This window comes from Halopseudomonas litoralis, assembly GCF_900105005.1.
Taxonomy (GTDB): domain Bacteria; phylum Pseudomonadota; class Gammaproteobacteria; order Pseudomonadales; family Pseudomonadaceae; genus Halopseudomonas; species Halopseudomonas litoralis.
Window position 1 is genome coordinate 2,286,720 of the sequence record NZ_LT629748.1, and the last position, 56,502, is coordinate 2,343,221.

At 59.1% G+C, this 56,502-nt stretch carries 56 protein-coding genes and 1 pseudogene (2 of these 57 running past the window's edge); 26 read left to right on the top strand and 31 right to left on the bottom strand.

The window, feature by feature from the left end:
* Positions 1-94: pseudogene (locus tag BLU11_RS11140) on the top strand (IS66 family transposase) (its annotated part extends 124 nt beyond the left edge of the window); the annotation flags it as partial.
* Between the two features lie 7 nt (positions 95-101).
* On the opposite strand, the gene BLU11_RS11145 reads toward BLU11_RS11140, so the two are convergent.
* Positions 102-500, bottom strand: a complete 399-nt coding sequence (locus tag BLU11_RS11145; protein ID WP_090273407.1) for a type II toxin-antitoxin system HicB family antitoxin — start codon at positions 498-500, stop codon at positions 102-104.
* Positions 501-525: 25 nt separating this feature from the next.
* Positions 526-708: a type II toxin-antitoxin system HicA family toxin gene (locus BLU11_RS11150; RefSeq protein ID WP_090273408.1), complete on the bottom strand. Its 183-nt coding sequence runs from the start codon at positions 706-708 to the stop codon at positions 526-528.
* A gap of 220 nt (positions 709-928) precedes the next feature.
* Here BLU11_RS11150 and BLU11_RS11155 point away from each other — a divergent pair, with 220 nt between their 5' ends.
* The gene (locus BLU11_RS11155; RefSeq protein ID WP_090273409.1) at positions 929-1,630 is read left to right on the top strand and encodes a transposase; all 702 of its coding nucleotides are present in this window, start codon (positions 929-931) and stop codon (positions 1,628-1,630) included.
* A gap of 57 nt (positions 1,631-1,687) precedes the next feature.
* Here the strand turns inward: BLU11_RS11155 and BLU11_RS11160 are convergent, their stop codons facing one another.
* Together BLU11_RS11160 and BLU11_RS11165 are read right to left on the bottom strand one after the other, a co-directional pair.
* On the bottom strand, positions 1,688-1,987 hold the full coding sequence (locus BLU11_RS11160; protein ID WP_090273410.1) for a type II toxin-antitoxin system RelE/ParE family toxin: 300 nt from the start codon (positions 1,985-1,987) through the stop codon (positions 1,688-1,690).
* Positions 1,988-2,257 carry a type II toxin-antitoxin system Phd/YefM family antitoxin gene (locus tag BLU11_RS11165; RefSeq protein ID WP_090273411.1) on the bottom strand — a complete coding sequence of 90 codons (270 nt, stop codon included), beginning with the start codon at positions 2,255-2,257 and terminating at the stop codon, positions 1,988-1,990. It abuts the gene before it with no gap.
* Between the two features lie 232 nt (positions 2,258-2,489).
* On the opposite strand from BLU11_RS11165, the gene BLU11_RS11170 reads away from it, so the two are divergent.
* From BLU11_RS11170 to BLU11_RS11180, 3 genes are read left to right on the top strand one after another with little or no spacing between them, the layout of a single operon-like run.
* Positions 2,490-6,956: a PAS domain-containing protein gene (locus BLU11_RS11170; RefSeq protein ID WP_090273412.1), complete on the top strand. Its 4,467-nt coding sequence runs from the start codon at positions 2,490-2,492 to the stop codon at positions 6,954-6,956.
* A gap of 54 nt (positions 6,957-7,010) precedes the next feature.
* A complete protein-coding gene (locus tag BLU11_RS11175; protein ID WP_090273413.1) occupies positions 7,011-7,403 on the top strand; it encodes a response regulator in 393 nt (130 codons plus the stop codon).
* Positions 7,390-9,045, top strand: coding sequence for a diguanylate cyclase (locus tag BLU11_RS11180; protein WP_090273414.1), 1,656 nt, complete (start codon positions 7,390-7,392; stop codon positions 9,043-9,045). The genes BLU11_RS11175 and BLU11_RS11180 overlap by 14 nt, the downstream gene beginning before the upstream one ends.
* 48 nt (positions 9,046-9,093) lie before the next feature.
* On the opposite strand, the gene BLU11_RS11185 is transcribed toward BLU11_RS11180, so the two are convergent.
* The 4 genes from BLU11_RS11185 to BLU11_RS11200 form a co-directional block, all read right to left on the bottom strand.
* Positions 9,094-10,617, bottom strand: a complete 1,524-nt coding sequence (locus tag BLU11_RS11185) for a M48 family metalloprotease (RefSeq protein WP_090273415.1) — start codon at positions 10,615-10,617, stop codon at positions 9,094-9,096.
* Entirely contained in the window at positions 10,614-10,967 is a 354-nt protein-coding gene (locus tag BLU11_RS11190) for a hypothetical protein (protein ID WP_157718664.1), read from the bottom strand. The genes BLU11_RS11185 and BLU11_RS11190 overlap by 4 nt, the downstream gene beginning before the upstream one ends.
* Positions 10,903-12,339: a CHASE2 domain-containing protein gene (locus BLU11_RS11195; protein WP_090273417.1), complete on the bottom strand. Its 1,437-nt coding sequence runs from the start codon at positions 12,337-12,339 to the stop codon at positions 10,903-10,905. Before BLU11_RS11195 ends, BLU11_RS11190 begins: the two co-directional genes overlap by 65 nt.
* Positions 12,340-12,536: 197 nt before the next feature.
* Positions 12,537-12,959: an Mpo1 family 2-hydroxy fatty acid dioxygenase gene (locus BLU11_RS11200; RefSeq protein ID WP_090273418.1), complete on the bottom strand. Its 423-nt coding sequence runs from the start codon at positions 12,957-12,959 to the stop codon at positions 12,537-12,539.
* Between the two features lie 97 nt (positions 12,960-13,056).
* On the opposite strand from BLU11_RS11200, the gene BLU11_RS11205 reads away from it, so the two are divergent.
* The 4 genes from BLU11_RS11205 (at position 13,057) to BLU11_RS11220 (ending at position 16,454) form a co-directional block, all read left to right on the top strand.
* A complete protein-coding gene (locus tag BLU11_RS11205; RefSeq protein WP_090273419.1) occupies positions 13,057-13,857 on the top strand; it encodes a hydroxymethylpyrimidine/phosphomethylpyrimidine kinase in 801 nt (266 codons plus the stop codon).
* Positions 13,854-14,477 carry a thiamine phosphate synthase gene (gene thiE / locus BLU11_RS11210; RefSeq protein ID WP_090273420.1) on the top strand — a complete coding sequence of 208 codons (624 nt, stop codon included), beginning with the start codon at positions 13,854-13,856 and terminating at the stop codon, positions 14,475-14,477. The genes BLU11_RS11205 and thiE overlap by 4 nt, the downstream gene beginning before the upstream one ends.
* 11 nt (positions 14,478-14,488) lie before the next feature.
* Positions 14,489-15,769: a glutamate-1-semialdehyde 2,1-aminomutase gene (gene hemL / locus BLU11_RS11215; protein WP_090273421.1), complete on the top strand. Its 1,281-nt coding sequence runs from the start codon at positions 14,489-14,491 to the stop codon at positions 15,767-15,769.
* Between the two features lie 100 nt (positions 15,770-15,869).
* Positions 15,870-16,454 (top strand): tetratricopeptide repeat protein, encoded by a 585-nt coding sequence (locus tag BLU11_RS11220; RefSeq protein WP_090273422.1) that lies wholly within the window; start codon positions 15,870-15,872, stop codon positions 16,452-16,454.
* Between the two features lie 130 nt (positions 16,455-16,584).
* Here BLU11_RS11220 and BLU11_RS11225 read toward each other — a convergent pair whose 3' ends face one another.
* Complete coding sequence (locus BLU11_RS11225) at positions 16,585-16,932, bottom strand: DUF1820 family protein (RefSeq protein WP_090273423.1); 348 nt, start codon at positions 16,930-16,932, stop codon at positions 16,585-16,587.
* A gap of 184 nt (positions 16,933-17,116) precedes the next feature.
* Between BLU11_RS11225 and miaB the strand changes: the two genes are divergently transcribed.
* From miaB to lnt, 5 genes are all read left to right on the top strand, one after another.
* On the top strand, positions 17,117-18,457 hold the full coding sequence (gene miaB / locus BLU11_RS11230; protein WP_090273424.1) for a tRNA (N6-isopentenyl adenosine(37)-C2)-methylthiotransferase MiaB: 1,341 nt from the start codon (positions 17,117-17,119) through the stop codon (positions 18,455-18,457).
* A 125-nt stretch (positions 18,458-18,582) separates the two neighbouring features.
* Positions 18,583-19,596, top strand: a complete 1,014-nt coding sequence (locus tag BLU11_RS11235) for a PhoH family protein (protein WP_090273425.1) — start codon at positions 18,583-18,585, stop codon at positions 19,594-19,596.
* The gene (gene ybeY, locus BLU11_RS11240) at positions 19,586-20,044 is read left to right on the top strand and encodes an rRNA maturation RNase YbeY (protein WP_090273426.1); all 459 of its coding nucleotides are present in this window, start codon (positions 19,586-19,588) and stop codon (positions 20,042-20,044) included. Before BLU11_RS11235 ends, ybeY begins: the two co-directional genes overlap by 11 nt.
* Positions 20,045-20,059: 15 nt before the next feature.
* Positions 20,060-20,899 (top strand): HlyC/CorC family transporter, encoded by an 840-nt coding sequence (locus BLU11_RS11245; protein ID WP_090273427.1) that lies wholly within the window; start codon positions 20,060-20,062, stop codon positions 20,897-20,899.
* Between the two features lie 22 nt (positions 20,900-20,921).
* Complete coding sequence (gene lnt, locus BLU11_RS11250) at positions 20,922-22,448, top strand: apolipoprotein N-acyltransferase (RefSeq protein WP_090273428.1); 1,527 nt, start codon at positions 20,922-20,924, stop codon at positions 22,446-22,448.
* On the opposite strand, the gene BLU11_RS11255 is transcribed toward lnt, so the two are convergent.
* Positions 22,398-22,706 (bottom strand): hypothetical protein, encoded by a 309-nt coding sequence (locus BLU11_RS11255; protein ID WP_090273429.1) that lies wholly within the window; start codon positions 22,704-22,706, stop codon positions 22,398-22,400. The two genes, lnt and BLU11_RS11255, sit on opposite strands and share 51 nt — an antisense overlap.
* Before the next feature lie 192 nt (positions 22,707-22,898).
* Between BLU11_RS11255 and leuS the strand changes: the two genes are divergently transcribed.
* From leuS to holA, 3 genes are read left to right on the top strand one after another with little or no spacing between them, the layout of a single operon-like run.
* Positions 22,899-25,505, top strand: a complete 2,607-nt coding sequence (leuS, locus tag BLU11_RS11260; RefSeq protein WP_090273430.1) for a leucine--tRNA ligase — start codon at positions 22,899-22,901, stop codon at positions 25,503-25,505.
* Between the two features lie 19 nt (positions 25,506-25,524).
* Positions 25,525-26,070, top strand: a complete 546-nt coding sequence (locus BLU11_RS11265) for an LPS-assembly lipoprotein LptE (protein WP_090273431.1) — start codon at positions 25,525-25,527, stop codon at positions 26,068-26,070.
* 3 nt (positions 26,071-26,073) lie between these two features.
* Positions 26,074-27,111 carry a DNA polymerase III subunit delta gene (holA, locus tag BLU11_RS11270; protein WP_090273432.1) on the top strand — a complete coding sequence of 346 codons (1,038 nt, stop codon included), beginning with the start codon at positions 26,074-26,076 and terminating at the stop codon, positions 27,109-27,111.
* A 6-nt stretch (positions 27,112-27,117) separates the two neighbouring features.
* On the opposite strand, the gene BLU11_RS11275 is transcribed toward holA, so the two are convergent.
* Positions 27,118-27,747, bottom strand: a complete 630-nt coding sequence (locus BLU11_RS11275) for a hypothetical protein (protein ID WP_090273433.1) — start codon at positions 27,745-27,747, stop codon at positions 27,118-27,120.
* Complete coding sequence (locus tag BLU11_RS11280; protein WP_090273434.1) at positions 27,744-29,042, bottom strand: sialidase family protein; 1,299 nt, start codon at positions 29,040-29,042, stop codon at positions 27,744-27,746. The genes BLU11_RS11275 and BLU11_RS11280 overlap by 4 nt, the downstream gene beginning before the upstream one ends.
* A gap of 262 nt (positions 29,043-29,304) precedes the next feature.
* On the opposite strand from BLU11_RS11280, the gene BLU11_RS11285 reads away from it, so the two are divergent.
* The 3 genes from BLU11_RS11285 (at position 29,305) to lipA (ending at position 33,565) form a co-directional block, all read left to right on the top strand.
* Positions 29,305-30,585, top strand: coding sequence for a lytic murein transglycosylase (locus BLU11_RS11285; protein WP_090273435.1), 1,281 nt, complete (start codon positions 29,305-29,307; stop codon positions 30,583-30,585).
* Between the two features lie 192 nt (positions 30,586-30,777).
* On the top strand, positions 30,778-32,352 hold the full coding sequence (locus tag BLU11_RS11290) for a TerC family protein (RefSeq protein ID WP_090273436.1): 1,575 nt from the start codon (positions 30,778-30,780) through the stop codon (positions 32,350-32,352).
* A 163-nt stretch (positions 32,353-32,515) separates the two neighbouring features.
* A complete protein-coding gene (gene lipA / locus BLU11_RS11295; RefSeq protein ID WP_090273437.1) occupies positions 32,516-33,565 on the top strand; it encodes a lipoyl synthase in 1,050 nt (349 codons plus the stop codon).
* A gap of 194 nt (positions 33,566-33,759) precedes the next feature.
* Here the strand turns inward: lipA and lipB are convergent, their stop codons facing one another.
* From lipB to BLU11_RS11350, 11 genes are read right to left on the bottom strand one after another with little or no spacing between them, the layout of a single operon-like run.
* Positions 33,760-34,380, bottom strand: coding sequence for a lipoyl(octanoyl) transferase LipB (lipB, locus tag BLU11_RS11300; RefSeq protein WP_090273438.1), 621 nt, complete (start codon positions 34,378-34,380; stop codon positions 33,760-33,762).
* Complete coding sequence (locus BLU11_RS11305; RefSeq protein ID WP_090273439.1) at positions 34,380-34,655, bottom strand: HP0495 family protein; 276 nt, start codon at positions 34,653-34,655, stop codon at positions 34,380-34,382. The genes lipB and BLU11_RS11305 overlap by 1 nt, the downstream gene beginning before the upstream one ends.
* Before the next feature lie 16 nt (positions 34,656-34,671).
* Positions 34,672-35,856: a D-alanyl-D-alanine carboxypeptidase family protein gene (locus BLU11_RS11310; RefSeq protein WP_090273440.1), complete on the bottom strand. Its 1,185-nt coding sequence runs from the start codon at positions 35,854-35,856 to the stop codon at positions 34,672-34,674.
* A 49-nt stretch (positions 35,857-35,905) separates the two neighbouring features.
* Positions 35,906-36,802: a septal ring lytic transglycosylase RlpA family protein gene (locus BLU11_RS11315; RefSeq protein WP_090273441.1), complete on the bottom strand. Its 897-nt coding sequence runs from the start codon at positions 36,800-36,802 to the stop codon at positions 35,906-35,908.
* A complete protein-coding gene (gene mltB / locus BLU11_RS11320; RefSeq protein ID WP_090273442.1) occupies positions 36,799-37,815 on the bottom strand; it encodes a lytic murein transglycosylase B in 1,017 nt (338 codons plus the stop codon). The genes BLU11_RS11315 and mltB overlap by 4 nt, the downstream gene beginning before the upstream one ends.
* A gap of 27 nt (positions 37,816-37,842) precedes the next feature.
* Positions 37,843-38,985: a rod shape-determining protein RodA gene (gene rodA / locus BLU11_RS11325; protein ID WP_090273443.1), complete on the bottom strand. Its 1,143-nt coding sequence runs from the start codon at positions 38,983-38,985 to the stop codon at positions 37,843-37,845.
* Positions 38,982-40,874, bottom strand: coding sequence for a penicillin-binding protein 2 (gene mrdA, locus BLU11_RS11330; protein ID WP_090273444.1), 1,893 nt, complete (start codon positions 40,872-40,874; stop codon positions 38,982-38,984). The genes rodA and mrdA overlap by 4 nt, the downstream gene beginning before the upstream one ends.
* 3 nt (positions 40,875-40,877) lie before the next feature.
* Positions 40,878-41,345: a 23S rRNA (pseudouridine(1915)-N(3))-methyltransferase RlmH gene (rlmH, locus tag BLU11_RS11335; protein ID WP_090273445.1), complete on the bottom strand. Its 468-nt coding sequence runs from the start codon at positions 41,343-41,345 to the stop codon at positions 40,878-40,880.
* A 6-nt stretch (positions 41,346-41,351) separates the two neighbouring features.
* On the bottom strand, positions 41,352-41,711 hold the full coding sequence (gene rsfS / locus BLU11_RS11340) for a ribosome silencing factor (RefSeq protein ID WP_090273446.1): 360 nt from the start codon (positions 41,709-41,711) through the stop codon (positions 41,352-41,354).
* A gap of 21 nt (positions 41,712-41,732) precedes the next feature.
* On the bottom strand, positions 41,733-42,371 hold the full coding sequence (nadD, locus tag BLU11_RS11345; protein WP_090273447.1) for a nicotinate-nucleotide adenylyltransferase: 639 nt from the start codon (positions 42,369-42,371) through the stop codon (positions 41,733-41,735).
* On the bottom strand, positions 42,368-43,633 hold the full coding sequence (locus tag BLU11_RS11350) for a glutamate-5-semialdehyde dehydrogenase (protein ID WP_231702193.1): 1,266 nt from the start codon (positions 43,631-43,633) through the stop codon (positions 42,368-42,370). Before BLU11_RS11350 ends, nadD begins: the two co-directional genes overlap by 4 nt.
* Before the next feature lie 80 nt (positions 43,634-43,713).
* Here BLU11_RS11350 and BLU11_RS11355 point away from each other — a divergent pair, with 80 nt between their 5' ends.
* The 3 genes from BLU11_RS11355 to BLU11_RS11365 all read left to right on the top strand — a co-directional run bounded on the left by BLU11_RS11355 (position 43,714) and on the right by BLU11_RS11365 (position 46,272).
* Positions 43,714-44,424: a DNA-3-methyladenine glycosylase gene (locus BLU11_RS11355; RefSeq protein WP_407920254.1), complete on the top strand. Its 711-nt coding sequence runs from the start codon at positions 43,714-43,716 to the stop codon at positions 44,422-44,424.
* Positions 44,425-45,654, top strand: coding sequence for a DedA family protein (locus BLU11_RS11360; protein WP_090273449.1), 1,230 nt, complete (start codon positions 44,425-44,427; stop codon positions 45,652-45,654). It begins immediately after the preceding gene.
* Between the two features lie 162 nt (positions 45,655-45,816).
* On the top strand, positions 45,817-46,272 hold the full coding sequence (locus BLU11_RS11365; RefSeq protein ID WP_090273450.1) for a MaoC family dehydratase: 456 nt from the start codon (positions 45,817-45,819) through the stop codon (positions 46,270-46,272).
* Positions 46,273-46,371: 99 nt separating this feature from the next.
* On the opposite strand, the gene BLU11_RS11370 is transcribed toward BLU11_RS11365, so the two are convergent.
* The 3 genes from BLU11_RS11370 to BLU11_RS11380 form a co-directional block, all read right to left on the bottom strand.
* Positions 46,372-47,118 carry a siderophore-interacting protein gene (locus BLU11_RS11370; protein ID WP_090273451.1) on the bottom strand — a complete coding sequence of 249 codons (747 nt, stop codon included), beginning with the start codon at positions 47,116-47,118 and terminating at the stop codon, positions 46,372-46,374.
* Positions 47,119-47,130: 12 nt separating this feature from the next.
* Positions 47,131-47,496, bottom strand: coding sequence for a MarR family winged helix-turn-helix transcriptional regulator (locus BLU11_RS11375; protein WP_197674190.1), 366 nt, complete (start codon positions 47,494-47,496; stop codon positions 47,131-47,133).
* Between the two features lie 511 nt (positions 47,497-48,007).
* Positions 48,008-48,484, bottom strand: a complete 477-nt coding sequence (locus BLU11_RS11380; RefSeq protein ID WP_090273453.1) for a pilin — start codon at positions 48,482-48,484, stop codon at positions 48,008-48,010.
* A 270-nt stretch (positions 48,485-48,754) separates the two neighbouring features.
* Between BLU11_RS11380 and BLU11_RS11385 the strand changes: the two genes are divergently transcribed.
* Complete coding sequence (locus BLU11_RS11385) at positions 48,755-49,240, top strand: tetratricopeptide repeat protein (protein ID WP_090273454.1); 486 nt, start codon at positions 48,755-48,757, stop codon at positions 49,238-49,240.
* Positions 49,241-49,341: 101 nt separating this feature from the next.
* On the opposite strand, the gene BLU11_RS11390 is transcribed toward BLU11_RS11385, so the two are convergent.
* The 3 genes from BLU11_RS11390 to mpl are packed head-to-tail and all read right to left on the bottom strand — an operon-like array spanning position 49,342 to position 51,843.
* Positions 49,342-49,824, bottom strand: a complete 483-nt coding sequence (locus BLU11_RS11390) for a sn-glycerol-3-phosphate transporter (protein WP_231702194.1) — start codon at positions 49,822-49,824, stop codon at positions 49,342-49,344.
* 59 nt (positions 49,825-49,883) lie between these two features.
* Entirely contained in the window at positions 49,884-50,489 is a 606-nt protein-coding gene (locus tag BLU11_RS11395) for a flavin prenyltransferase UbiX (RefSeq protein WP_090273455.1), read from the bottom strand.
* Positions 50,482-51,843, bottom strand: a complete 1,362-nt coding sequence (gene mpl, locus BLU11_RS11400; protein WP_090273456.1) for a UDP-N-acetylmuramate:L-alanyl-gamma-D-glutamyl-meso-diaminopimelate ligase — start codon at positions 51,841-51,843, stop codon at positions 50,482-50,484. Before mpl ends, BLU11_RS11395 begins: the two co-directional genes overlap by 8 nt.
* Before the next feature lie 255 nt (positions 51,844-52,098).
* Between mpl and BLU11_RS11405 the strand changes: the two genes are divergently transcribed.
* Positions 52,099-53,358: a 6-phosphofructokinase gene (locus tag BLU11_RS11405; RefSeq protein ID WP_090273457.1), complete on the top strand. Its 1,260-nt coding sequence runs from the start codon at positions 52,099-52,101 to the stop codon at positions 53,356-53,358.
* A 171-nt stretch (positions 53,359-53,529) separates the two neighbouring features.
* Entirely contained in the window at positions 53,530-54,057 is a 528-nt protein-coding gene (ppa, locus tag BLU11_RS11410; protein WP_090273458.1) for an inorganic diphosphatase, read from the top strand.
* Between the two features lie 70 nt (positions 54,058-54,127).
* Here the strand turns inward: ppa and BLU11_RS11415 are convergent, their stop codons facing one another.
* Together BLU11_RS11415 and BLU11_RS11420 are read right to left on the bottom strand one after the other, a co-directional pair.
* Positions 54,128-55,081 carry a tetratricopeptide repeat protein gene (locus BLU11_RS11415; protein WP_090273459.1) on the bottom strand — a complete coding sequence of 318 codons (954 nt, stop codon included), beginning with the start codon at positions 55,079-55,081 and terminating at the stop codon, positions 54,128-54,130.
* A gap of 21 nt (positions 55,082-55,102) precedes the next feature.
* Positions 55,103-56,502, bottom strand: the 3' portion of a protein-coding gene (locus BLU11_RS11420; protein WP_090273460.1) for a cytochrome c3 family protein. It continues 7 nt past the right edge of the window; only the last 1,400 of its 1,407 coding nucleotides appear in the window; its start codon lies beyond the right edge, outside the window; it ends in the stop codon at positions 55,103-55,105.

The following is a 56,502-nucleotide window of genomic DNA, read 5'->3' on the forward strand; positions in this document are numbered from 1 at the left end:
GTTGTTCGCCGGTTCGCTACGCAGTGGTCAACGGGCCGCTGCGGTGATGTCCTTGATCCAATCGGCCAAGCTGAATGGCCATGATCCCAAAGCAAGTTGAACTACTGCAGTGCCCGCAGCGACGCATCTGCGAGAAAGCCTGAGCGGCTTCTGTGCTCCGGATGATTCTTCACATATTCATCAATCCGGGCCAACAGGTGCTCCGGCAAGGTTGCATTGAAGCGCACCGCTTTGCCCAGGTAAGGCGTTACATCAAAGTCCACCAGAGCCCAGACGCCATCAGCATACTCCGGGTCCACCACATGTATGTCCACGTCGTTCGCCTGCGGTAAGGGACTCCCATCCGCCACCAGCCCCTCGAAATGCAATGCCAGCGCTTCACGCACATTATCCAGCGCTTCGGCCATGGTCTCGCCTGCAGAAAAGCAGCCGGGCACATCAGGCACGGTCACGCCGTACTCGCTGTCAGCCTCTTTGTGTAGCACTACAGGATATTTCACTGTAAACCCTCCTGCATCGCCAGCATCACTTGATACCAGCCTGCTTCAAAATACTATTGACCGTACCCTTTGGCAGGTCTGCCTTTGGGTGGGGAACGGTCACCCTCCCCGGTCGTTCTGGGTGCTTGAATTGATGGTGGCTGCCCTTCACGGCTACCTCATACCATCCATGTTCAATCAGCAGACCAATCACTTGTCTACTGCGCATCAGCGTCTCCTTGCTTGCCTGAGCCCACTATACACACCATACACACAAACAGGAAACGGAAAAGGGGAAAAAGGGGTCAGGTACATTTACGTTTATGCACTTACGATTGCGTTTTATCGTACCTTTTTGCACAAGATCACAGTTTAGCCGTCTACCGGTGTCAATTGACCGAGCCATGGTTCAATGTGAGCTGCTCAATCCATCCATGGAGGGTTATGCGATGCCGCGTCAACCGCGACTGGAAGTCGTTGGGCTGCCACATCATATCGTGCAGCGGGGTGTCGACCGACAAGCCGTTTTCTTCGATCACCGGTGCTATCTGGAATATCTGCATCTGCTTGACGTGTATGCGAGCCACTTGGAGATGAGCGTGCATAGCTGGTGCCTGATGACCAACCATGTGCACCTGCTGCTGACCCCAACCATTCCCGGTACTCTCAGCCGGCTTATGCAGAACCTCAACCGGATGTATGTCCAGCGGATCAACACCCGCTTCGAGCGAACTGGACATTTGTGGGCTGGGCGATTCAAGGCAAGTGTGGTCGATAGCGACAGCTATCTGCTCAGTTGCATGCGTTATATCGAACTTAACCCGGTACGGGCTCGGATGGTTGAACACCCCCGGAGCTATCCATGGAGCTCCTGGCATGCCAATGTCGGTGAGCGGCAATCCAGACTGGTAAACCCACACGCCGAATACACCGCCCTTGGCACAACGCCGACGGAACGTCAGGACAATTATCGAGCCTGGATCCTAAAGGATGAATCGGAATGCATAACCGCTGAGCTGCGCAATGCCACTCAGCAGAACGCAGCCTTTGGGTCACCACACTTCGCCCAGCAAATCGAACAGATGCTCGGACGGGACGTGACGGTCAAAGCACGTGGACGGCCCCGGAAGGGTGAAAAGGGGTCAGGGTGAAAAAAAGCAGAAAAGAAGGAGAAAAGGGGTCAGGTACATTTTCCGTGCGTAGCCAGGTCATGTTCCTCTTGCTGGTAACTCAAGTTGCCTCTCACTCCGCCAGACTCGAACGAGCACAACTTCATCGGCTTGCCTCAAGTAGACAACGCGAAAAGGCGCGTGAATGAGTTCGCGAATGTAACCCAGACTGAATTCCGGAACCATTCTGCCCGCGTCAGGGTGACACTGCAGCATTTCCGATTGCTTCAAAATAGCGGTCACGTACTCGTCACCGATACCCGGCACATTCTGTTCTTTGTAGTACTCTTGAATAGCTTGCAAGTCTTCAAGGGCAGACTGTGCAATGCGCAACTCCATTTACTTGATGCCCAACTGCTGCTTGGCTTGCTCCAAGGAAACAGTGTTACCTTCACGAGCATCCATAAGCCCCTGCGCCACCGCCTTTACAAACCGCAACTCCTCTGCAGTTCTCTCATAATCCTCGAGCCCCTGAACAACAGCTATTCCGCGGCCACGACTGGTAATCAGGATTGGACGATGGGTATCCTGGGCTCGACCAACCACCTTTCCGGGATTGATCTTCAAGTCTGAGAGAGGAATGACGTCTTCTGAGAATTTCACTTGCATGGTGGTAGCTACTTGGCTGGGAATCGAGACCCACAATTAGCACCAGTTGACTGGTGCTGTCAAGCAGGTGAAAAAGGCTCCGGTTAGATTTACCACCCCCCTTTTTCGCCACTTGATACCAAATGAATCGGCTATGCTGGTATAGAAAGCTAAGCAAGGGGCCGCTTTAGCTTCTGGCCAGAATCTGTCATTGGCTTGCTCCTTTCCGCGCCGCGCATTACGGAAACCACCAATGTTGCCAAAGCTGTTATCTTCTGACGAACGCTTGCTGCGGATAATCGGTGCCGCCCTGCTAGGTCTTCTATTCGCCTTTTTTGCCTGGTCCGGTCAAGCGAAACGGGACCAGGCGTGGGAAGCGCAGTTCGCAACTCATGCGCAGATGCAGCGTCTGGCTGTCCAGCAATCCCAGCATGCCATTCGCAGGCAAGCGCTTATGGCTGCACAGAGCGTGGCGGCAGATCCAGATACGCAAGAGCTGATCCGGCAAATAGAGCGGGCCGTCGAGCGTGACGGCATCCACAGTCCTGCACTGCTGAGTCTACGTAGCCAGCTCCAGCAGAGCCTGGGTCAAGTCTGGAGAGTACTGAAAGAATCCGGAGCCGACCAGTTACATATTCACTTGAGCCCCGACGTAATCAGCCTGTTGCGAATGCATCAGTCAGATGCATGGGGAGACGAACTTGCCGCCTGGCGCCCGATGGCAGACCGGGTGCAGCGCACCGGCATTCCTTTCAGCGGTCTTTCTGCGGGTCGGTATGGTGTAGGCATCCGCGCCATCGTACCCGTGTTTGCCGTCGACAATGATGACCGTGTGGTAGCCAGCGTGGAGGTCGGTTTCGGCATCGGCTCTGCGCTGTATCAGCTGGATAATGAGTTGCAGGCGAGCCTCGCCGTGCTGATCAATACATCAGCGGTACAAGACCTTCTCATCGACCAATCCAACGCAGGCCAGCTTAGAATAGGAGGAGATAGCTGGTCCATCGAGCGCTACTCGCAGCCGAGTATTGTCCAATGGCTACAGGAGAATGAACTCCCGCATGATCTGGTAACCGGCCAGGCGCATAGGGTGCAGATAGATGACCGGCAATTTCTATTGACGCCAATACCACTGCAGCACTTCAGTAATACGGATAATGACGCCCCGCCCCATGCACTGATGCTGACCTGGCGCGACATCACTCCGCTCTGGAACAACTACGCAAACAGCAAGCGGCTGGCACCCGTTTACTGGGGGCTGAGCTATCTGGCCTCACTGGCCCTGATGGGGGCCTTGATGCTGGGCACACGGCATATGGTCCGGAGTCAGGAGCGAGCTCGGCAGCGAGCCCTGCTGGAGGAAGCCAAGCTGCGCGAGGCCAACCGCAAACTATCCGATATTATCGTCGCAAGCCAGTCCGCCTATATCACCGAAGACAACCGGAACCAGAGTTTCGACCGCCTGCTTGAGCAGATACTGGAGCTGAGCGACAGCCAGTTTGGCTTTATAGGCCAGGTGCTGCGCGATGAACATGCTGAGCCCTACCTGAAGGTTCACGCCATCAGCGACATCTCCTGGGATATGGAAAGTGCCGCCATTCTCCGCATACATGGCCCCCAAGGCATGATATTTCGCCGCCTCGACACCCTGTTTGGACAAGTGCTGCTGACTGGCGATGCCTACCTGTCGAATGATGCGGCGGCGGACCCGAATAACAACCGGCTCCCACCGGGCCACCCGCCACTGCAGACGTTCGCCGGCCTGCCGATCTATTTCGGTGAGGAGATGATAGGCATGCTCGCCTTGGCAAATCGCAGCAATGGATACGACGACCGCCTCGTCGAATTCCTCGCGCCTCTGCTGAGTAGCCTGGGTCAGTTGATACATGCGCTGGTCAAGGACAGGCAAGAACACATCACAGCACGGCGCCTGGAACATCAACGCCAGGCGCTGCGCGCCATGAATGAGATTGCCGGTGTACCCGAGCTGGATGTCACCAGCCAGCTCAAGCAGGTATTGGAGCTTGGCTGTCGCTACCTGGGTATGGACATGGGCATCGTCAGTCGCATTACAGGCGATGATTACCTGGTCGTAGCCCAGCACAGCAAAGACGCTCAGGTCACCGAAGGCGAGCATTTCCCGCTGGGCAGAACCTATTGCGCGCTGACGCTGCAACAGCAGGATGTGCTATCCATCCAGGACCTGGAACAGTCACCCTATAGCGGCCATCTGTGCGATAAAGCCTTTGATCTGAGAAGCTATATTTCGGTGAGCCTGATGGTTGGCGATGAGCGCTACGGCACGCTGAGTTTCTCCTCATCCGACCCACGGCTACAACCCTTCGAAGAACCCGATATGGAGTTCGTTCGGTTACTCGGCCCTTGGGTAAGCGAAGCGCTGAGACGAGACATCATGCAGCAGGAACGCGAGCAATTACTGGCGCGCTTCGAAAAACTGACTACGCATTTGCCGGGGGTAATTTATCAATATCAGCTGAATCAAGACAGGCCTGGCTGGTTTCCATACTGCAGTAAGGGACTGGAAGAAATCTTTGGCACTACTCCAGAGCAAGCGCAGAAAGATGCCGAAAACGTGCTCTCGCGAATTCATGCAGAGGACCGTCAGGGCGTTACGGACAGCATCCGCATTTCGGCTGATAACCTTGATGAGTGGCAAAGCGAATTCCGAGTAGAACATCCCCTGTTTGGCGAGCGTTGGGTAGCCGGAGTGGCCAGCCCTGAAGCGCTTGAGGATGGCACTCTTGTCTGGCACGGTTTTGCTGCCGACATTACCCAGCGCAAACAGATGGAAATGACCCTGGAGTTGGAACGTGCACGACTGGCCAGCATCATTCGAGGCGCCATTCTCGGCACCTGGGAATGGAACGTGCAGACCGGGGAAACCTTTTATAACGAGCTCTGGTATGACATCAACGGATACACCCCGGAAGAATTGCAACCAACCGAGGTCGGAACCTGGCGGGGTCTCATCCATCCGGAAGATCGAGCCGAAGCGGATCGTGTGTTCCAGGCGCATTTCGATCAGGACCTCGATTATATCGACTTCCGATACCGGATACGCCACCGGGACAGGCACTGGGTCTGGGTACATGATCGTGGTCAGTTGATCCGCCGCGATACCAAAGGGCTGCCGCTCTGGGTCAGTGGTATCTGTACCGACATCACCGAAGACATTCAACGTGACACGGAGATCCGTCAGGCCCGAGCCTTCCTCCGAGCCGTTATCGACGCCTCGACAGAAGTCGCGGTGATCGCCACTGATCTGGACGGCATCATCACACTCTTCAACACAGGTGCATCCAATCTGCTGGGCTATAGAGCCGATGAGATGATCGGCAAGCACACCCCCACATGCTTTCATCTGGACAGTGAACTTGGACGGCGTGCACAGATACTCAGCACCGAACATGGACACCCGATTGATCACCGCGAAGCACTGTTGGCCAATGCTCGCCGTGGGCAGCCGGAAACCCTGCCCTGGATCTATATTCACAAGGACCGAAGTCAGCGTCTGGTGAATCTGACAGTAACAGGCATTCGTGATCAGAACGACGAGTTAACCGGATTTCTCGGCGTCGCCACAGACATGACCGAGCTCATTCAGGCAACCCGCGAGCTGCAGCGCAGCGAAACCCATTTTCGCAACATGGTGAGTACTCTGCCGGGGGCGGTGTACCGCTGCGCCGTGGATGAGAGCCGGACAATCACTTATTTAAGCAGTGAAATCGAAGCGATCACCGGGTATCCAGCTGAGGATTTCATCAACAATAGAATCCGCAGCTACCTGAGCATCCTGCACCCGGATGACGTTCCCTCTGGTCTGAGCAGAACCCGCGCTCTGGCCCAACACGAGAGCTTCGAGCTGACCTACCGCATCATCCACGCCGAGGGCCACGAGATCTGGATCCGCGATAAGGGCCGGGGAGAATACGACGCCGAGGGCCGACTGTTATGGATCAGCGGTTTCATCTGGGACGTGACCGAGCGCTACCGTATCGAACAAATGAAAACCGAATTTGTTTCCACCGTCAGCCATGAACTGCGTACGCCCCTTACCGCCATCAGTGGTGCCCTGAGGCTGCTGGAAGGCGGTGCGCTGGGCGAATTACCTAACTCCATGCGCAAAATGCTGGGTATCGCTCTGAATAACAGCCGCACCCTGACCAGCCTGGTAAACGATCTTCTGGATCTGGACAAGCTGGCGGCGAACAGAATGCACTTCGATATACAGCGTCTGTTAATAAAACCCCTGTTGAGCGAAGCGCTGGATGCCAATCGTGCCTATGCTGACCAGTTCAACGTCACCCTGCGCTGCGGTCATGTTGACCCGGTTCTGGTCAACGTGGATCCTCGGCGGCTCGGCCAGGTGCTCGCCAATTATCTGTCAAACGCCGCCAAGTTCTCCCATGAGGGTGGCACTGTGACGTTAGATGCTCGCTACGCCGCCGGCCGCGTACGCATCAGTGTTACCGACGAGGGCGAGGGGATACCGCCCGAAGCACATGATCGGTTGTTCGAACGCTTCTCTCAGATGGACAGTTCCACTACCCGGCGGCGCGGCGGAACCGGACTGGGGCTGGCAGTGACCAAGGATCTGGTAGAGCATATGGGAGGGCAGGTCGGCTTCGAGTCCGCGCCGGACAAAGGCTCAACCTTCTGGTGTGAACTGGACGCCGAACCCGTCGACGATGTGGAAGCATGACAGACCACAGAAGATGCCTGAAAACCCGCGAATCAGCGGCCGGAGCCGATTCATATGAAACAGCTTGAACGTATTCTGCACATTGAAGATGATGCGTCGATTCGCGAGATCGCCCGGGTGGCTCTGGAAGTCGTCGGTGGGCTCACCATCAAAACCTGTGCGTCCGGGTCTGCCGGACTAGCCGCTGTTGAACAGTTCCGGCCGGACCTGATATTGCTGGATGTGATGATGCCGGGGATGGATGGACCGGACACCCTGCGCCAGCTCGAGCAGATGCGGGTACTGGAAACCTGTCCCTTGGTATTCATGACGGCCAAGATACAGCCCGACGAACTAGAGGAATACAAACGCATGGGCGCCACCGCTGTCATAGTAAAGCCCTTTGATCCCATGAGTTTGTCGGATCAACTGAGAGAGGTTTGGGAGGCTTGGCATGGACAAGGCTGAACAGCTTCATCAGCGGCTGGCGATACTGGCCAAGGGGTTCCGAGCGCGCCTGGACAACGAACTTCCAGCACTGGATAAGCAGATGCGTGAGCTGCCGGAGTCCTGGCCAGCCGCTGCGGATTCGCTGCAACGCACCCGTGATCAGTTGCATAAACTGGCCGGTGCCGCCGGGACCTTCGGCTACCCGGCGCTCGGCTCGAAGGCCCACGAGCTGGAGTATCAGGTTCGCGATCTGATTGAGCAGCAGCAATGCGACAACGCTGCACGCCAGGCGCTCATAGAAGGCGTCATTGAACTCGCCCAGCTGAGACACAGCGCAACAACGGAATCGCCGACAGCCCCAGCAGAACCCGCCAGCGAATATGTAGACAGGCCGCGCGTTATATATGTATTCGAGCAAGACGACCAGTTCGCCAAACGCCTGCGTCATACGCTGGAAAGTTTCGGCTACCAAGTGATACTGCACTCCACCCTCGATGAGCTGCAACAGGTTTTGACCACCGACAAAGCAGACGCGTTAATTTTTGATCTCAGTGGCGGGGCCCAGAGCACCGAGCTGCTGGAGAATCTGCAGCGTCTTCAGGATCAACGACACAAGCCGTTGCCGCTGATTCTGATCAGCGACCGTGAAGATTTCACCTTTCAGCTGAGCGCAGTACGCGCCGGCGCCCAAGGGCTGTTTCCCACACCGGTCGACCTGACAGCACTGGAAAACCAGCTTGAACGTTGTTTCAACAACCTGCATAGCGAGCCGTTTCGGATCCTGCTGGTCGATGATGACGAAACCCTGGCGCAACGTTATCAAGCGGTACTGAACAGTGCCGCCATGCGTGTAGAGATTGTCAGTGATCCGCGCATATTGCTTGAGCGGATGGACGCCTTCCTGCCCGACGTTATTCTCATGGATATCAATATGCCGAATTACTCCGGACCCGAGTTGGCGCAGATGATCCGCCTCAACGACAGCTGGCTGCGCGTGCCGGTGGTGTATCTTTCCGCCGAGACGGATGCGACCCGACAGAAGGATGCGTTGTTCAAAGCCGGGGATGATTTCATTACCAAGCCCATTTCCGACAATGCCTTGATCAACGCGGTGTATTCCCGTGCCCAACGCGCGCGGTTGCTCAGCCAGGCGCTCGCCCGTGACAGCCTGACTGGCCTGCTCAAGCATGCCGACATCAAGGAGCAGATCGAAATTGAGTTGGAGCGTGCCTGCCGGACGCGCCGCCCGGTAAGCATCGCCATGATCGACATTGATCATTTCAAGTCGGTAAACGATCAATATGGCCACGCCGTGGGTGACAATGTGATTCGTGCACTGGCCAATCTACTGCGCCAGCGTCTGCGCAAGATCGACCGACTGGGTCGTTATGGCGGCGAAGAGTTTGTCGCAGTGTTGCCCGATTGCCACGCCGAGGACGCTAAACGCATCCTCGATGAAATCCGCGTGGCGTTCAACGAGTTGCAGTTCAGCGCCAGCAATGGCCTGTTCCATTGCAGCTTCAGCGCCGGCGTGAGCGCTTGCCAGGCGCCCTTATGGGAAACCAGCGGACAGCTCGCAAGCGCCGACGCCAGACTCTACCTGGCGAAATCCCAGGGCCGCAACTGCATAGTATCGACGGCTGATACGACCCAGGTTTGAGGGTTGCGCCCTGATTCCACAGCCATGCCAGCGCCACACTCCGATTATTTACCTGGGAGCGAGAGATTTCATCAGGCTGCCGTAGGAAATATCGGTATTTTTCGTTCCACTTTGGCTACCGCAGGATATGCCGTCTCCGATGTACTTTGCAGTGCACTCTGCTACCAGTGCCAGGGCGTCAACATTCAAACTGGCAGATTCCGCCATGGTAATGACGTACTGGTAGTAGGTTGGCGGGCGACCATATTGATCAAAAGTAGACATCAGCTTTTTTGCAGTAGCCGGGTCTTTATCACCCGTAAGCTGGGCTTGCTCGACATGCATCAGGAACGATGGATAAGCCCCGTTCATACCCAGCGCGAGATTCTGCTGCATACTCGCTTTCTGCTGCTGCGCTGCGCGCAACTCATAGAAGGATTGGCGCAGAAAGTTCTGGTTATTGGTGTGAGGATTGACCGCGGTTCTGATACGCTTTTCAGCGCTGGAGAGATCGCCCTCAGCTACAGCATTCCGAGCCTCGACCACCCGAGTCAATCCCTGCCAGATGCGTTCTGCTTTCTGACTTTTGGCAATAGCTCGCCAGCTCCTGACTTCCTGTGTAGGCGCGGGTGCGTCTGGGTAATGCACGTCTACGTAAGCCAACAGATCATCGTAGCGTTTTTCGGCTGAATCATGGTTCTGGTTTAGCCGGTTGACCACCGAGCCAATACCGATGGCTGACCTATCCAGCAAGCTGCCTATCTTGTCCCCGAAAGGTAGCTCCGCCAGCCCGGGGTCATTAACCATCAGCATCTGATCTATCAACGCGTTACGCTGGCTTTGCTCTGTCTTGTTGCGCTCTTCCCATGCTGCCATCTTATCCAGCAGAGTGAACATGGCGTCGCCGTTGTAGCCAGCGACGATAAGAATATCCATGCCGAGCTTGTCTGCTTCGAGTTCCTGGCGGCGCGTCCAACCGGGATTGATAAAACCGTCCGACACCATGAGGGTGGTGAATACGTTTTCTATCAGCTTTTCATCGGAGCCGCGCATGACTCCACTGTCGCCACTTTTGTAGTTTGCCAGGAGCCCCGCTGCCATTACCGCTTTTTTCTGGACCTGAACGAAGAGGTCCGAACTATTATGGTTGCGGATGGTATGGGCTAGTTCATGGGCCAGCAGCGCGGCCAACTCGTCGGTGCTGTCGATATCACGCAACACTACGTAGGGTATATATATATTGCCGTCAGGGCTGGCGCGGGCGCCAAGCGCGGTATCTGCGAACAGATAAGCCTGACCTGGTAGACCGGTAATTCCGGAGGCCTGCTTGAGACGATCCAGTTGTTTATTGATATAGCGCTCGGCTTCGGGGTGGCTCACCAATCCCAGCCCCAGGCTCTGGTTGCGATAACGATCTTCATCATGCCCAACCGCGAGCAGGCCGGGAGAATAGGTTTTGTCGACTTGGGCCAGTATCGGCTGATCTGCGGCCAACTGCCCCGGGATCAGATTTCTAACTGACTGCGTTGCGCCACCAACGCACCCCACCAACAGGGTAGTGGCCACGCAAACTGCGGATAGCTTGAGCTTCATTCGCACTCTCCGTTACCCAGACCGCGCGAGGCAGCTGCTTTAGTGGCGGCTACGGTGTTGTTACAGACGCTGCTGAGTTCGTAAACACGATTGGTGCGTACTGTGCGTTTTTTTACCGTATACGCTTGATCACCGATCTTCACAACATAGAAGCCACCGGCCAGGGAATCGGCAATCTCCAGAGGTAATTGAATAGATGCTGCGTCCCTGCGTTCCACGGGCTGCTTGCCCTGTGCGTCAAACAACTGCACCTGTTGCTGCCGAAACTCCGTGACGGCGATCGGATCAGCGCTCGCGTACGGCACCACTAACACGGTCAGTAGGGACATTCTGAGGATCGTCTTGCGCATCCTGCTCTCCTTTATATAGCTTGCAAAAACAACTATGAATGAGCGTCGGCCACCGACACAGGCGCTCAATCAGATTTAGCCGCTCTATAACGACACCAATACCGATAATTTCCAGAAAACCAGCCCAGGTTGCGACTGGCAGATCCAATACAAAAAATTGAATTACGCAGGCAACTATTACGATGATGAGAACAGATGTTTTTATCGCACCTGCAAACCACCGCTCCGCTGGATGATGTTCCCGGGAATTGTCAGCCAATGGAGTACCGGCTGAGGCAACCTCACCGGGGGCGTTCAGTTTCCAGTAACAGACAAGGGCCGAAATCGACAGGAGCACGAAGGCTTGAAAGATGAGCAGCGTGTGAGACCCAAGAATGGGCAGCGTTCGGCTGGGCACACTTGCTTTGAAGTTGCTGCCCCAGGTCAGCAGATTATCTATCGCCATGGCGTGGTAATAGACACCTGGCAGTATCGATCGAGTGGGCGTGAACACCATGTCCTGAATACCAGAAAGGCTGGCTCCGTAGATGATCACACGGTCCTTCAGGTGCTCATCCAGCTCGCGCAGAGCCTCATCTTCTGTTTCGGCCACCGGGTTCAGCAAGTCACGGACGAATACAGTGGTAGCGTAAGGGATCGGTGTCTCGACACCTTCGAAGCCCTGCAACAGGCCACCCAGAATGCTGCCTTGCGCTTCATCCTCGGACTGCATCCAGGCTTGATTAAGCGGGTTGTCGGCGGTGCCCCAGAAGATATCCAGCGCACCCCGATGAGCAGCGCTTATTCCGAATTGGTCCTCGGCAATGGCAAACGCTGCTGAGCGCATTCCGCGAAATTCCTGCGGATATGAGCGTGCGATGAAATCTGTTGGATCCATCACCACAGAGGCGGATACGGGAGTAACCAGCCCCACCAGTTCCGGCCATCGGGCTTCAAGCCACCCCTCATCGGGAACGGACAGATAGACCGGGACCTGTGTCTCTCGGTAACTCTCCAGGACGTTGACGAGGTAATCCCCGCCTGGCTTGTTCTGGTTCATCCAGTAAAAATCGATGAATACCGCGCGCGGCTGATGAACGAGAAGATCATCCAGAATCGATGCATGGAAGGAGTACGGGGCTGGCCACTGCCCTTGCAGCACGGCATCAACCACTTCATCGGTCAGCAAAAGAACGGCGACGTCTTGCTGCCGATCAGTGGGATAAATCCAACTACCGGCGCGACTGTTGAACAAATCCTGAGTGTATTTGTCGAGACGCTCGCTGATTCCCAACGGGGAGAACGCGAGAAAAAACCACATCACGGCGGCAAGGAGAACGGTATAGAACAGATATTTGAAGAGGCCGGAAGTGCCAGCCGAATCCTTTCGCAAACCGTCTTTCCTTGAATGTGCGCTGAGTAAGGCAGGTAGTGTCAGGGCAAAGTATAGCCTTTCAGAATCAAAAGGCCATCAAACATTCAATTTTCATCCCTTTCAGCGTCGAGCCATTAAACCGTTATCCTGAAAGCTTACCCTGCGCGTTCCTCCGGAAATACCCGCCAATATCGCCCCAGCCGCCGCAAAACCGTTCAATAACGCCAACCCAACCGATGGAACACAAACCCCATCAACCACACCGGCCCGATCAGCAGGAACTGCACATCCTGAAAGAACGAGGGCTTTTTGCCTTCGACATAATGGCCGATGAACTGTCCTATCCAGGCCAGTACGAAGATGGCAACGCAGGGCCAGAATACCTGCGGCATGATGCTCAGAATCCATAGCATGATCAGGCTTTGCAACAACATGACCGACGCCAGCCGCCAGGACAGCATCAGATAGAACCCCAGCGCCAGCCCGACCACCACAAAGGCGACCACCGGGTGAATGGCCCAGAACACACCCAGCACGCTGAAGGTGATCAGGGGTACACAGATCCAGTGCAGCAACTTGTTTACTGGATTGCGGTGACTTTCACCGTACTCATCAAACCATTGATCAACTGGTTTCATCTCGGTCTTCTCCATTGCTCTTGTTGTTATGTCCATAACAGGCTTCGGCAACGCCGATGCCATACCGATACCCGCTCGCTGATGGTAAGCTTAGCGCATGAATACGCCTACTCCTTTTCGCCCCGTTGTACTCTGTCTGTCCGGCCATGACCCCAGTGGTGGGGCCGGCCTGCAGGCTGATATCGAAGCACTGATCGCCCAGGGCTGCCATGCTGCACCGGCCGTCACTGCGCTGACTGTGCAGAACACCGTTGATGTTCTCGACTTCCGTGTGCTCGACCGCGAGTGGGTATTGGCCCAGGCCAATGCTGTACTCAACGACATGCCGGTGTCAGCGGTCAAGCTCGGCATGCTGGGTAATCTCGACATGGTCGATACCGTGGTCGAGATCATGCAGGCCCATCCGCATCTACCGCTGGTCTGCGATCCGGTATTGCGCGCCGGTGGCGGTGGCTCACTCGGCAAGGATGAGGTGGGTTACGCCATGCGCGAGAAGCTGCTGCCGATCGCCCGCATCGTCACGCCGAACCTGCCCGAAGCACGCATTCTCGCCGAGTTGCCCAACGGCAGCGCTGACGAATGCGCCGACAAGCTGCTTGAACGCTGCCAGAACCTGCTGATCACCGGCGGCCATGGTGACGAGCAGGACATCCACAACCGTCTCTATTGCCGTGACGGCAGCCAGCATACCTTCACCTGTGCACGCCTGCCGGGCAGTTATCACGGGTCCGGTTGCACCCTGGCCAGCACTCTGGCCGGACGGCTGGCCCTCGGCGAGGAACTGGTCAGCGCCGTCAAGACTGCTCTGGATTACACCTGGCGCACCCTGCGTGACGCCGAGCAACCCGGCCACGGCCAGTATGTACCGCGCCGCCTGCCGCTGGATTTCTGCCAGTGAGTCTGCGCGGCCTGTATGCCATTACCGACAGCGCATTGTTAGCCGATGGCAAGCTGCTGCCCTATGTCGAGGCCGCTCTGGCGGGCGGTGCGCGCCTGGTGCAGTACCGTGACAAGAGCGCCGACCCCGAGCGCCGCCTGGAAGAAGCCGGCCAGCTGAGAACCCTGTGCGAGCAGTATGCCGCCCAGCTGCTGATCAATGACGATCTGGAATTGGCCAGCCGCTTGAACGTTGGCGTACATCTGGGTCGCGATGACGGCAGCCTGCGTGAGGCGCGTCAGCAACTCGGCCCGCATGCACTGGTTGGCGCTACCTGCCACGCCAGCCTGGACTATGCCGAACAGGCGGTTGTCGCCGGGGCCAGCTATATTGCCTTTGGTCGTTTCTTCCAGTCCGCCACCAAGCCCGGCGCACCAACAGCGAGCACCAGCCTGCTCCAGGAGGCCCGCTCGCGCTTTGCTGTACCCGTGGTTGCCATCGGCGGTATCACGCTGGATAACGCACAACCACTCTATGATGCAGGCGCCGACCTGCTTGCCGTCGTGCACGGACTGTTTGGCGTCGAATCCGCCACCGCCGTCCGCCGCCGCGCACTTGATTTCACCGCTTTGACACCTTGAGAGAACTGCCCATGTCCCGCTCGGAAACCCTTTTTGCCAGTGCCCAGAAACATATCCCCGGTGGTGTGAACTCCCCGGTTCGCGCATTTCGCAGCGTTGGCGGCACGCCCTTGTTCATCAAGCACGCCGAAGGCGCTTACATCGTTGATGAAGACGACAAGCGCTACGTTGATTACGTCGGCTCCTGGGGCCCGATGATTCTCGGCCACAGCCACCCGGACGTACTTGATGCCGTCCGTCGCCAGCTGGATCACGGCCTGTCCTACGGCGCACCGACCGCGATGGAAACCGAGATGGCGGAGCTGGTCTGCTCCATGGTGCCGTCGATGGACATGGTGCGCATGGTCAGCTCCGGTACCGAGGCGACCATGAGTGCGATTCGCCTGGCGCGGGGTTATACCGGTCGCGATACCATCATCAAGTTCGAAGGCTGCTACCACGGTCATTCCGACAGTTTGCTGGTCAAAGCCGGCTCCGGCGCACTGACCTTCGGCGTACCCAGCTCGCCCGGCGTGCCGGCGGCCTTTGCCCAGCACACCCTGACCCTGCCCTACAACGACATCGCTGCCGTGCGTGAAAGCCTGAGCAGGGTTGGTAAGGACATCGCCTGCATCATCGTCGAACCGGTGGCCGGCAACATGAACTGCGTACCGCCCGTACCCGGTTTCCTCGAAGGGCTGCGCGAAGTCTGTGATGAACACGGCGTGGTGCTGATTTTCGACGAAGTCATGACCGGCTTCCGCGTCTCTCTCGGTGGCGCACAGGCCTATTATGGCGTCACCCCTGACCTGTCAACCTTCGGCAAGATCGTCGGCGGCGGCATGCCGGTCGGCGCCTTCGGTGGCAAGCAGCACATCATGGAATGCATCTCACCGCTGGGGCCGGTTTATCAGGCTGGGACGCTGTCCGGCAACCCATTGGCGATGGCCGCCGGCTTGACCACCCTGAAACTCATCAGCCGTCCCGGTTTTCATGACGAGCTGACCAGCTATACCAGCCGCATGCTGCAGGGACTGCAGGATCGCGCCGATGCGGCCGGCGTGCCCTTTGTTACTACTCAAGCGGGTGGCATGTTCGGGCTGTATTTCAGTGGCGCCGATAACATCCTCACCTTCGAGGATGTGATGGCCAGCGATGCCGAACGCTTTGCCAGATTCTTCCACAGCATGCTGGAACAAGGTGTGTACTTTGCGCCCAGCGCTTTCGAAGCCGGCTTCGCCTCCATCGCCCATGGCGATACCGAGCTGCAGTTGACGCTGGATGCTGCCGAGCGGGCTTTCGCTTCCCTGTGATCAAGGGGTCAGCCAACCGCTGTCATGGCGGTTGGCTGGCGCGCGGATCAGGCGCACAATAGCAACACCCCCTCCTCCAGGATCAAACGGCCCGCCAATAATGAACAGCTCTCTTGTCAGGTTCTTCAGCGCTTTCACCCTGTGCACACTGAGCATCGGCACTCCCGTCGCATCTGCCCAGTCCCTTGCACCGCTGGTGGTCAGCACCGAAGAGCGCTGCGCTTTCAATCGCGTCGATGATGAGAGCCTGCCGCTGGCACTGGAAAACTGCACAGCCGCTGCCGAGTCCGGTGACATGCAGGCGCAATTTGAAATGGGTGAGCTGTATTACCATGGCGAACGCACCGAGCGGGATCTGCAGCAGGCGCTCAAATGGTATGAACAGGCGTCGGTTCAGGGTCATCCGGATGCACAATACCGCCTTGGACTTATGCACATTGAAGGTGAAGGCGTTGAACGCAACCTGCCGCAGGCCTACATCATCCTGAAGATGGCGGCAGTCAATGGTCAGGATGCAGCAATGGATGCCACCGACAGACTGACCGAACAGATGTCAGACGAAGAAGTCGCCGCCGCGACTCAGGTGCTGGGCACACTGTTCCGCAATTATCTGCGGCATATACGTGACGAGCAGTTGCGGCAGCTGCAGGGCGGTGCTGACGAGGCTGAACCGGCCGCTCAGTAATAGTCGACCAGTCCGAACGCCAGATTTGTGGGAGCTTGTGGGAACGGCCTTGGCCGCGTGGGTTTCAGGCAGGCCTCTTCGTGGCCAGGGCCACTCCCACAAAAAAGCCGTCTTCGAGCGCCGACCAGGATCAGTTGTTACCCGGTCCCTGACCCGGCCCCGGCTGCATCGGAAATGACATGACGTTGCCGCCTGCTTTGGCTTCGCTGATCTTGGCCTGACCAACACGCTCGACTTCATCGATACGCACTATGGCATGGGCTGGAATGAAGCTGCGGTTGACGCCTTCGAACTGACTCTTGAGTTTTTCCTCGCCCGGATCGACCAGCATCTGCGAGCGTTCGCCGAACACCAATTCTTCGATTTCCAGAAAGCCCCACAGCTCGCTCTGAAAAATCTGACGGGCGTACAGCTCGTAAACCTGACCTTGATTGAGAAAAATCACCCGAAAGATGGGCTGTTGCTTATCTTTGCTCATTGAACTCACACATCGTACAACATGGATAGGACCGCTGGCCTCAGCCGTCCGGTCAAAGGGCGCGGATCATATCACATTTAACCTCATCAACTATGGTGCGCAGCCCGTCGCCGCAGGCATAACATCGCCCCGGCCTTCCGTGTATAATCGCCGTTTTTCTCCACGAGTCCCTTCCGCGAATCCCATGGCAAAAAAACTTTTTATTCAGACCCACGGTTGCCAGATGAACGAGTACGACAGCTCGCGCATGGCTGACCTGCTCGGTGAACATCAGGCAATGGAATTGACCGACCGCCCCGACGAGGCCGACGTCATCCTGCTCAATACCTGTTCGATTCGCGAGAAGGCGCAGGAGAAGGTGTTTTCCGAGCTGGGGCGCTGGCGGCCGCTGAAGGAAAAGAACCCGGACCTGATCATCGGCGTTGGCGGTTGCGTTGCCAGCCAGGAAGGCACCGCCATCCGCGACCGCGCCTCCTATGTGGATGTGGTCTTCGGTCCGCAGACCCTGCACCGCCTGCCGGAAATGATCAACGCCGCCCGCACCACCGGTAGCGCGCAAGTGGACGTGTCCTTCCCGGAAATCGAGAAATTCGACAATTTGCCCGAGCCCCGCGTAGACGGCCCGACCGCCTATGTCTCGGTGATGGAAGGCTGCAGCAAGTATTGCAGCTTCTGCGTGGTGCCCTACACCCGCGGCGAGGAAGTCAGTCGCCCGTTTGATGACGTGCTGGCCGAGTGTGTACATCTGGCCGAGAACGGCGTGCGTGAAGTCACCCTGTTGGGTCAGAACGTCAACGGCTATCGCGGCCAGACTCACGACGGCGGCATCGCCGATCTGGCTGATCTGATCCGGGTGGTGGCGGCAATCGACGGCATCGACCGCATCCGCTACACCACCTCGCATCCGCTGGAGTTTTCCGACAGCCTGATCCGCGCCCATGCCGAAGTCCCGGAGCTGGTGAAGTATCTGCACCTGCCGGTGCAATCGGGTTCCGACCGCGTACTGGCCGGGATGAAGCGCAACCACACCGCACTGGAGTACAAGTCCCGGGTGCGCAAGCTCAAGGCAGCGGTGCCGGACATCATTCTCAGCTCGGACTTCATCATCGGCTTCCCCGGTGAGACCGACCGCGACTTCGAGCAGACCATGAAGCTGATTGAGGAAGTCGGTTTCGACTTCTCCTATTCCTTCATTTATAGCGCCCGTCCCGGCACGCCGGCGTCCGACCTGCCCGACGACACCCCGATGGAGGTCAAGAAGCAGCGTCTGCAGATCCTTCAGGCCCGGCTCAACCAGCAGGGTTTCGAGAACAGCCGACGCATGGTTGGCAGTACCCAGCGCATCCTGGTCACCGATTACTCGAAGAAGGACCCGGGCATGCTCCAGGGCCGCACCGAGCATAACCGCATCGTCAACTTCCGCTGCGACAATCCGCAGCTGATCGGCCAGTTTATCGATGTGCAGATCGACGAAGCACTGCCACACTCTCTGCGTGGCACGCTGCTGAGCGAAACAGTGCATTGACTTCAGCGCCCGCCGTCCAGCCCGCTGCGCACGGCGGGCTGCGGCTCATTGCCCATCTTTGCATAGCCCGATTTGCGCGCTATGCTGTCTCTTCCTGATAGCCACATGGCCACTAACGGACCAATTTGAACGCTACCTCGACTATTCATCGCTTCAGCATCGAGCCCGTAGATCCCCGGCGCTTCGCCAGTCTCTGCGGTCAATTCGATGAAAACCTTCGTCTTATCGAGCAGCGCCTCGGTATCGAGGTCCGCAACCGCGGCAACCACTTCGAGCTGATCGGCGACCCAGCCATCACCCGTTCCGCCGAGGCGGTATTGCGTCAGCTGTACCGCGAAACGCGGGACAACAAGGACCTGGAACCGGATACCGTGCACCTGTATCTGCAGGAGTCGGGACTGGAAAACCTCAGTGAGTCCCTGCAGCAGCGTGACGGCCACAAGCCGGTGGTGCTGCGTACCAAGCGCATGACCATTCAACCGCGCGGGCCGAATCAGCAGACTTATGTACGTTCGATTCAGGAACATGACATCAACTTCGGTATTGGCCCGGCCGGTACCGGCAAGACCTATCTGGCTGTCGCCTGCGCCGTGGATGCGCTGGAGCGCGAGCAGATCCGACGCATTCTGCTGGTGCGCCCGGCAGTTGAGGCCGGCGAGAAGCTGGGCTTCCTGCCCGGCGATCTGTCACAGAAGATCGATCCCTACCTGCGCCCGCTGTACGACGCCCTGTATGAAATGCTCGGTTTCGAACAGGTCGCCAAGCTGATCGAAAAGCAGGTAATCGAGGTTGCGCCCCTGGCCTATATGCGCGGGCGCACCCTGAACAACAGCTTCATCATCCTTGATGAGAGCCAGAACACCACCCTGGAACAGATGAAGATGTTCCTCACGCGCATCGGCTTCGGCTCCACGGCAGTCATCACCGGTGACATAACCCAGGTCGACTTGCCGCGCGGCACCCGCTCCGGTCTGACTCACGTGATAGATGTGTTGCAGGATGTAAAGGGTATCGGCTTTACCCATTTCAAATCCAAGGATGTGGTGCGTCACCCGCTGGTGCAGCGTATTGTCGAAGCCTATGAACGCTTTGACAGCGCCCAGGAACAGCAGCGCGAGGAGCGCCGCAATGACCGTTGAGGTAGACATACAGAGGGCAACCGATGCCCCTGGTCAGCCCGATGACGCCAGCCTGATACGCTGGGCCGCCCTGGCCCTGCGTGACAAACCCGGGCAGGAGCTGACCATACGTCTGGTCGATGCCGATGAAAGCCAGACGTTGAACAGCGAATACAGGCACAAGGACTACCCCACCAACGTGCTGTCCTTCCCCGCCGACCTGCCCCCTGAGCTGGAAATACCTTTGCTCGGCGATCTGGTTATCTGCGTCCCGGTAGTCAATCGCGAGGCCGCTGAGCAGAGCAAAGCCGCCGATGCGCACTGGGCGCACATGGTCATCCATGGCTGTCTGCATCTGCTGGGTCATGACCATATTGAAGACGATGAAGCCGAGAAAATGGAAGCCCTGGAACGCAGGCTGCTGGCCGAACTGGGCATTGCCGACCCCTATCTTGCAACCGACGAGTGATGAGTAGATAACCCCATGAGCGACGATCGATCGAGCAACGGACACAAGTCCTGGCTGGAGAGACTGACCCAGGCTTTTGTCCAGGAACCCCGCAACCGTCAGGAACTGCTCGAATTGCTGCGCGAGGCGCAGCAGAACGAGGTTCTCGACATCGAGGCCCTGGCGATCATCGAAGGCGCGCTGCAGGTCGCCGACATGCAGGTGCGCGATATCATGATCCCGCGCTCGCAGATGACCACGATCAAGGCATCCCACACGCCTCGCGAGTTTCTGCCATCGGTTATCGAGGCAGCCCACTCCCGCTTCCCGGTTATCGGCGAAAGCATCGACGACGTGCTCGGCATCCTGCTGGCCAAGGATCTGCTGCCGCTGCTGCTGGAAGGCAATACCGAACGTTTCGATATCAAGGATCTGCTGCGCCCGGCCACCTGCGTGCCCGAATCCAAGCGGCTTAACGTGCTGCTCAAGGAGTTCCGCTCAACGCACAATCACATGGCCATCGTGATTGACGAGTATGGCGGTGTTTCCGGACTGATCACCATTGAGGACGTACTGGAGCAGATCGTCGGTGATATCGAGGATGAGCATGACATCGATGACGAGGACTACATCAAGCCCCTGCCCTCCGGTGATTACCTGATCAAGGGTCTGACCCCGATCGAGGATTTCAACGAGCAATTCGATACGGGCTTTTCCGATGAGGAGTTCGACACCTTCGGCGGCCTGGTAATGAATGCCTTCGGCCACCTGCCCAAGCGCAACGAGATCGTCGAGCTGGATGGATTCCGGGTACGCATTCTCAACGCCGACAGCCGTCGTGTGCATCTGCTGCGGGTCTCCGTTATCCAGCCCTGATCGACCTTTTTCCGAGAGCACCATGACCCTGCCACAAAAGCTGCTTCGGCTGTTGCGCAGCCCCGGCTGGTCGGGCGATGTACTGGCCCTGATCGCCGGTGCGTTGACCACCCTGTCGTTTACCCCCTTCGATATCTGGCCCCTGGGACTGATATCGGCGGCCTTGCTGTATCAGAGCCTGCACGATCTAACGGGGCGTCAGGCATTGTGGCGGGGCTGGTGCTGGGGTGTGGGGCTATTTCTCAGCGGCGTGTCCTGGGTCTATGTCAGCATCCACGTGCATGGTTATGCCCCACCGGCCCTGGCAGCACTGCTGACGGCGCTGTTTGTCGCTGGGCTGGCGTTGTTACCAGCGCTGATGGCCTGGCTCTGGGCACGCTGGCTGCGGCCGAGCGATAGCCTTTGGTTGGCAGCAACGGGGTTTGCTGCCCTGTGGGTAGCTCAGGAATTCTTTCGCAGCTGGTTTCTCACCGGCTTTCCGTGGCTTTATCAGGGCTATGCCCATACCGACACCTGGCTAGCCGGCTGGGCACCGCTGGGCGGCGTCTGGCTGCTCAGTTTTCTTACTGTATTCAGCGCCTGCCTGCTCAGCGAATGGCGTCTGTGGCGCCGCCTCTCCCATGGTCTGCTGGCCGGCGCGCTCCTGGCCGCGATCTGGATCGGCGGCGCGCTGCTGAGCAGCATTGAATGGACCCGACCAGCGGGCGAACCGCTGTCGGTGGCGCTGATTCAGGCCAACATTGAACAGTCACGCAAGTGGGATCCGGCGCATATCGACCATACGCTGGCGACCTACCGCGACCTGAGCTATGCCCAGCCAGCGGACATCATCCTCTGGCCGGAAACCGCCGTGCCGGTCCTCAGCAGTCGCGCCATGCCCTTCGTTCAGGGTATGGCTGCCAACCTGGCGCAGCAAGGCAGCACGCTGATCACCGGCATCCCGGTTGACCAGGCGGACGCCAATGGCGAGATGCGCATCTACAACGGCATCATGGTCGCCGGGGAACAACCCAGCCAGTATCTCAAGCACAAGCTGGTGCCATTCGGTGAATACGTGCCGCTGGAAGATCTGCTGCGCGGGGTGATCAGCTTCTTCGATCTGCCCATGTCGAACTTTTCCCGCGGGCCGCTGCAGCAGGACCCACTCGAAGCGGCGGGACACCGGCTGGCGCCCATGATCTGCTATGAAACCGTCTATCCCGACTTCGCCGGCCGGTTGGCGGCCGACAGCGAACTCCTGCTGACCATCAGCAACGACAGCTGGTTCGGCAAATCCATCGGCCCGCTGCAACACCTGCAGATGGCCCGCATGCGCGCCCTGGAAAGCGGGCGCTGGATGATTCGGGGGACAAACAACGGCGTGACGGCGCTGATCGATCACCGGGGTCGAATCACCGCGCACATACCGCAGTTCGAACAAGCGGTATTGCGCGGTGAGGTACAACCCCGTGAAGGCCTGACACCCTGGCTGCGTTTCGGCAGCTGGCCACTGGCGGCGCTAGTACTGGCTGCGCTGATGCTGTGTGCAGTCGCGCGCCGCAAACACTGAGGGCGGCGCGGCGGCGCGCCCGAGACTTGTGACACCGAGAGGCATACCGTCACGCTGCATGGCACCGAGTATCTGTTTCAACAACTGCATATCCTGTTTGCTCAAACCGCACACTTCCAGCTCTGCTGGTACATCCTCCCGGCCCGCCATCCATTGCCGGGTGCGGGCGACATCCAGGGCTTGATCCAGACGACGCAGCAGTCGCCCGTAGGATGAATCGCGGCCACTGGCAAGGGGCTCCGGCTGCACATGTTTCATGATCTTTCTCCCTAGGCAAATATGACTGTCCAAGGCAGATGGACATCCTTTGCCAACAGCATAGACCCGACGTCCGATTTCTCCCGTGGCCGGCGACGAATGGCAACAGGCCCTACCTGTGCCGGGCCCGGTGGTGTATCCTGCCGCATTACTTTTTTCTCTGACATACGAGTCGACAAACAGTCCACGCCCATGCAAGAACAGTATTCTCCCCGCGAAATAGAAAACGCCGCCCAGACCGCCTGGGAACATACCGACGCCTTCAAGGTGGACGAAACGCCAGGCCGTGAAACCTACTATTGCCTGTCGATGTTCCCCTACCCTAGCGGCAAGCTGCACATGGGCCACGTGCGCAACTACACCATCGGTGACGTGATCGCCCGCTATCAGCGCATGCAGGGCAAGAATGTGCTGCAGCCCATGGGCTGGGATGCCTTCGGCATGCCCGCGGAAAACGCCGCGATGAACAATAACGTCGCGCCCGCCGCCTGGACCTATTCCAACATCGACTACATGCGCACCCAGCTGAAAAGCCTGGGGCTGGCAATAGACTGGTCGCGCGAATTCGCCACCTGCACCCCCGAGTACTATCGCTGGGAACAGTGGCTGTTCACCAAGCTGTACGAAAAAGGCGTGATCTACCGCAAAAACGGTACCGTCAACTGGGACCCGGTCGACCAGACCGTACTCGCCAATGAACAGGTGATCGATGGCAAGGGCTGGCGCTCCGGCGCCGAGATCGAGAAGCGCGAAATTCCCATGTATTACTTCCGCATCACTGATTACGCGGAAGAACTGCTGGACTCGATGGACAACCTCCCCGGCTGGCCGGACCAGGTCAAGACCATGCAGCGCAACTGGATCGGAAAATCCGTAGGGATGGAAGTGCACTTCCCCTATGATCAAGCCTCGATCGGCGGCGCCGGCAAGCTCAAGGTTTTCACCACCCGTCCCGATACATTGATGGGCGCGACCTATGTCGCGGTCGCCGCCGAACACCCGCTGGCTACCCAGGCTGCGGCGCACAATCCGGCACTGCAGACCTTCATCAATGAATGCAAACGCGGCGGTGTGGCCGAAGCCGATATCGCCACCCAGGAAAAACAGGGTCAGCCCACCGGGCTGTTCGTCGAGCACCCGCTGACCGGCGACAAGCTGCCGGTCTGGGTCGCCAACTACGTGCTCATGAGTTATGGCGAAGGCGCGGTCATGGCCGTGCCAGCCCACGACGAGCGCGATTTCGAGTTCGCCAGCCAATTCCACCTGCCGATCAAGCCGGTCATCCGCACCTCGGCAGGCGACGAGACGCCCGCCCCGTGGCAGGATGCCTATGGAGAGAAAGGCGAGCTGATCAATTCCGAGGAATTTGACGGCCTGGACTTCGACAGTGCATTTACCGCGATCAGCGAAGTGCTCAAGCAGAAGGATCTGGGGGCACCCCGCACCCAATATCGCCTGCGCGACTGGGGCATCAGCCGCCAGCGCTACTGGGGCTGCCCGATTCCGATCATCCATTGCGAGCATTGCGGTGATGTACCGGTACCGGAAGATCAGTTGCCGGTGGTACTGCCGGAAGACGTCGTGCCCGATGGCGCCGGCTCGCCGCTGGCGCGGATGCCCGAGTTCTACGAGTGCAGCTGCCCTACCTGCAACCGGCCCGCACGGCGCGAAACCGATACCATGGATACCTTCGTCGAGAGCTCCTGGTACTTTGCCCGCTACGCTTCGCCGCATTATGAGCAGGGCATGGTCGATCCCGCTGCAGCCAACCACTGGCTGCCGGTGGACCAGTACATCGGCGGTGTCGAACACGCCATTCTTCACCTGTTGTATGCGCGTTTCTTCCACAAGCTGATGCGCGACCAGGGTCTGGTCGATTCGGATGAGCCATTCAAGAATCTGCTGACGCAGGGCATGGTTATCGCCGAGACCTACTATCGTCTCGAAGAGAACGGCAGCAAGAGCTGGTTCAACCCGGCTGATGTCGAAGTTGAGCGCGATGCCAAGGGCAAGGTCATTGCTGCCCGCCTGGCCAGCGACGGCCAGCCAGTGGTCATCGGCGGCATCGAGAAGATGTCCAAGTCGAAGAACAACGGTGTCGATCCCCAGTTCATGATCGACCAGTACGGCGCCGATACCTGCCGCCTGTTCATGATGTTTGCCTCGCCGCCGGACATGAGCCTGGAATGGTCGGATGCCGGTGTCGAGGGTGCGCACCGCTTCCTGCGCCGGGTCTGGCGTCTGGGCAATCAGCACACCGCTCAGGGCAGCAGCGTGGCGCTGGATCTCAGCAGCCTGAGTGACGCTCAGAAGAATGTACGTCGCGCCATTCATATTGCCATTCGTCAGGCCAGCCAGGATATCGGCCAGCACCACAAGTTCAACACCGCCATTGCCGCGGTGATGACGCTGATGAACGTACTGGAAAAGGCGCCGCAGGCCAGCGAGCAGGATCGCGCCCTGCTGCAGGAAGGTCTGGAAACCGTTACTCTTCTGTTGGCACCCATAGTTCCGCACATCAGCCATGCGCTGTGGCAGGCGTTGGGGCATGACATAGCGGTGATTGACGCATCCTGGCCGACGCTGGACGAGAGCGCCCTGGTGCAGGACAGTCTGGAGCTGGTGATTCAGGTCAACGGCAAGCTGCGCGGCCACATTCAGGTACCGGCCGACGCCAGCCGCGAAGACGTGGAAGCCACTGCCCGAGCCAACGAGAATGTACTGCGCTTTACCGAAGGCCTGAGCATCCGCAAGGTGATTGTGGTGCCCGGCAAGCTGGTCAATATTGTCGCCAACTGATACGCAACGGAGAATCGGCATGCCACTGCAACGTCCACGTCATCTGCTGAGCTGTGCTGTGCTCGGCGCCAGTCTGCTGCTCAGCGGCTGCGGCTTCCATTTGCGCGGCACCAGCGTCGACAGCGTCAAGCTGGAGGAACTGGCTGTCAGCGCCCGCAACAGCTACGGCCCCACCTATCAGAGCGTACTGGAAGCTCTCCAGGTCAATGGCGTGGACATACGCAGCTCGGCCCCTTACCACCTGCAGCTGCTGGATGAGCGCAAGGAACGGCGCGCGGTCACCTACACCTACCGCTCCACGCCGGCCGAATATGAGCTCACCAGCGAACTGACCTTCCAGATCAGCGACCGCCAGAGCCGCCCGCTGATCGGGCCGGAAACCCTCTCCACCCAGCGCGTCTATGTCAACGACAAGGACAACCTGATCGGTACCAGTGAAGAGGAAGCTCTGCTGCACCGTGAGATGCTTCAGGATCTGACCCGCCAGCTGATGTTCCGCCTGTCGAGCATATCCGCCAGCGACCTCGCAGCGCGCGAACAGGCAATTGATCGTCAGGCTCCCTGAGACGTGAAGCTCAACCCGGGGCAACTGCAGCGCCAGCTCGGTGACGGGTTGGCGCCGGTATATGTGATCAGCGGAGATGATCCGCTGCTCACCGGCGAGGCGGCCGATCTGGTTCGCCGTGCCTGTCGCGATGCCGGCAGCGAAGAACGTCTGGTGTTTCATGTGGACCGCAGTTTCGACTGGGGGCAACTGCATGACGCCAGCCACAGCCTGTCATTGTTTGCCCAGCAACGCCTGGTCGAACTACGCATTCCCGGCGGCAAGCCAGGGGATGAAGGCGGCAAGGCGCTGCTGGCCTGGTTGGACAATCCTCCCCCTGACACGACATTGCTGGTTACCCTGCCCAAGCTGGACGGCAGCACCCAACGCAGCAAATGGGCCAAGGGACTGATCGAGCATGGCAGCAGCCGTTTCGTGCAGATCTGGCCCGTAGACGCCCAGCAGCTGGCTGGCTGGATGCGAGACCGCCTGGCGGCCGCTGGACTGCATGCCACGCCCGAAGCACTGGAGCTGCTGAGCGTGCGCGTGGAGGGCAACCTGCTGGCCGCCGCGCAGGAGATCGAAAAGCTCAAGTTGTTCTGCGACAGCGGTCAGCTGGACCTGCAGACGGTACAACAGGTCGTTGCCGACAGTGCCCGCTTCGATGTCTTCAACCTTGCCGATGCCATGCTGCAAGGTGAAGCACAGCACGCGTTGCGCATATTGCAGGGTCTGAAAGGGGAAGGTGTTGAAGCGCCGGTCGTGCTCTGGGCGGTGACCCGTGAACTGCGCAGTCTGCACAACATGGCCCACGATCTCGCTCGTGGCATACCCCAGGACAAGGTCTTTTCCAGCCAGCGCCCACCGGTCTGGGACAAGCGCAAACCCTTGGTGTCCCGAGCTCTGCAACGTCACCCCGCCACTACCTGGGGCGCACTGTTGCGTCTGGCTCAGCAGACCGACGAACAGATCAAGGGCCAGGCCCCAGGCTCGCCCTGGGACAGTCTGGCCCTGGTGCTGGTAAAGGCAGCCGGAGCCAGAACGCCTCTGGTCGCCGGCTGAGCCGCCTCAGTCCAACCCTTCATCCAGCCGCACAGTCGAGGCGAACATGCCGCGACGCCATTTCAGCAAGGTGGCTATCGAGTTGGCTATCAGGACGCCGATGGAATAAAGCACCACGAAGGGATCAATCAGATAATCCCAGTAATTGTCCGAGGCTTTGATATCCAGGGTGAAGGCCAGGGTAGCCAGGGTCAGCAAGAGCACCCCGAGTATATTGCCCAGCAGCAACAGCACCAGCGTCAATACACCCATCAGCCCAATCAGCATCCGCGGCGAATAACCCCAGCTATAGGTGTCAAGCATGCCCACACCCATCGACGCTGGATAGAGCAACACTCCCAGCACGGCGAATATCGAGCAAAGCTGCCATGAATAGGTACCCGACCCAGGTTGCAGCCAGCCCAGACGCAGCGCCGTGCCGGCCAGCATCCAGATTACCGCGGTGATGGAAAGCTCATCGGTCAGCCCCCGCAGGTAACCTGCCAGGGACAACCCGGTGGGCAGCGGGATGATCCCGATGACCAGCACCGCGAGCAACAGCAAACCACGATAGCGCACGGGGAGTCGGCTACTTGGCAGCAACAGGAATACAATCAGGGCGAAGCTCAGACAGGACTGCAAACTCACGGAAATCATAGCTGCGCTTCCACCCAGGCATCGTTGAATGCCACGTGCTTGATGAAACTGTTGTTCCAGGCGTAGACCACGTGGTAACGACCATCGGTGGCGCGAATCATATAGGGATACTCATACTGGAAGTCGCACATGCCATCCCGGCACATGCGCTGATCGATCTCGCGCAGGTATTCGGCCAGCAGACCCCGGCGCGCCACGCCACTGGACGACAGAAACTTTTCACCAATCAATTCTTCGTACTTGAACCGCGGGAAGGGCTTGCCTTGCGGGTCTGGTGAGGCATCAAGAGAGGCTACCTGCGACCATTCGGTAAGGTTTTCCGTTGCCTCATCCAGGCTCAGACTGAAGCGCCCATCGATCAGATTGTTCTGCGCCACCAGCAGGCTGCCATGACCCGAACGCACTGCAGCCAGAGAGGCATTGGGATTCCATGGCGCGACTGCCCATTCGGGCTTCCAGGTACGTCCGGCATCCTCGGTGACGGTAGCCAGTACATGCCCGACCTCGCTCGCGTCCCGCAGCAAGGCTACGGCCCGCTTACCGCCCAGAGGGACCACGGTCGGCTGCAGTGAATTGGTGCCGTCGGCAATGCGGAACTTGTCCACCACCCGGCCCCGCGCATCCATATACAGATACTCGGGAAACTTGCCGAGAAATTCGTGATATACCGGCAAACCGATCGAGCCATCCTGGTGAAACACCGGCGCAGCACGCACCAGCGTACTTATATTGACGAAGGGCGTGGTGACCAGCTGTCGCGGCTTGGACCAGTTTTCGCCGAGGTCATCGGACACCATGACATTCACCGCGCTGCCCGCCCAGCCACCTACCGAGACGGACACGTAGAACAGCCACAAACGGTCATCCGGCGAATAAGCGATCACCGGGTTACCCAGTTTACGGATGGGTTTGCCCACCGCGCGGCGGGTCATTTCCCGCGTCACCAGCACGCGCTCCTCGCCCCAGCTGCCGCTCACCGCGTCAAACCGCGCAGCGCGGATATCGACATCGGCTGCGCCCTCTCGGGAGCCGGCAAACCACACCGCCATCAGATCGCCTGCGGGCAGGGCCGCAACGGAGGGCGAGTGCACGAACTCGTCCAGGTCCGATGACGCGAACCCCTGTTGAAAGTCCGCCTCCTGCTGCACAAAGGATGGCTCGAAGTTCTGAGTGGGGAAAGGCGAAAAATCCGACATCTGATAGGCCGGATGTAACAACCAAGCGGTGAAAAACACCCCCAGGACAGCGGGAATCGCCAGGATCCGCCATCGATTGAATTTACTATTCCTTTGCATTCTTTATTCTTCTGAATAACCAACGTGTGCCTACAGCGCCAATACGCCCCCTGATATGCGCAAACAGTCTGGCTGCAAAACGTCATTTCCGAATAGTACCAGCCCCATACACAATCGAATATTTTTATCTTTCACCGAGCCGACCAAGGAACCTGATGCTGCCTTCGCCCTCAAACAGCAGTACAACCAGCGCCCACCGGTTCGCCCTCGCCAGATCGCGTGATACAGTGGGCCGGAATCTGAATTTGTCGGAAACTGATACATGCTCAACCTGCCCGTTCGCCTCAACACCCCATGCCGCCGTTTTGTCGCCGTTGCGGCCAGCCTCCTGGCGCTCTCCGCCTGCGGTGAAAACCGCTTGGAAGCGTCGGTTCAGACGGGGTTGAGAACAGTCGATGCGATCAGCGAGGAGCGCAGTTTCAACCAATGGCGCGACGCGTTTCGTGATCAGGCCCTGGCTGCAGGTATAGAGCCCAAGCTGTTTGATCGAGCTTTTCAGGAGATCGAACCTGACCCCGCTGTTCTGAAGGCCGACGGAAGCCAGCCTGAGTTCGCCCGTCCGGTCTGGGAATATCTGGACGGTGCCCTGTCTACACAACGGCAGGCGACGGGTCGCATCATGCTGGCCCGGCATGCCGGCGTTCTGCAGCAGATCGAAGAGCGCTATGGCGTGGATCGGCACATCCTGGTCGCTATCTGGGGGCTGGAAAGCAACTTCGGCAGTAATATGGGCAACCGCTCGGTGATCCGTTCGCTGGCTACCCTCGCCCACCAGGGGCGCCGCTCCAATTTCGCCCAGACCCAACTGCTGGCTGCACTGGAAATTCTGCAGCGGGGCGACACCACGGTGGACGACATGACCGGCTCCTGGGCCGGCGCCATGGGCCAGACCCAGTTCATTCCCACGACCTACAATGACCACGCGGTGGACTTCGACGGTAATGGCAAGCGGGATATCTGGCATACCGAGGCAGACGCGCTCGCTTCCGCTGCCAACTATCTCCGTACCTCCAACTGGAAAACCGGTACGCCCTGGGGTACGGAAGTCCGTCTGGCAGACGGGTTTGATTACGCACTGGCGGACATGTCCATCCGCAAACCCTTGACAGAATGGTCCGCGCTGGGTGTCACCGATGCGCTCGGCCGGCCACTGGCTGCCAATGGCGATACCGACGCCACGCTTATCCTGCCGGCCGGTCACCGCGGCCCCGCATTCCTGATCATGAACAATTTCCGCAGCATTCTGCGCTACAACAATTCCACCAGCTACGCCCTCGCCATCTCGCTGTTGGCGGAACGTTTCCAGGGCCAGGGCCAGATCTATGCCAACTGGCCAACTGAAGACAAACCGCTGTCCCGTACCGAACGGCTGGAACTGCAGGAGCGTCTTGAAACTCACGGTTACGAACCCGGCAGTGTCGATGGCATCATCGGGGCCAATACCCGCCAGGCAATACGTCGCCTGCAGATCGCCCTCGGCTGGCCGGCCGATGGCTACCCGGACCAACAGCTCCTGAAAGCACTGCGCCAGCAGACGAACTGACATACGGCAACAAATATCCGTTTGTCTGGCGACACAAGAAGGCGTATAAGGAGCTTTCCAATAGCTACCGGTTTACTGTTTTGAACTCTGTCCCTCCCCCCCGAACCAACGCGATGACAGACCGTCCTCGCACCCCATCCTTACAATCGATTCCTGCAACTACTTTGTGCCAGCCCGTAATGGAGGCCACCCATGTTTGAATGGTTGGCTGATCCGACTGTCTGGGCGGGCCTGCTTGCCCTGATTGCCCTCGAAATCGTTCTTGGCATCGATAACCTGGTATTCATCGCGGTACTGGCAGAGAAACTGCCGCCTGAACAGCGCGACCGGGCTCGCGTTCTCGGCCTGTCCCTGGCGCTGATCATGCGTCTGGCGCTGCTGATGAGTATCGCCTGGCTGGTAACTCTGACCAGTCCGCTGTTCCACGTCCAGGATCATGCGGTTTCTGCGCGCGACCTGATCATGCTTGCCGGCGGTCTGTTTCTGCTGTTCAAGGCTACCATGGAATTACATGAGCGCCTGGAAGGCCGGATACATACCAGCGCTGCCAAAGTGGCCTATTCCAGCTTCGGCGTGGTGGTTACCCAGATCGTGATTCTGGATGCGGTGTTCTCCATCGACTCCGTTATTACCGCCATTGGTATGGCTGACGAGTTGGCGGTGATGGCCATCGCCATGATCGTAGCCATGGGCGTCATGTTGCTTGCCAGCAAGCGCCTCACCCGCTTCGTCAACGCACACCCGACACTGATCATCCTGTGTCTGGGCTTTCTGCTGATGATCGGCTTCAGCCTGGTGGCCGAAGGTGTCGGACTGCACATACCCAAGGGCTATCTGTATGCCGCCATCGGTTTCTCGATCATGGTCGAGTTCTTCAACCAGCTGGCGCGACACAACAAGCAGAAGTGGCTGGATAGCGGTGGCAGCCTGCGCGAGCGTACGGCCAACAATATCCTCCGCCTGCTGGGCAAGGCCGACAGCCTGCCCACATCTGACGCGGCGCTCGAACCTGATGCAGGGACGCAAACCCCGTTTCTGGAGAATGAGCGCGATATGATTCGCGGTGTGCTGAGCCTGGCGGATACCAATATCAAGGCGCTGATGACGCCCCGCCGCGATGTGCATGCGCTGGATCTGAGCAATAGCTTCGAACAGCAGCGCAACCAGTTGCTGGAATCGCCCTACTCGCGTCTTGCGGTAATTCGCGACGGCAAGCAGGATGAGCCCGTGGGCATAGTGCAGAAGAAGGTACTGCTGAGCGCCATGCTGCGCGGCGAGACGCTGAACTTCGAGGAGTACATCGAACAGCCAGTGGTATTGTTCGAGACACAGAATGCAATCAAGGCGCTGGAAGCCTTCCGTCATGAAGGTAAACAGATGGCCTTTGTGGTGGATGAGTTCGGCACCCTGGAAGGTATTGTCAGCCTGACGGATATCCTGGAGGCCATCGCCGGCGAATTGCCGGAAGCCGAACAAGGCATGGATCTGACGCCCAGCGTGGTGGCTCTGGAACCGGGCAGCTACGAGGTTGATGCCAGTGAAAACCTGGAAGAGATCAACCGCCAGCTACCCGAACCTCTGCCCCGCAGCTCGCTGTACACCACCCTCGCCGGATTGATTCTGAACCAGCTAGAGCATATGCCCGAACAGGATGAGCTGCTGACCGTGGACGGCTGGCAGATCCGTATTCTGGAGATCGAGCACATGCGTATTGCCCGGGTCGAGCTGACCTGGATAGCAGGAAGCGCGGCGTCAATGGCAAAGTAAAGGCTGCCAGCCCAACCCCATTACCCAGCCCGGCGGGCGGGTAATGGGGGCGGTAAGCTCCGTTCCGCAGACGAGCATCTGTGATAAACTGCGTCGGTGGCCATAAGCCTCGTCCGAGTCTGAACACTCCCCATGGAGCCTCTACCTGGAGCCCTGAATCCCGATGTCTGACAGCACGCCAACCCACGTTGCCAGTGGTGAAAAATTCCGCAATGCCCAGGGTATTGCGGCGATCAAGGACGGCCAGAAGCGCCGCGCCGCCGCCGAACCCCAGGTCTTTGAACCCAAGCCCAAGTGGCTGCGCGTCAAAGCGCCCGCGGGCGACCGCTTCGAGGCGGTCAAGCGCAACGTCTCCGAGCACCGGCTGAGCACTGTCTGTCAGGAATCGCACTGCCCGAACATGGGTGAATGCTGGTCCAATGGCACCGCCACCATCATGCTCATGGGCTCGGTGTGCACCCGCGCCTGCCGCTTCTGCGCAGTGGATACCGGCAACCCCAACGGTTGGCTGGATCATGAAGAGCCGGAAAACACCGCCAAATCAGTCGAGCTCATGGCCCTGCGTTACATCGTGCTGACGTCGGTTGACCGTGATGATCTGGACGACGGCGGCGCTGCCCATTATGCAGCCTGCGTACGCGCTATCAAGCAGCGCACCCCGCAGGTGGTGGTGGAAGCACTCACACCGGATTTCGATGCCGATCTGACTGCGGTCGAGCTGGTTGTCGACTCCGGGCTGCAAGTCTTCGCGCAGAACGTCGAGACCGTCGAGCGGCTGACCCATGAGGTTCGTGATCCGCGTGCGGGCTACGGCAAGACGCTGAAGGTGCTGGAACACGCCAAACGTCACCGCCCTGACGTACTGACCAAAACCAGTCTGATGGTCGGGTTGGGTGAAACCGATGAAGAGATACTGCAGACCTTTGATGAGCTGCGCGCCATCGGTGTGGACATCGTCACTCTCGGACAATACCTGCAACCGACTCGCAACCACCTGCCGGTTAAACGCTGGGTCACCCCGGAAGAATTCAACAACTATCGGGAAATCGGTCTGGCCAAGGGCTTCATGGAAGTAGCCTCCGGCCCGCTGGTACGCTCCAGCTATCGCGCCGATCGAGTGTTCGAGAAGAACAACCTGGGCCTGGCCGCGCCTGCGCCGGTACCGGGCCAGGCAGTCAATGAGAGCCTGATCCCGGCCCTCAACCTCAAGTAATCAGCAGGCGGCTGGTTCGGACGCAGAGCGTCCACGACGTGAGCTCCCACGCAGAGCATGGGAGCCATCTGACAATTTCTGCGTCAGCCTGCCACTCCGATCTGATCGTTCCCACGCTCCAGCGTGGGAACGCATGCTGGGACGCTCTGCGTCCCGTTCTAGCCGTAAGTTCGGGCGCAGAGCATGGAGACCATCTATAACGTATAACCCAACCGCTGACGCAAGGTCTGCTCAAGACGCTGCGCCACGCCCTCAATGATGACCTGCTCCGACGTCAGTTCGCTGAGCTGAACCATTCTCAGGCCGCTGTAGCCGCACGGATTGATGCGCTGAAACGGCTGCATATTCATATCCACATTCAGCGCCAGGCCGTGAAACGAGCAACCACGGCGCACGCGCAATCCCAGTGAAGCAATCTTCGCACCGTCCACATAAACACCGGGCGCATCCGCTTTCGGCGCCGCTGTCACGCCATAGCTCGCCAACACCTCAATCAGACTCTGCTCCATGACCGTGACCAGCTCTCTGACGCCCAGCCCCAGACGGCGCAGATCCAGCATCAGATAACCCACCAGTTGACCGGGGCCATGATATGTCACCTGCCCTCCACGCTCGGCCTGAACCACCGGAATATCACCCGGCGCCAGCAGATGCTCGGCCTTACCGGCCTGCCCCTGGGTGAATACCGGCGGGTGCTGCAACAGCCAGATCTCATCAGGCGTGTCGGCGTCCCGCTCAGCGGTCAGCGTGCGCATGGCGTCCAGTGTGGGCTGATACTCGACCAACCCCAGCTGCCTGACAATCAGCTCCGGCATCACAGCACCATGTGCACATGACCGGTAGCCTTGAGATCGGCATGCAGCTGTTTCAGCTGCTCCTCACCGGTGGCGTGCATTACCAGACGCAGGGACTGGAAACGGCCATTCTTGCTGTCCTGGACTACCAGCTTGTCGGCGTCCAGCGCGGTATCGTGTTGCCTGACCACAGCCAGTACCTGCTCGACGACACCATCACCGCTACTGCAGATGATCTTGATCGGGTACTGACAGGGAAACTCGATTTTGGGCATCTCGGGGGTCTTGTCGCTCATGCTGGTCGCCTCCGCCTCAATTGAACAGTCCGTAGAAGAACAGACGAATGCTGTCCCACAACCGACCAAACAGACCGGCCTGCTCAACATCCGCCAAGGCCACCAACGGCGCGGTATGCACCACCTCTTCGCCGAGTTTGACTTCAACCTGACCCAGCACGTCGCCAGCAGCGATCGGCGCCTTGATCACCGGGTTCAAGGTCACGCCGGCTTCCAGCTTGTCGGCCTGGCCTTTGGGCAGGGTCAACACCAGTCCTTCTGCCAGACCGGCATCCACCTGATCGGCCTGACCAGCCCAGACGCGCGCCGAGGATACTACCTGGCCCGGCTGGTAGAAGGTGCGGGTCTCGAAGAAGCGGAAGCCCCAGGTCAGCAGCTTCTGCGTTTCGGAGGCACGTGCCTGCTCGCTGGCGGTACCCATGACCACGGTGATCAAGCGCATGTCGTCACGCTCGGCCGATGCCACCAGGCAGTAACCTGCTTCCTCGGTATGACCGGTCTTCAGACCATCCACCGACTTGTCGCGCCACAGCATGAGATTGCGGTTGGGCTGACGGATATCGTTCCAGACGTATTCCTTTTCCTTGTACAGCTTATAGTGTTCCGGATCATCATTGATGATCGCCTTGGCCATGATCGCCATGTCTCTGGCACTGGACAGGTGACCTTCGGCGGGCATGCCCGAGGCATTCTCGAAATGCGTGTTGACCATGCCCAGACGCTTGGCGTGGCTATTCATCAGGTCGGCGAAAGAGTCTTCGCTCCCGGCAATGTGTTCAGCCATGGCAACACTGGCATCGTTACCCGACTGGATGATGATGCCGCGCAGCAGGTCGATCACCGGCACCTGGTTGCCCACCTCGATGAACATCTTCGAGCCACCCATGCGCCAGGCCTTCTCGCTGACCAGCACCAGGTCGTCTTCCTTCAACTGACCGCGCAGTATCTCAATGCTGGCGATGTAGCTGGTCATCATCTTGGTCAGACTGGCGGGCGGCAACGGCTCATCCGCATTGTGCTCGACCAGCACCTTGCCACTGTTCGCATCGATCAGCAGATAGCTGGACGCGGCCAGGGTTGGCGCTGGTGGCATCAGCGGTGCGCTGGCCTGAGGCTGCGGTTGGGGAGTCTGAGCGATGGCCACGGAGGCAAACAGCACAGTGCTGGAAACAAGCAGGGTGTGAATCAGTTTTCTAAACATGGTGCTCACTGTCTTGATGTGTGTATACGGAACGCAAGGAGTTCGGAAACTAGTTGGCACCGACCAGGGCCGGGGTACCGAGGTTGGCCAGGCGCAGTGTTTCCATCAATTTTTCAGCCTCGTCATGACTTTCCACCGGGCCGAGTCGCACCCGATGCAGCGTGTTCGAATTCAGCTGTACCGGACTGACGAATACCGGAGCACTGACCATGCTCTGCAACTGGCGGCGCAATTGCTCGGCCGCCTGCGTGGAGGCAAAAGCGCCCATCTGCAGATATAGCCCGCCGCCCACTGCCGGCGGCGGAGTGACAGCAGCCGGCGCCGGCGTCGATGCCGGCGGTTGCGCCTTTACCAGATAGCCCGGATTATTCTGTTGCTGCCAGACCACCGGATCAATCCCCTCCACCTTGACGCGCGCCACGCCCTTCTCGGCAAAGCCCAGCTTGACGGCGCCGGCATAGGACAGATCGATGATGCGATCGGAGTGGAAAGGTCCGCGGTCGTTTACCCGCACGATGATGCTGCGTTGGTTATCCAGATTGGTCACCTGTACATAGGTCGGCAGCGGCAAGGTCTTGTGCGCCGCGGTCATGCCGTACAGGTCGTAGGATTCGCCGTTAGCCGTCAGCTGGTCATGGAATTTGGTGCCATACCAGGACGCCAGACCCGACTCCCGATAATTGCGACCATCCTTCATCGGATTATAGTGGCGCCCCAGCACCCGGTAGGGTGAATTCTTGTACACCCCGGTGTGCGGAGTCGGTATCGCATCCGGAATCTGCGACACATCCCGAAAATAATCAGGTGCCCCGTCCTGCGCCGGGCGCGGCTTGCTCGCCGGAGTGGCCGTGCCCTGCTTGACCGAAGACGAAGAGCAGGCGGTCAGCAATGCCAACAGCAGGCAGACTGCTGCAGTGCCCCAACGGTTGCGCAATGGCGTGTTCATTGATCCCTCGCTTGCCTTATCAGGTCGGCCAACTGATGCACGACCATAGCGTACATGACGCTGCGATTGTACCGGGTAATGACATGCAGATTATTCAGGCCCAGCCAGTATTGCTTATGGTCGCCGGCATCGAATTCGAAAGCCATCACCTCGGTAGCATCATCCAACTCCTGTTTCGGCGTCCACCCCAGTTTTTTCAACTCGGCGACGCTGATCTTGGCTTCCAGCCCTCGGTCCAGGGTGAAACCCTGGCTGTAGGTATCACCTGACACATCGGCGGCAACGGCCACGCCAGCGCCATGCTGCCATTTGTGCTCGGCGAAATAATTGGCGGCGCTGCCGATCGCATCGACTGGGTTATTCCAGATATCGGTCACGCCATCATCATCAAAGTCGACGGCGAAAGCCTGATAGCTGCTCGGTATGAACTGCGGATAGCCCATGGCCCCGGCATAGGAGCCGGTCAGCTCCAGTGGATTGACCTGCTGTTCACGGGTCAGCACCAGAAACGCCTTGAGCTGGCCGCGGAAGAAATCGGCACGCGGCGGGTAATCGAAGCCCAGGGTGGTCAGCGCGTCGATAACCCGGTGACTGCCCTTGTTACCACCGTAGAAGGTCTCCACGCCGAGGATCGCCAGGATGACTTCCGGTTCGACGCCATACACTTCTTCGGCCTTGGCCAGCGCCTCGGCGTGCTTGTCCCAGAACACCACGCCCTCCTTCACCCGCTTGTCGGTAATGAATATCTTGCGGTACTCATGCCATGGGCGCACCCGCTCAGCGGGCCGGGCAATAGCCTCGAGAATGGATTCCTTGCGTTCGGCCTGTGCCAGCAGCCGGCGCACATGCTCGGGGTTGAAACCATACTCCCTGCGCATCTCTTCAACGAAGGGATCCACCGCCGGATGCTCGTTGGTATAGGGGCCAGCAGCCATCAGTGCGGGGCTGAACCCGACCGCCAGCAGAGAAACCAGCGCATTATTGCGCAACCAGCCTGAAACGCGATCAATCATGAGCAATCCTGATCTCCATAGATGTTTTCATCCCTGCGTCATCCACTTGCGGTGCGTGTGAACGGACATCAGGATGCCAAAGCCAGTCAACAATGTAATCAACGAAGTGCCGCCGTAGCTGATGAGCGGCAAAGGTACGCCGACCACCGGCAGCAGCCCGCTGACCATGCCGATATTAACGAATACGTAGACAAAAAACGTCAGCGTAATGCTGCCCGCCAGCAACTTGCTGAAGCTTTCCTGGGCGTGATGGGTGATATACAACCCACGGGCGACGATCAGCAGATAGACAAACAGCAGCAGAGCCACGCCGACCAGCCCGAACTCCTCGGCGAGAACGGCAATGATGAAGTCGGTGTGCCCTTCGGGCAGAAAATCCAGGTGCGACTGAGTACCCTGCAACCACCCTTTGCCGAATACCCCACCCGAGCCGATCGCCGCCTTGGACTGGATGATATTCCAGCCCGCACCCAAGGGGTCGCTTTCCGGATTGAGAAAGGTCAGTACGCGCTGCTTCTGATAGGAATGCATGACGAAGAACCACATCGCCGCGGCGGTCGGCCCCAGCAATGCCAGTGCGCCGAGAATATAACGCCAGCGCAACCCGGCCAGCAGCAAGCCAAAAATACCCGAGGCGGCAATCAGCAGGGTTGTTCCCAGATCCGGCTGCTGGAGAATCAGCACCACCGGCAACAGGATGATCAACAGGCAGGCACACACATGCTTGAAGCGCGGCGGCATCTCCCTGCGCCCCAGGTACCAGGCCACACTCATCGGCATCACCAGTTTCATGATTTCCGACGGCTGAAAGGTAATCAGCCCGGGAATGCTGATCCAGCGCTGAGCCCCCTTGGCCTCACTGCCGACCAGCAATACCGCCACCAACAGCAGCACGGATACCAGATAGGCCGGTGGCAGCCAGCGTTCCATGAAACGCGGCTGGAACTGGGCGACACATATCATCGCTGCCAGCCCGACCGCGTAATGTGCACCCTGACGGTAGACCATGGCCATGCTTTTGCTGCTGGCAGAATAGAGCACAAAGCTGGCTACGCCAGCCAGGACCAGAATCAACAGCAACAGCCAGGGGTCGAGGTGCAGCCGCATCCACCAGGGTTCGCGGCGCAGCCCCTTGGGATTGGGCGAAGAGATACTGGCCAGCGGTTTCATCGTTCTGTCTCCACGGTAATCTCTGCCTCAAGACCGGGTTCGGCTTCAGGCTCGGGTTCAGGTTCCAGCAACCAGGCATCGAACAGCGCGCGCGCCACTGGCGCCGCCACCCGACCGCCGGACTCACCGTTTTCCACCATGACCGCCACGGCGATCTGCGGATCGTCTACTGGAGCAAAGCCGACAAACAGCGCGTGGTCGCGGTGCCGCTCTTTCAGCGCCTCCGAGTCATAACGCGCGCCCTGGGCGATCGCAACTACCTGGGCAGTGCCGGTCTTGCCGGCCATACGGTAGGGAGCGCCGGCCGCCGCCGCGCGGGACGTGCCCCGCTCCCCATGCATGACCTCTTCCATCGCCTTGATGATGAAGTTCCAGTCGCTCGGGTTTTTCAGCACCACATCCTCTGGCGTACCCTCTTCATCAGGCGCTTCGCCTGCAGCGTGCAGCAACATGCGCGGACGCTTCCACACGCCGCGGTTGGCAATCAGCGCGGTGGAGTGCGCCAGTTGCAGCGGCGTAGTCAGCATGTATCCCTGACCGATACCGGTAATCAGAGTTTCTCCGGGATACCAGGGTTGCCGACGCGAGGCGCGCTTCCACTCACGCGATGGCATCAGCCCCGCGGTCTCCTCGAACATATCCAGCGCGACCCGGTTGCCCAGGCCGAACTTACTCATGAACTCATGCATGCGATCGATGCCCAGCTTGTGCGCCAGATCGTAAAAATAGGTGTCATTGGAACGCGCCATGGCCAGATTCATATCCACCCAGCCATCGCCATAACGGTTCCAGTTACGGTACTTGTGGGTGTTGTTGGGTAACTGATAGAAGCCGGGGTCATAGACTCGCGCAGCGCGCGTGGTCACACCATATTCCAGGCCCGCTAAAGCGACGATCTGTTTGATTGTCGAACCCGGCGGATATAACCCGCGCAGCACGCGGTTGAACAGTGGCTGGTCAAGCGAGTCGCGCAGCGCGCCATAGTCAGCATGGCTGATACCCGTGACAAACAGGTTCGGATCAAATCCCGGCTGGCTGACAAAGGCCAGCACCCCGCCCGTCTTCGGCTCTATCGCCACCACCGCTCCGCGCCGGTTGCCCAGGGCCTGTTCAGCGACGATCTGCAGCTGGTTGTCCAGATGCAGTGTCAGATCCTTGCCGGATACCGGCTCGGTACGATTGAGCACGCGCAGTACTCGGCCACGGGCGTTGGTCTCCACTTCTTCATAGCCGACAGTGCCATGCAGCACGTCCTCATAGAAGCGTTCCACCCCGGTCTTGCCGATATAGTGAGTGCCGGCATAGGCCACCGTATCGATGCGCTCCATCTCGCGCTCATTGATCCGGCCAACATAGCCCACCGAATGCGCGAAGTGCTCGGCCTGCGGATAGTACCGCACGAAGCTGGCCTGCACGTCGACGCCCGGCAGACGGAACTGGTTCACGGCAATTCTGGCGATCTGCTCTTCAGTCAGACCGAACATCACCGGCACCGCCTCGAAGGGTCGCCGCGCCTGCAACAGCCGGCGACGCAGCTGCTCGATATCCGCCTCATCCAACTGCAGCAGATCGCGCAGCAAGTTGATGGTCTCATCCAGATCGGAGGTGCGCTCGCGGGTGATATTCAGGCTGAAACTGGGTCGATTCTCAGCCAGCACCACACCGTTACGATCATAGATCCGGCCACGCCCCGGCGGGACCGGCTGCACATGCACCCGATTGTTCTCGGAGAGCGTGGAATGGTGTTCGTATTGCACTACTTGCAACCAATACATCCGCCCCAGCAGACCAAACGCCAGCAAAACGATGAACACCACCGCGAGAATGATTCTGCGCTGAATGATGCCCGCGTCGTTGAGATGGTCCTTGATGCGAATCGGCTTGGCCATGTATCACTTGTGGTAAGGGTGGCGGTTCAGAATGGTCCAGGCGCGATACAGCTGTTCGGCAAGTAGAATACGTACCAGCGGATGGGGCAATGTCAGCGGCGACAGCGACCAGCGTTGGTCGCTGCGTGCAGCTACCTCACTGGCGAGGCCTTCAGGGCCGCCGACCATCAGGTTGACCGTGCGTGCATCCAGCCGCCAGTTTTCCAGCTGCTCGGCCAGCGCCTCGGTCGACCATGGCCGACCTTCGACTTCAAGCGTAACGATTCGTTCACCGGGCTGCGTGGCCGCCAGCATCTGCTCGCCTTCCCGGCGAATCATTCGGGCAATATCAGCATTCTTGCCACGGGTGGCCAGCGGAATCTCCACCAGCTCCAGCGGCAGATCAGGCGGCATACGCTTGGCATACTCCTGATAACCCTGTTCCACCCAGCGCGGCATGCGTGACGCCACGCTGATCAGGCGAATTCGCAAGAAGACCTACTCCGCCGTGGGTTGTTGCTGCTGCCGACGCGACTCAGCGCTCTGCCAGAGTTTCTCCAGATCATAGAACTGGCGCGTGGCCGGCTGCATGATGTGCACCACGACATCGCCCAGATCCACCAGCACCCACTCACCGGATTCCTTGCCTTCAACGCCCAGCGGGCGCGCGCCTGCCGCCTTGGCCTTCTCGATGACGTTATCGGCCAGCGCGCTCACCTGACGGTTGGAGCTACCACTGGCGATCATCATGTAATCGGTCACGCCGGTCAGCTCACGCACGTCGATACGCACTACGTCCTTGGCCTTGAGTTCGTCCAGCGCGTCTTCTATTGCTTTGACCAGATTTTCAATCTGCATAATGGTGTTCAATTCCTAAAATCAGGGCCGGTATAGCCCTTTGGTTTCAATATAGCCAAGCACCGAATCGGGCAGCAGAAATCGCGGAGAGCGTCCTGCCTGAATCAGTGAACGGATATGCGTGGCCGATATGGCCAGTGGCGTCTGCGCCAGGCACAGAATCTCGCCATGGGTGGCCTGCATGGCCGATGCGTCGCCAACACTGCGCGCCGCCAGCAGATCCTTGAGCACTTCGGGCAGCTCCTGATCCTGCTCCGGCCGCTGTAATACCACCAGGCTGGCCAGCTGCAGGATCTCCTCCCACCGATGCCAGCCGGGCAAGCCACTGAAAGCATCCCAGCCGACAATCAGAAACAGCGCAGCCTCGGCACCCAGCTCGGCACGCAGCGATTCCAGCGTGTCGACCGTATAGGACGGTCGATCGCGCTGCAGCTCGCAGTCGTCCACCAGCAGGCTGGCATCCGACGCGGTCGCCAGGCAAACCATTTCCAGCCGCTGCTGGGCGCTGGCACCCGGCCGGTCCCGGTGTGGCGGCGTGGCGTTGGGGATCAGCCGCAACTCGTCCAGCGCCAAGTATTCACGTACCTCAACGGCGCTGCGCAAGTGTCCGAAGTGAATCGGATCGAATGTTCCTCCAAGCAGGCCGACGCGCAGGGTCACTGGCGAATGTGCCCATCACCGAAAACAACGTATTTCTCGCTGGTCAGGCCTTCCAGCCCGACCGGGCCACGGGCGTGCAGCTTGTCGGTGGAGATACCGATTTCCGCACCGAGGCCGTATTCAAACCCATCGGCGAAGCGAGTCGAAGCATTGATCATCACCGAGCTGGAATCCACTTCGGCGAGAAAACGTCTGGCCCGGGTGAAATCCTCGGTGACAATCGACTCGGTATGCTGCGAGCTGTAGCGATTGATGTGATCCATCGCCTCATCCATGTCCGCCACCACGCGAATCGACAGGATCGGCGCAAGGTACTCGGTGGACCAGTCTTCCTCGCTCGCCGCCGTCGCCTGCGGCAGGATGGAACAGGTCTGCGGACAACCGCGCAATTCTACCTGCTTGTCGGCATAGAGTGCTGCCATGCGCGGCAGAAACTCTGCCGCAACGTCGCGATGCACCAGCAATGTTTCCATCGCATTGCACACACCGTAGCGGTGGGTCTTGGCATTCAGCGCAATGGCCTCGGCCTTGCTCATGTCAGCGCGGTCATCCACGTAGACGTGGCAGATGCCATCCAGATGCTTGATCACCGGCACGCGCGCGTCACGGCTGATGCGCTCGATCAGCCCCTTGCCGCCCCGCGGCACTATCACATCCACATATTCCGGCATGCTGATCAACGCGCCAACGGCGGCGCGATCGGTAGTCTCCACTACCTGCACCACTTCTTGCGGCAGACCGGCGGCATCCAGACCCTGGCGGATGCACTGCGCGATGGCTCGATTGGAATGGATCGACTCGGAGCCACCGCGCAGGATGCAGGCATTGCCAGACTTCAGGCACAGGCTCGCTGCCTCAACGGTCACGTTCGGCCGCGACTCGTAGATGATGCCGATCACACCGAGCGGCACACGCATGCGCCCGACCTGAATGCCTGAGGGCAGGAACTTCATATCGCGAATCGCACCGATGGGGTCGGCCAGCGCAGCCACCTGACGCAGGCCTTCGACCATGCCCTGAATACCCGCAGGTGTCAGCGCCAGTCGATCCAGCATGGCATCATCCAGCCCGTTATCGCGACCAGCCTGCAGATCCAGCCCATTGGCCTCGATCAGATCGGCGGCAGCCGCTTCAATAGCGTCGGCAGTGGCCAGCAGAGCCTTGTTCTTGACCGCCGTGGTGGCCCGCGCAATGACGCGCGAGGCCTGGCGCGCCTGGCGCCCCAGCTCGGACATGTATTCGGTTACCTGATCAGCGCTCATCTGTTCACCACCCTACAGCCAAAACGAAAGTCAACATTATACCGGCGCCTCCAGACGCTGGACAGGGCGAAACTGCTATCATCACAGACATGTCTGCGACCAATTCTTTCAATCGAGCCTCAAGCCCTCTGCCACGGGCCTTTTTCCAGCGTGACAGCCGCGAGCTGGCGGTGCATCTGTTGGGCAAGGTCATTCGCCATTATCACCAGGGCCACTGGCTGTCGGCTCGCATCATAGAAACCGAAGCCTACCTGCGTGAGGAAAAGGGCAGTCATGCCTCGCTGGGCCTGACCCCATCACGCCGCGCCCTGTTCATGGACGCAGGGACACTCTACATGTACTACGCCCGTGGCGGCGACTCGCTGAACATCAGCGCCGCCGGTGAAGGCGACGGTGTACTGATAAAATCCGGCTATCCGGTAGTTGATGATATCAGCGGCCCAGACAGCCTGGCACTGATGCAGGAGCTTAACCCAGCCGCCAATGGCCAACCGCGCCCGACCGCCAAGCTGTGCAATGGCCAGACTCTGCTGTGCCGCTCGCTGCATCTGAAGGTTCCTGTGTGGAATGCGCAGATACCGGACCCCGAATGCCTGGTCATTGACGATGACGGCTATCGGCCCCAGCAGATCATCCAGACCACCCGACTGGGCATCCCCCTGGGTCGCGATGAACACCTGCCCTACCGTTTTGTCGACAGCGCCTATGCACCCTACTGCACACGCAACCCGCTGGGCCGAACACGCCAGGAAGGCCGCGACTATCAACTGCTCGACAACGTACCGAGTTGAATGGATAGCCTGCTGAGCGGTGAACTGATCGCCTGGCTGGGCACCCATACCCGCTGGCTGGGGCTGGCGATTTTTCTCATTGCCCTGACCGAATCATTAGCCGTCGCCGGCTTGGTGATACCCGGCGTACTGCTGCTGTTCGCCGCCACCGCGCTGGCCGGCGGCGGCGATCTCAGCTTGTTCGGCGCATTGGCTTGGGCTTTCTCTGGGGCGGTATGCGGTGATCTACTGAGCTTTTCACTGGGGCGCTGGTTTCATCAGGACATCCGCCGCCTGGGGATATTCGCCCGCCATCCACAATGGATTGACCGCGGCGAAGGTTTTTTCCGCCGCTACGGCATCTACAGCATTGTGCTCGGCCGCTTCATCGGCCCGATCCGCCCGATCATCCCAATGATCGCCGGCATGTTCGACATGCCCATCTGGCGTTTTCTACTGGTCAATATTCTCTCCGCACTCGCCTGGGCACCAGTGTATGTGCTGCCGGGCTATGTGGCAGGTAGCGCTGTGCGCTGGCCGGTGCCGGAGTTCTTCTGGCATCAGGCGGCTATCCTGGGCGGCGGCCTGGCCCTGCTCGGCCTTGTCCTGCTGTTATTACTCCGCGCACAGGAGCGCTGGAGCAGCCTGGCTGCTGCCGGACTCTGCCTGCTGGCCATGCTCTGCCTACCGCTGGCAACGCCATGGCTCTCGGTAGTTTATGGCAGTCTCGGTGAGTGGCTGGCCAGTGTCGACTATCCTCGCCTGTCAGCACTGCGCTTGTGGTTACAGCCACTCACCGGCGAAGCTCTGCTATGGCTTCTCTACCTGCCCGCACTGGGCCTGCTGGCCGTATTGCGCCAGGGCTGGCAGTTTTTGTTTCTACTCATCGGCGCCGCCCTTTGTCTGGCGCTGGGGCTGTTGCCCGGCAGCCACGCCACCCTGCTGGCACTGGAGCTGACCTTGATCCTCAACGTCATCATGCTGGTCAATCGTCATCAATCGTTCTGGCTGCGCCTGAGTTGGGGTCTGTATGCCCTACCCGCATGCGCACTGCTGATCACCGCCTGGCTTGTGCTGCCGCTGCCCCTACCGGTGATACTGGGCAGCGTGTTCCAGTTAGCCTGTGCGGCATTGCTTGCCATCTGGCTGGTGGAGCGCGGCGGGCCACTGCCGGCATTGCCGCGCCCCTGGTCAGTATTATTGCCCGCCTGGCCGCTCGTGGCAGGGTTGTTATTGCTTCAAGGCCTGTGATGCACCGCAGGATGCAGGCCATAGCCCGGCGCACCGGTCACGGCATTCAGCAAACCAATGAGACGATCGATGCATTGACCCCCGCTCCATGCTCTTGCCACCATGACCACACCCCATCGCTGCCAGCCAGCGACCAACAACAATATCGCCATGGAGAACGCCATGACCGCTGTAGCCGTATCTGAACTGACTTCCTATATCGGTAAAGACCTGGGCCATTCCGAATGGCTGCTGATCGACCAGCAGCGCGTCAACCAATTCGCCGAATGTACCGGTGACCACCAGTTCATTCATATCGACGAAGAAAAGGCCAAGGAGACCCCCTTCGGCGGCACCATCGCCCACGGCTTCCTGTCCCTGTCATTGATTCCCAGCCTCTCCGCCGGTCTCGCCATACGCCCAGAAGGCCTGAAGATGGCCGTCAACTACGGTCTGGACAGCGTGCGCTTCATTCAGCCGGTACGCGTCGGCTCACGGGTGCGCATGCAATTGACGGTAATTGACGTAACCGAAAAGAACCCCGGCCAGTGGCTGGTAAAATCCCGCGCCACGCTGGAGATCGAAGGGGTAGACAAGCCGGCTTATATTGCCGAGACACTGGCGCTGTATTTCGTCTGAGACCTGCAGTTCCGCGAACTCAAGACGCCCCTCTTCGCCTACCTGGACGCCCTCTTCCCTCGTGGGAGAGACTCCCGGCACGCTGAGAGGGGGCGAATTTCACTCCCCGAACGCCTCGCCATCCTCGCGCTTGACCACCTTATGCTGATCCTCGCTACTGCCACATTTCCAGTAGCTGGATATATACAGATCCTGCCGCGCCACTTGGCGCTCCTCCTTGAAATACCGGCGCAGCTCGCGCATTTCGCTGAACTCACAGGCGGCCCAGACACTGGGACGGCCTGACAGCCATTCCAGCTGACGCACACGATTGACAAGCACGCGGCTATCTTTGCCAGGGTGAGCGTTGATCACCCAATGCAGGGCGAATGATGGCGGATGTTCGAGAGTCTGGATATCACCTTCCTCGGCAACCTCAATCACCGCATAGCCTCGTGCATCAGCCGGCAATTGCTCGATGCTGACACTCATCGCCGGTAGCGCAGTCATATCGCCCGCCAGCAGGAACCAGTCCGCGCTATTATCCACCAGCTTCTTCGGGCCTGGCCCGCCAACGCGGATGTCATCGCCTGGGCGCGCACTCTTCGCCCAATTGGAAGCCGGCCCGCCATCGCCATGTATCACGAAATCCACATCAAACTCGCCGGCGCGCTGATAGCGTACGGTGTAGGTGCGCATCAGATCTTTGCCGCCGTCCTCCCCTGGAAAAATCAGTTTGATATAGGCGCTTTCCTGATCCGCCGGGAAGGTGGCGATCTCGGCACCGCCCAGGGTGAGCCTGAGCATGTTCGGCGTAATATAGCGCGAAGCAATGACCTGCAGAGTACGAGGTGCTGGACGAGACATGGTACCTCCTGATTAGTCGTTAAGATTATCGGTTATCTGATTGGCAGTCCTGATGAAAGCCTCGATCTGCTCCTCGCTAAGGCCGCGGGTCATGCGCTCGGCGGTCGCTGATTCCAACTCCGCCACGTGCAACATCAGCGCCTGGCCCTCGGCGCTGAGCTCAAGCAACTGGCTGCGACCATCTTCCGGATTGCCGCGCTTGACGATCAACCCCGCGCCAAGCAATTCGTTGAGCACCCGGGTGACCTGCGCTTTGTCCCGCTGCATCCGCACCGCCAGCAACTGCGCAGTGCACTTGGGTATTAAGGCAACCCCCTTCATCGCGCGCACATGAGTAACAGGTAGGTCGACGCCCGACGCCTGCATAGCCCGCCGCATGTGCGACCTGTAAGCGTGGGTTAATTGCTGAAGCGGATCAGCGAGGAAACGGTGTTTCATAGCGCACCTATTTGGTTGACAGGGTCAACTTATAGGAAAAGATTGACTATATCAACTAAATCCTCGACACATTGGCAAGCCAAGTTGTCACATCGTCCAGCGTCTGGGCATCCAGAATGCTATCTGCCACGGCTCCAGCTCGGCAGAGGTTGCCTGCTGCGGGCTGTGAGTAGAGCGGGCCAAAACGGCGGGGCAGCTGACGATGCAAGACGTAAATGTACCTGAACTAATCCCGGCTCTACGCTTGCATGTTGGGCTTAAACTTCGAGCAACCCCGACTCCACAAACAATAATCCCCGGAGAGCCGGGGATTGTTTTTAAAGTCAGGCCGTAAATGTACCTGACCTCTTTATGCTAATCCCCGGCGAACCGGGGATGTCGTATAACAGAGGAGCCGAACAAATCAGCAAGTCAGAAAAGAATATTCATCTCCAATTAGCTCACACTTAACTTAACCGCGACAAGAGCCAGGAAGAAACTTCTGGGGAATTGTGGTACCGTCAGTCGCACTACCACAGCGCCATGCTTGAATAGTGCCTCCGGCAGTTGGTGCCGCGGTCATACCCGTATCAGAAAAAGGCTTGAGGGTCAGAACGTTAGTATCAATATCTGAGTTAATCCCCTGAGCAGTAACAGTGATCATTCCATCATCATCGGTTACTACAGATGTAACATAGTTAGAAATCTCAGTCGCTGTCGTGTCGCTCTCACAGCCCCAGTCTCCCGCGCCCGGCAAGGTACTAGCGCTCTGAACTACTTCAGTAATAGTAGTGCGGCACGCTGACGCCGCTAAAACCACTTCTGACATCTTTGCCCGCGCCGTATAATCCTGATAAGCCGGCAACGCAATCGCAGCCAAAATCCCGATAATCGCTACAACAATCATCAGTTCAATAAGTGTAAAACCTTTCTGCATTTGAGCTTTCATTTCTCAACTCCATTTGTATGTGAGATAGCCTTTGGGCTGATAGGCTCAAAGCAGCTTCCGTGCCAGCTTGGCATTCCCGTAGACAATCAAAGCTCTGCGCCATGCTAGACGTGGCCTGGAGAGTGCATGGAGCTTGTACGGCAGGTGGGTTGGTTTGCTATTCTGCGCTCCGTAGCTCTTGAAGGCTCACGCTGGCACACCAACCACTACGCCAACAATCTGTAATGGCATGACAACCTCTATGCCAAACCATCACTGTAGGGATAAAACGTGAACGCAATCAGTTTGGACTCCGCCATCATTGTCACCGAGATAAGCAAACGCACCTTGTGGCGGCGGTTGACTGACGGGCAGATCGGGCGGCTGGAGAACGATACGCGCGGCCGGGCCATGTTGGACTTTGATGATCTGGTGCCTTTGCTGTGTATTTCGGTTGCGCCGGAGGATTACGAGCTGTTCATCAGTGCCGATGCAGGTGATGCCGATGCGCAGAATGATCTGGCTCAGTTGTTTCTCTACGCCGGTAAACCCGAGATCGCTCTATATTGGCTGCAGTCAGCTGTCACCGCTCCGCAGTCAGTAGTCAGCGTGGATGCGATGCATAACCTTGCAACGCTTTATTTCCAGGGAATTGGCGTGCCGCAGGATGAAAATACTGCGTTGATGTGGTTGGCCAAGGCGGCCTCACATGGGCATGTTATTGCGGAGCAGCAAATGAATGCGTTAATGCAGCGGGCGGTTAAAGTGGAGGGGTGAGTTGGTGAACCCGGGGCGCCCTACGCACGCCGTCGCGCCGAGGCGGCCCTTCTACAACAGACTGGCTCGCGCCGGAGCGCCTTGCACTTGCGTCATGTATTTCACAACTTGAAGCCCACGTTGACCATGGTTGCTGCTGTACCCAGTAGCACCACATCCACCCCTAGCCTGCGATAACTGGCCCCGAGCGAGGGGATCGCGGCTGGTGCTATGCCGAAGCGGTTGAAGGGGATCTTGTCGCGGTATTCACCCCGGTAGCCGTGCAGCAGTCCGGCGGTGAGTTTGGCGTTGAATGGCGTGCCGGCAAAGTCGAAGCGCTTTCCGACATAACCATAATGGGACCGCCCACCAAAGGAGTGACGGAAGGTTGCCGCCCCCCACAGGTAGCTGTCATCCCTATGCCGTTCAAGGCCAATCAGGTTCTGGTTGTTGTTATGCTCGGGGGCTGGGCTGAAGTGTTTGGTCCAGACGCTGCCCTGAACATACCAGTACGGCTGGGAGTCAACCGGCCCAGCCAGCTCTCGCAGGGCTGTCGGGATATCCCGTGTCTGCGCGGAAGCATGATCGCTTACCCCGCTCGCCATTGTATTACCCACAACCACGCACAATGCCAGGCCGCAGCCGACAACAGACCAACGCCCCATCACTCCCCCCAACGCGGCATCAGTGTCTGCTCATATCCCAGTTGATTGAGTATCCGCGCCACCACGAAGTCCACCAGATCATTGATCGACTCGGGCCGGTGATAGAAGCCGGGGCTGGCCGGCAGGATCACTGCGCCCATGCGGCTCAGTTTGAGCATGTTTTCCAGGTGGATGGTGGAATAGGGGCTTTCTCGGGGGACCAGGATCAGTTGTCGGCGCTCTTTGAGTGCTACGTCAGCGGCGCGCTCGATCAGGTTGTTGCTGGCGCCGGTGGCGATGGCTGACAAGGTGCCGGTGCTGCACGGGCAGACGACCATGGCTGAGGGTGCGCCGGAGCCGGAAGCGACCGGAGCCATCCAGTCCTGCTTGCCGTAGACGCGAATCTGCCCTGGTTTGGCGTTGTAGCGTTCGGTCAGGAACTGTTCCAGAGCCTGGGGCTTGGGTGGCAATTGCAGTTCGGTCTCGGTGGCCACGACCAACTGTGCGGCCTGGGAGATGAGAAACAGCACCTGCACTTCGGCCTGCACCAGACATTCCAGCAGGCGCAGCGCGTACTGCGCGCCCGACGCGCCGGTCACTGCCAGCGTCACTCTCCGCTCAGCCATGTTTCATCTCCAGCGCCTGCTTCATGCGTTGATGGATGCCGCCGAAGCCGCCGTTACTCATGATCACGATGCGGGTGCCGTGCGCGGCGCGGGTCACCACCTGATCAATGATGGCGTCGATATCGGTCATCACCTGCGCCGGAACCGGGCTTTGTTCAACCACGCCGTCCAGCGACCAGTCCAGCCCAGCCGGTTGGTACCAGATGACCTCGCTGGCATTTTTCACACTGGCTGGCAGCGCTGCCATGTGGCTGCCCAGGCGCATGGTATTGGAGCGTGGCTCGATGACAGCAATAAGCTGCTTCTCACCGATCTGCGCGCGCAATCCAGCGAGCGTGGTCGCTATGGCGGTGGGATGGTGTGCGAAGTCGTCGTATAGAATGATACCGTTGATCTCCGCCAGTTTTTCCATGCGTCGTTTGGGGCTGGCGAAGCCGGCGAGTGCGGCGATGCCCTGTTGCGGGGTGACTCCGACATGCCGCGCCGCTGCCAGTGCAGTCAAGGCATTGGCCACGCTGTGCGCGCCGGTCTGCTGCCATTCGGCAACACCCTGCAATGCGCCATCGAGCAAGACTTCAAAGCGCGAGCCATCGGCTGCCAGCAATCTGGCCTGCCAGTTGCCGCCCTCCCCGGTGGTCTGGCAAGGCGTCCAGCAGCCCATGTCGACTACTCGTTGCAGTGCCTGCTCCTGCTGCGGGTAGATGATCAGTCCGCTGGCGGGAATGGTGCGTACCAGATGGTGAAACTGCCGCTCGATGGCGGGCAGGTCGGGGAATATGTCTGCGTGATCAAATTCGAGATTGTTCAGAATGGCGGTGCGCGGGCGGTAATGGACGAACTTCGAGCGTTTGTCGAAGAAGGCGCTGTCGTATTCGTCGGCCTCGACCACGAAGAAAGGCGTGTCGCCCAAGCGTGCTGAAATGCCGAAGTTCTGCGGCACGCCACCAATCAGAAAGCCAGGCGCCATGCCGGCGTCTTCCAGAATCCAGGCCAGCAGGCTGGAGGTCGTGGTCTTGCCGTGGGTGCCGGCGACGGCCAATACCCAGCGGTCCTGCAATACGTGCCGGGCCAGCCATTCGGGGCCGGAGACGTAGGGAATGCCCTTGTCCAGCACATATTCCACTGTTGGGTTGCCACGCGAGAGGGCGTTGCCGATTACTACCATGTCCGGTGCGGGGTCCAGATGCGCGGCGTCATATCCTTCCATCAACTGAATGCCCTGAGCTTCCAGCTGGGTACTCATGGGCGGATAGACGTTGGCGTCGGAGCCGCTGACCTGATGCCCGAGATCCCGCGCCAGCAAGGCCAGCGAACCCATGAACGTACCGCAAATACCGAGAATGTGCAGATGCATCGGCCAACCCTGTAGTCAAACTGTCAAGCGGCCGATACTAACATGGGCCGCCCCCCTCTCCCCAGCCCTGGCATCCTGCTGGAAAGGAAGGCAAACACCACCCGACAGGCAATCATGCAAAACGGCGCTCATTCGGCTATCATGCGCGCCATTCTTTCGCCAACTATCGTTCTGCAGTAAGTGACAGACCTCGTGCAACCGTTTCGGTAGTCCGGTTGTCGTATCTGGCATCAGCCCACACATCATGGAGTCAGCATGACCGTCAAAAATGCCTTTTATGCTCAATCAGGCGGAGTAACCGCAGTCATCAACGCCTCCGCTGCCGGGGTGATTGAAGCTGCGCGCCAGCATCCGGATCGCATCGGTAAAGTCTACGCTGGTCGCAATGGCATTATTGGCGCCCTGACCGAGGACCTGATCGATACCAGCCTCGAGTCGGCGGAAAACATCGCTGCGCTGCGTCACACGCCTTCCGGTGCCTTTGGCTCCTGCCGTTACAAGCTGAAAAGCCTGGAAGCCAACCGCGCTGAATACGAGCGGCTGATCGAGGTATTCAAGGCTCACGATATTGGTTACTTCTTCTATAACGGCGGTGGCGATTCTGCGGACACCTGCCTGAAGATTTCCCAGCTGGCGGAAACCATGGGTTATCCGATTCAGGCCATTCACGTGCCGAAGACGGTCGATAATGACCTGCCGATCACCGACTGCAGCCCCGGCTTCGGCTCGGTCGCCAAGTATGTTGCCACCTCCATCCGCGAAGCTGGCTATGACGTGGCCTCCATGTCCGCCACCTCGACCAAGGTGTTCATCCTCGAAGTCATGGGCCGCCACGCCGGCTGGATCACCGCCGCCTGCGGTCTGGCCAGCGAAGCCGAAGGCGAGGCGCCGCACATCCTGCTGTTCCCTGAAATCGAGTTCGACGAGGCTGCGTTCCTGGCTCGCGTCGACGAGTGCGTGAAGACCCACGGCTACTGTGTGATCGGGGTGTCCGAAGGCATCAAGAATGGCGAAGGTAAGTTCCTCTCCGAATCCGGCCTGACCGATGCCTTTGGCCACGCCCAGCTGGGCGGCGTTGCGCCGACCATTGCCAATCTGGTGCGCGACAAGCTCGGTCACAAGTATCACTGGGCGGTGGCCGACTACCTGCAACGTGCGGCTCGCCATATCGCTTCCAAGGTCGATGTCGATCAGGCTTACGCCCTCGGTCAGGCGGCTGTTCGCATCGCACTGGAAGGCAAGAACGCCATCATGCCGGCGATCCGCCGTCTCGAAGACACGCCCTACCGCTGGGACATCATCGAAGCGCCACTGAGTGAAGTGGCCAACGTCGAGAAGTTCATGCCGCGTGAATTCATTACCGAAGACGGCTTCCATATCACCGACGCTTGTCGTGAGTACCTGTCGCCGCTGATCCAGGGCGAAGACACTCCTCCGTTCAAGAATGGTCTGCCGGATTATGTACGTCTGCAGAACCTGCCGGTAGAGCGCAAGCTGGCCCCGTTCGAGGTGTGAAATTGACCGCTGTGCCCGTCCATCCACAGGACGGCGGGCACAGCGGGGTGCTGGACTAAGGTTTAACTTGGTAAACCCCGCCCAAGCGCCTATAATCTCCGCCCATATTTTTCATGGCGTCAGTTGCATAGACGACCATCCCTTTTCACCGTGTCCCGCATCAGGTAACCCATGAGCTACGACCAGATCCCAGCAGGCAAGGACGTCCCCAACGACATCTATGTCGCCATCGAAATCCCGGCCAACCATGCGCCCATCAAGTACGAGATCGACAAGGACAGCAACGCGCTGTTCGTCGACCGCTTCATGGCGACCCCGATGTTCTACCCGGCCAACTACGGCTTCATTCCGAACACCCTGGCCGACGATGGCGACCCGCTGGACGTATTAGTAGTTACGCCGCACCCGGTTGCTCCCGGCGCAGTGATCCGCTGCCGCCCGGTTGGCGTGCTGCACATGACCGACGATGGCGGTGGCGATGCGAAACTGATTGCCGTCCCGCACGACAAGCTGTCCGTGCTGTACAAGGACATCAAGGAACATACCGACCTGCCTGAACTGCTGATCCAGCAGATCCAGCATTTCTTTGAGAACTACAAAGATCTGGAAGCCGGCAAGTGGGTCAAGATTGACCGCTGGGGCAACGCTGACGAAGCCCGTGCGGAAATTGTGAAGGCAGTCGACGCTTACCAAAAATAAGTGTTCCGCCGATGAGAAGCCGACCCACAAGGTCGGCTTTTTTTATGCCTGATCGTGCGCCACCGGCAGATCAGTGTGGAGCGGGCATCTTGTCCGTAGTCATGCGTTGCAATCTGAGTGCTTGCTGGTCCGCAGGGTCCCGTTGCAGCAATGCTTCGATATAATGCCGCGCAAGCTCCTGATTACCATGACGCAGGGCGAAGCTGGCACCGGCCCACAACAGTTCGCGGTTGTTCGGATGCCGTGCACTGGCAACAGTCAGCAGTTCCAACGCCTCTTTCGGGGCTTCCGACTCCAAGGCGACCGCCAGAATATAGCCGGTGCGAGGATCTTCAGGGCTCAGCCTCCAGGCTTCTCGGAAGTGTTTCAACGCCTCATCTCGCTGCTGTTGCCGCACCAGCGACAAACCCAGCGCGTAATGCAGCAACCCGTCTTCCGGCATCAACTCCAGGGCATCATGCAATAGCCGCCCGGCAGCTTTCTCTCGTCCCTGGCTGCGCAGCAGATCGGCCAGGTTCAGATAGGCGGCGACATGCAATGGCTCGGTGCTGATCGCCCTATCCCAAGCCTCCTCCGCTTCGCCGCTGCGCCCCTGACGCAGGCGCAACATTCCGAGCTGACCGAGGTGGCCGGCCCGGTCGGAATTGATTTCCAGTTCCTGTTCATATTCGCGCAAGGCGCGATCAAAACCTGTCTGGTGTGATGGAGGTATGGCAGCGTCGGCAAGCAGGCTGGCGACCAGACTCCGCACGCTGCGCAGGGGATCATCCAACAGCGGCAGCAGCTGGCGGGTGCGCAGCGCGATCGGTGCATCTTCCATCGCCCTGATGCTACCCAGGCGTACCAAGGGGTCGGTATCGGCCAGACCACGAATAAGCGACGCCAATGGCTCCCCTCCCGCCTCCGGATTCAGTCGCTGCGCGGCACTGCCCCGGACAATCGGCGCCAGTTGCGAATCATTGACCAGCGCCGCCAACTCCAGCTGCGCGGCCGGTTCACCCTGATCTGCCGCAGCGATGGTCACGGCGTGGTGGGACGCACTTTGTCAGCGCCCCTGCGGAAACCAGTCGACAATCTGCTGCGCCGCCCATTCCGGCTCCCGGTCGGTGTGGCAACTGGTGCAGGCGTCTGGCGTTCCCAGCTGCTGCGCCAGATCCGGGCGCGGTACGGTGATGCTGTGGTCCCGCCGCGGGTCAATGACCATGTAGGTGCGCTCAGGCATATGACAGCTGACACATTGTGCGCCATCGGAACTCGCGGAGTGAAAGTGATGTTCCGGTCGATCGAACTCGACAGGCGAATGGCAGGTGGAACAGAGCGCATTGCCTTCTGCACGGAGCTTCTGGCTGTGGGGCTCATGGCAATCACTACAGGTCACGCCCGCCTGGTGCATTTTGCTCTGGGCGAAGTTGCCACTGATGAATACCTCCTCACGTTGCTGACCATCAGCAAAATACAATGGATCAACCAACAGCTCCGGACGGTAGAAGTCCAGCAGCGGCAAACCGGCATGATAGCCCTCGGTAACCACGCTGCGCAGGGAATGACATTGGGCGCAAATCTGTTGTTCCTTGTCGGTTGCCAGGGGTTTGCTGCGCCGGGCTGTGACACGCTCCAGCTCATGCATCCAGTGCATGTCACGGCGTTCATCAAGCAGTACGGTAAGCCCCTTGTCCGGCCAGGATTGCCCTTCAGCCCATTCAAGATGCCGACTGCCCGGCCCGTGGCAGGATTCGCAGGTCACGCCCAATTCGGACCACTGCGCGGAGAACGCCTGCGTCTGAGCATCGTAGCCCTTGCGATAGTCGGTGACGTGACAATCGGCGCACATGAAATTCCAGTTCTGATTGGGCCCCGTCCAATGCAGCGGGTCGGTATGGGTAAGCTCATCATCGGGGTATATATGAAACCAGCGTTGCCCCCCGGCAGCGACCGGGCGGGTGTCCCAGGCGATGGATAATACCTGAAGACGGCCGCCACCCAGATCTATCAGGTATTGCTGCAGCGGATCGACGCCAAAGGTATATAGAACTTCGTACTCGGTCAGTTGGCCATCGGGCCCATCGGTGGTCACAAGGAATTTATCACCCTCCTGACGAAACTGGGAGCGGATACCCGCATAGTCAAAATGAGTACCGTTGAAATCCGCCAGCACGCTGTCAGCCGTTGCATGGGCCATGGCGTGGGCATGCTGTGAGTCTTGCCAGGCAAGATGCTGTTCGGAATGGCAGCCGGCACAACTCTCGTTGCCCGTGAACTCGGCCAAGGGCTTGGGCTGAGACGGTTTGCTCGGTTCAGGGTGGGTACCAGCTTCGCCGGGCGACGCCGTCGATGAGGTCTCTGGGCCACTATGGATAAGATAGTTGGCAAGAGCCGCCATGAGCAGCAACAGCGCTGCCATCAGCGCAAGTGTCGGCAAAGGACGGTGGGGAAATCGTTTGGGTG

What these genes read in the sequence shown, in the direction of transcription:
- BLU11_RS11375 (WP_197674190.1), bottom strand. Translation starts at nt 47,496, where the DNA reads ATGCGGCGGGCTATGCAGGCGTCGGGCGTCGACCTACCTGTTACTCAT.
- BLU11_RS11185 (WP_090273415.1), bottom strand. Translation starts at nt 10,617, where the DNA reads ATGAAGCTCAAGCTATCCGCAGTTTGCGTGGCCACTACCCTGTTGGTG.
- BLU11_RS11365 (WP_090273450.1), top strand. Translation starts at nt 45,817, where the DNA reads ATGACCGCTGTAGCCGTATCTGAACTGACTTCCTATATCGGTAAAGAC.
- lnt (WP_090273428.1), top strand. Translation starts at nt 20,922, where the DNA reads ATGACCCTGCCACAAAAGCTGCTTCGGCTGTTGCGCAGCCCCGGCTGG.
- rsfS (WP_090273446.1), bottom strand. Translation starts at nt 41,711, where the DNA reads ATGCAGATTGAAAATCTGGTCAAAGCAATAGAAGACGCGCTGGACGAA.
- BLU11_RS11350 (WP_231702193.1), bottom strand. Translation starts at nt 43,633, where the DNA reads ATGAGCGCTGATCAGGTAACCGAATACATGTCCGAGCTGGGGCGCCAG.
- lipB (WP_090273438.1), bottom strand. Translation starts at nt 34,380, where the DNA reads ATGCCGGAGCTGATTGTCAGGCAGCTGGGGTTGGTCGAGTATCAGCCC.
- BLU11_RS11180 (WP_090273414.1), top strand. Translation starts at nt 7,390, where the DNA reads ATGGACAAGGCTGAACAGCTTCATCAGCGGCTGGCGATACTGGCCAAG.
- BLU11_RS11150 (WP_090273408.1), bottom strand. Translation starts at nt 708, where the DNA reads ATGCGCAGTAGACAAGTGATTGGTCTGCTGATTGAACATGGATGGTAT.
- BLU11_RS11275 (WP_090273433.1), bottom strand. Translation starts at nt 27,747, where the DNA reads ATGATTTCCGTGAGTTTGCAGTCCTGTCTGAGCTTCGCCCTGATTGTA.
- mltB (WP_090273442.1), bottom strand. Translation starts at nt 37,815, where the DNA reads ATGATTGATCGCGTTTCAGGCTGGTTGCGCAATAATGCGCTGGTTTCT.
- BLU11_RS11220 (WP_090273422.1), top strand. Translation starts at nt 15,870, where the DNA reads ATGAACAGCTCTCTTGTCAGGTTCTTCAGCGCTTTCACCCTGTGCACA.
- BLU11_RS11170 (WP_090273412.1), top strand. Translation starts at nt 2,490, where the DNA reads ATGTTGCCAAAGCTGTTATCTTCTGACGAACGCTTGCTGCGGATAATC.
- BLU11_RS11310 (WP_090273440.1), bottom strand. Translation starts at nt 35,856, where the DNA reads ATGTTTAGAAAACTGATTCACACCCTGCTTGTTTCCAGCACTGTGCTG.
- BLU11_RS11405 (WP_090273457.1), top strand. Translation starts at nt 52,099, where the DNA reads ATGACCGTCAAAAATGCCTTTTATGCTCAATCAGGCGGAGTAACCGCA.
- BLU11_RS11290 (WP_090273436.1), top strand. Translation starts at nt 30,778, where the DNA reads ATGTTTGAATGGTTGGCTGATCCGACTGTCTGGGCGGGCCTGCTTGCC.
- ybeY (WP_090273426.1), top strand. Translation starts at nt 19,586, where the DNA reads ATGACCGTTGAGGTAGACATACAGAGGGCAACCGATGCCCCTGGTCAG.
- BLU11_RS11190 (WP_157718664.1), bottom strand. Translation starts at nt 10,967, where the DNA reads ATGCGCAAGACGATCCTCAGAATGTCCCTACTGACCGTGTTAGTGGTG.
- BLU11_RS11360 (WP_090273449.1), top strand. Translation starts at nt 44,425, where the DNA reads ATGGATAGCCTGCTGAGCGGTGAACTGATCGCCTGGCTGGGCACCCAT.
- BLU11_RS11280 (WP_090273434.1), bottom strand. Translation starts at nt 29,042, where the DNA reads ATGCAAAGGAATAGTAAATTCAATCGATGGCGGATCCTGGCGATTCCC.
- BLU11_RS11160 (WP_090273410.1), bottom strand. Translation starts at nt 1,987, where the DNA reads ATGGAGTTGCGCATTGCACAGTCTGCCCTTGAAGACTTGCAAGCTATT.
- BLU11_RS11285 (WP_090273435.1), top strand. Translation starts at nt 29,305, where the DNA reads ATGCTCAACCTGCCCGTTCGCCTCAACACCCCATGCCGCCGTTTTGTC.
- BLU11_RS11205 (WP_090273419.1), top strand. Translation starts at nt 13,057, where the DNA reads ATGAATACGCCTACTCCTTTTCGCCCCGTTGTACTCTGTCTGTCCGGC.
- miaB (WP_090273424.1), top strand. Translation starts at nt 17,117, where the DNA reads ATGGCAAAAAAACTTTTTATTCAGACCCACGGTTGCCAGATGAACGAG.
- BLU11_RS11245 (WP_090273427.1), top strand. Translation starts at nt 20,060, where the DNA reads ATGAGCGACGATCGATCGAGCAACGGACACAAGTCCTGGCTGGAGAGA.
- ppa (WP_090273458.1), top strand. Translation starts at nt 53,530, where the DNA reads ATGAGCTACGACCAGATCCCAGCAGGCAAGGACGTCCCCAACGACATC.
- mrdA (WP_090273444.1), bottom strand. Translation starts at nt 40,874, where the DNA reads ATGGCCAAGCCGATTCGCATCAAGGACCATCTCAACGACGCGGGCATC.
- BLU11_RS11165 (WP_090273411.1), bottom strand. Translation starts at nt 2,257, where the DNA reads ATGCAAGTGAAATTCTCAGAAGACGTCATTCCTCTCTCAGACTTGAAG.
- BLU11_RS11225 (WP_090273423.1), bottom strand. Translation starts at nt 16,932, where the DNA reads ATGAGCAAAGATAAGCAACAGCCCATCTTTCGGGTGATTTTTCTCAAT.
- mpl (WP_090273456.1), bottom strand. Translation starts at nt 51,843, where the DNA reads ATGCATCTGCACATTCTCGGTATTTGCGGTACGTTCATGGGTTCGCTG.
- BLU11_RS11305 (WP_090273439.1), bottom strand. Translation starts at nt 34,655, where the DNA reads ATGAGCGACAAGACCCCCGAGATGCCCAAAATCGAGTTTCCCTGTCAG.
- BLU11_RS11390 (WP_231702194.1), bottom strand. Translation starts at nt 49,824, where the DNA reads ATGGCGAGCGGGGTAAGCGATCATGCTTCCGCGCAGACACGGGATATC.
- leuS (WP_090273430.1), top strand. Translation starts at nt 22,899, where the DNA reads ATGCAAGAACAGTATTCTCCCCGCGAAATAGAAAACGCCGCCCAGACC.
- BLU11_RS11315 (WP_090273441.1), bottom strand. Translation starts at nt 36,802, where the DNA reads ATGAACACGCCATTGCGCAACCGTTGGGGCACTGCAGCAGTCTGCCTG.
- BLU11_RS11370 (WP_090273451.1), bottom strand. Translation starts at nt 47,118, where the DNA reads ATGTCTCGTCCAGCACCTCGTACTCTGCAGGTCATTGCTTCGCGCTAT.
- BLU11_RS11175 (WP_090273413.1), top strand. Translation starts at nt 7,011, where the DNA reads ATGAAACAGCTTGAACGTATTCTGCACATTGAAGATGATGCGTCGATT.
- BLU11_RS11200 (WP_090273418.1), bottom strand. Translation starts at nt 12,959, where the DNA reads ATGAAACCAGTTGATCAATGGTTTGATGAGTACGGTGAAAGTCACCGC.
- BLU11_RS11380 (WP_090273453.1), bottom strand. Translation starts at nt 48,484, where the DNA reads ATGAAAGCTCAAATGCAGAAAGGTTTTACACTTATTGAACTGATGATT.
- BLU11_RS11255 (WP_090273429.1), bottom strand. Translation starts at nt 22,706, where the DNA reads ATGAAACATGTGCAGCCGGAGCCCCTTGCCAGTGGCCGCGATTCATCC.
- hemL (WP_090273421.1), top strand. Translation starts at nt 14,489, where the DNA reads ATGTCCCGCTCGGAAACCCTTTTTGCCAGTGCCCAGAAACATATCCCC.
- BLU11_RS11265 (WP_090273431.1), top strand. Translation starts at nt 25,525, where the DNA reads ATGCCACTGCAACGTCCACGTCATCTGCTGAGCTGTGCTGTGCTCGGC.
- lipA (WP_090273437.1), top strand. Translation starts at nt 32,516, where the DNA reads ATGTCTGACAGCACGCCAACCCACGTTGCCAGTGGTGAAAAATTCCGC.
- BLU11_RS11155 (WP_090273409.1), top strand. Translation starts at nt 929, where the DNA reads ATGCCGCGTCAACCGCGACTGGAAGTCGTTGGGCTGCCACATCATATC.
- BLU11_RS11395 (WP_090273455.1), bottom strand. Translation starts at nt 50,489, where the DNA reads ATGGCTGAGCGGAGAGTGACGCTGGCAGTGACCGGCGCGTCGGGCGCG.
- rodA (WP_090273443.1), bottom strand. Translation starts at nt 38,985, where the DNA reads ATGAAACCGCTGGCCAGTATCTCTTCGCCCAATCCCAAGGGGCTGCGC.